This window comes from Pseudomonas fluvialis (assembly GCF_002835605.1).
Taxonomy (GTDB): Bacteria; Pseudomonadota; Gammaproteobacteria; order Pseudomonadales; family Pseudomonadaceae; genus Aquipseudomonas; species Aquipseudomonas fluvialis.
Genome location: NZ_PIYS01000005.1, coordinates 201,726 through 257,816, shown reverse-complemented (window position 1 = coordinate 257,816; position 56,091 = coordinate 201,726). Strand labels below are relative to the sequence as shown.

52 protein-coding genes and 1 pseudogene (2 of these 53 running past the window's edge) are annotated in these 56,091 nt (G+C 63.2%); 25 read left to right on the top strand and 28 right to left on the bottom strand.

Going from position 1 to position 56,091, the window contains the following annotated elements:
- The 5 genes from ribF to ispH all read left to right on the top strand — a co-directional run.
- Positions 1-254, top strand: the 3' end of a protein-coding gene (gene ribF, locus CW360_RS05115) for a bifunctional riboflavin kinase/FAD synthetase (protein WP_093985121.1). 685 nt of this gene lie to the left of the window's left edge; the window shows 254 of its 939 coding nt (coding positions 686-939); its start codon lies off the left edge, out of view; it ends in the stop codon at positions 252-254.
- Between the two features lie 15 nt (positions 255-269).
- Positions 270-3,101: an isoleucine--tRNA ligase gene (ileS, locus tag CW360_RS05110; RefSeq protein ID WP_101192961.1), complete on the top strand. Its 2,832-nt coding sequence runs from the start codon at positions 270-272 to the stop codon at positions 3,099-3,101.
- Positions 3,102-3,116: 15 nt separating this feature from the next.
- Positions 3,117-3,617 (top strand): signal peptidase II, encoded by a 501-nt coding sequence (lspA, locus tag CW360_RS05105; RefSeq protein ID WP_101192960.1) that lies wholly within the window; start codon positions 3,117-3,119, stop codon positions 3,615-3,617.
- Entirely contained in the window at positions 3,610-4,047 is a 438-nt protein-coding gene (locus tag CW360_RS05100; RefSeq protein ID WP_093985118.1) for an FKBP-type peptidyl-prolyl cis-trans isomerase, read from the top strand. Before lspA ends, CW360_RS05100 begins: the two co-directional genes overlap by 8 nt.
- A 73-nt stretch (positions 4,048-4,120) precedes the next feature.
- On the top strand, positions 4,121-5,065 hold the full coding sequence (gene ispH, locus CW360_RS05095; protein ID WP_101192959.1) for a 4-hydroxy-3-methylbut-2-enyl diphosphate reductase: 945 nt from the start codon (positions 4,121-4,123) through the stop codon (positions 5,063-5,065).
- A gap of 65 nt (positions 5,066-5,130) precedes the next feature.
- Here ispH and CW360_RS05090 read toward each other — a convergent pair whose 3' ends face one another.
- The 7 genes from CW360_RS05090 to CW360_RS05060 all read right to left on the bottom strand — a co-directional run bounded on the left by CW360_RS05090 (position 5,131) and on the right by CW360_RS05060 (position 12,500).
- Positions 5,131-5,553 (bottom strand): type IV pilin protein, encoded by a 423-nt coding sequence (locus tag CW360_RS05090; protein WP_101192958.1) that lies wholly within the window; start codon positions 5,551-5,553, stop codon positions 5,131-5,133.
- Positions 5,554-9,258: a pilus assembly protein gene (locus tag CW360_RS05085; RefSeq protein ID WP_245874670.1), complete on the bottom strand. Its 3,705-nt coding sequence runs from the start codon at positions 9,256-9,258 to the stop codon at positions 5,554-5,556. It lies immediately after the preceding gene.
- Between the two features lie 11 nt (positions 9,259-9,269).
- Positions 9,270-9,902 (bottom strand): PilX N-terminal domain-containing pilus assembly protein, encoded by a 633-nt coding sequence (locus CW360_RS05080; RefSeq protein WP_101192957.1) that lies wholly within the window; start codon positions 9,900-9,902, stop codon positions 9,270-9,272.
- Positions 9,899-10,720 (bottom strand): PilW family protein, encoded by an 822-nt coding sequence (locus CW360_RS05075; protein ID WP_101192956.1) that lies wholly within the window; start codon positions 10,718-10,720, stop codon positions 9,899-9,901. The genes CW360_RS05080 and CW360_RS05075 overlap by 4 nt, the downstream gene beginning before the upstream one ends.
- A complete protein-coding gene (gene pilV, locus CW360_RS05070; protein WP_342749377.1) occupies positions 10,717-11,298 on the bottom strand; it encodes a type IV pilus modification protein PilV in 582 nt (193 codons plus the stop codon). Before pilV ends, CW360_RS05075 begins: the two co-directional genes overlap by 4 nt.
- 4 nt (positions 11,299-11,302) lie before the next feature.
- Entirely contained in the window at positions 11,303-11,839 is a 537-nt protein-coding gene (locus tag CW360_RS05065) for a GspH/FimT family pseudopilin (protein ID WP_101192954.1), read from the bottom strand.
- A 157-nt stretch (positions 11,840-11,996) separates the two neighbouring features.
- Positions 11,997-12,500 carry a GspH/FimT family protein gene (locus CW360_RS05060; protein ID WP_101193003.1) on the bottom strand — a complete coding sequence of 168 codons (504 nt, stop codon included), beginning with the start codon at positions 12,498-12,500 and terminating at the stop codon, positions 11,997-11,999.
- A gap of 99 nt (positions 12,501-12,599) precedes the next feature.
- Between CW360_RS05060 and thiO the strand changes: the two genes are divergently transcribed.
- The gene (gene thiO / locus CW360_RS05055; RefSeq protein ID WP_101192953.1) at positions 12,600-13,694 is read left to right on the top strand and encodes a glycine oxidase ThiO; all 1,095 of its coding nucleotides are present in this window, start codon (positions 12,600-12,602) and stop codon (positions 13,692-13,694) included.
- A gap of 47 nt (positions 13,695-13,741) precedes the next feature.
- Here the strand turns inward: thiO and pta are convergent, their stop codons facing one another.
- Both pta and CW360_RS05045 read right to left on the bottom strand, forming a co-directional pair.
- Positions 13,742-15,823: a phosphate acetyltransferase gene (pta, locus tag CW360_RS05050; protein ID WP_101192952.1), complete on the bottom strand. Its 2,082-nt coding sequence runs from the start codon at positions 15,821-15,823 to the stop codon at positions 13,742-13,744.
- Between the two features lie 47 nt (positions 15,824-15,870).
- Positions 15,871-17,058 carry an acetate kinase gene (locus tag CW360_RS05045; protein WP_093985110.1) on the bottom strand — a complete coding sequence of 396 codons (1,188 nt, stop codon included), beginning with the start codon at positions 17,056-17,058 and terminating at the stop codon, positions 15,871-15,873.
- 486 nt (positions 17,059-17,544) lie between these two features.
- Here CW360_RS05045 and CW360_RS05040 point away from each other — a divergent pair, with 486 nt between their 5' ends.
- The 5 genes from CW360_RS05040 (at position 17,545) to CW360_RS05020 (ending at position 21,367) form a co-directional block, all read left to right on the top strand.
- Entirely contained in the window at positions 17,545-18,030 is a 486-nt protein-coding gene (locus CW360_RS05040) for an FKBP-type peptidyl-prolyl cis-trans isomerase (protein WP_101192951.1), read from the top strand.
- A gap of 145 nt (positions 18,031-18,175) precedes the next feature.
- On the top strand, positions 18,176-18,658 hold the full coding sequence (locus CW360_RS05035) for a glutathione peroxidase (RefSeq protein ID WP_101192950.1): 483 nt from the start codon (positions 18,176-18,178) through the stop codon (positions 18,656-18,658).
- A 126-nt stretch (positions 18,659-18,784) separates the two neighbouring features.
- On the top strand, positions 18,785-19,504 hold the full coding sequence (locus tag CW360_RS05030; RefSeq protein WP_101192949.1) for a nitroreductase family protein: 720 nt from the start codon (positions 18,785-18,787) through the stop codon (positions 19,502-19,504).
- Positions 19,505-19,608: 104 nt separating this feature from the next.
- Positions 19,609-20,202 carry a TetR/AcrR family transcriptional regulator gene (locus CW360_RS05025; protein ID WP_101192948.1) on the top strand — a complete coding sequence of 198 codons (594 nt, stop codon included), beginning with the start codon at positions 19,609-19,611 and terminating at the stop codon, positions 20,200-20,202.
- A gap of 55 nt (positions 20,203-20,257) precedes the next feature.
- Positions 20,258-21,367, top strand: coding sequence for an NADH:flavin oxidoreductase (locus tag CW360_RS05020; RefSeq protein WP_093985105.1), 1,110 nt, complete (start codon positions 20,258-20,260; stop codon positions 21,365-21,367).
- On the opposite strand, the gene CW360_RS05015 is transcribed toward CW360_RS05020, so the two are convergent.
- Genes CW360_RS05015 through CW360_RS05005 form a run of 3 tightly spaced genes read right to left on the bottom strand, consistent with a single transcriptional unit; the run spans position 21,336 to position 25,357 of the window.
- Positions 21,336-22,553: a glycosyltransferase family 4 protein gene (locus CW360_RS05015; protein ID WP_101193002.1), complete on the bottom strand. Its 1,218-nt coding sequence runs from the start codon at positions 22,551-22,553 to the stop codon at positions 21,336-21,338. The genes CW360_RS05020 and CW360_RS05015 overlap by 32 nt on opposite strands.
- A 45-nt stretch (positions 22,554-22,598) precedes the next feature.
- Positions 22,599-23,348, bottom strand: coding sequence for a sulfate transporter CysZ (gene cysZ / locus CW360_RS05010; RefSeq protein WP_101192947.1), 750 nt, complete (start codon positions 23,346-23,348; stop codon positions 22,599-22,601).
- Between the two features lie 32 nt (positions 23,349-23,380).
- The gene (locus tag CW360_RS05005) at positions 23,381-25,357 is read right to left on the bottom strand and encodes a sensor domain-containing diguanylate cyclase (protein ID WP_101192946.1); all 1,977 of its coding nucleotides are present in this window, start codon (positions 25,355-25,357) and stop codon (positions 23,381-23,383) included.
- A gap of 169 nt (positions 25,358-25,526) precedes the next feature.
- Between CW360_RS05005 and CW360_RS05000 the strand changes: the two genes are divergently transcribed.
- Positions 25,527-26,363, top strand: a complete 837-nt coding sequence (locus CW360_RS05000; protein ID WP_101192945.1) for a coiled-coil domain-containing protein — start codon at positions 25,527-25,529, stop codon at positions 26,361-26,363.
- Here CW360_RS05000 and CW360_RS04995 read toward each other — a convergent pair whose 3' ends face one another.
- From CW360_RS04995 to olsB, 3 genes are all read right to left on the bottom strand, one after another.
- On the bottom strand, positions 26,364-26,666 hold the full coding sequence (locus CW360_RS04995) for a hypothetical protein (RefSeq protein ID WP_101192944.1): 303 nt from the start codon (positions 26,664-26,666) through the stop codon (positions 26,364-26,366).
- Positions 26,667-26,840: 174 nt separating this feature from the next.
- Positions 26,841-27,614: a lysophospholipid acyltransferase family protein gene (locus CW360_RS04990; RefSeq protein WP_093985100.1), complete on the bottom strand. Its 774-nt coding sequence runs from the start codon at positions 27,612-27,614 to the stop codon at positions 26,841-26,843.
- Positions 27,615-27,656: 42 nt separating this feature from the next.
- Entirely contained in the window at positions 27,657-28,427 is a 771-nt protein-coding gene (gene olsB, locus CW360_RS04985; protein WP_101192943.1) for an L-ornithine N(alpha)-acyltransferase, read from the bottom strand.
- A gap of 138 nt (positions 28,428-28,565) precedes the next feature.
- Between olsB and CW360_RS04980 the strand changes: the two genes are divergently transcribed.
- From CW360_RS04980 to CW360_RS04955, 6 genes are all read left to right on the top strand, one after another.
- On the top strand, positions 28,566-29,444 hold the full coding sequence (locus CW360_RS04980) for an acyl-CoA dehydrogenase middle domain-containing protein (RefSeq protein WP_101192942.1): 879 nt from the start codon (positions 28,566-28,568) through the stop codon (positions 29,442-29,444).
- Positions 29,445-29,509: 65 nt separating this feature from the next.
- On the top strand, positions 29,510-30,622 hold the full coding sequence (locus tag CW360_RS04975) for a serine hydrolase domain-containing protein (protein WP_245874669.1): 1,113 nt from the start codon (positions 29,510-29,512) through the stop codon (positions 30,620-30,622).
- Positions 30,619-30,936: an amidase gene (locus tag CW360_RS04970; RefSeq protein WP_101192940.1), complete on the top strand. Its 318-nt coding sequence runs from the start codon at positions 30,619-30,621 to the stop codon at positions 30,934-30,936. The genes CW360_RS04975 and CW360_RS04970 overlap by 4 nt, the downstream gene beginning before the upstream one ends.
- On the top strand, positions 30,933-32,105 hold the full coding sequence (locus tag CW360_RS04965; protein ID WP_245874668.1) for a phospholipase D-like domain-containing protein: 1,173 nt from the start codon (positions 30,933-30,935) through the stop codon (positions 32,103-32,105). The genes CW360_RS04970 and CW360_RS04965 overlap by 4 nt, the downstream gene beginning before the upstream one ends.
- Before the next feature lie 89 nt (positions 32,106-32,194).
- Entirely contained in the window at positions 32,195-32,776 is a 582-nt protein-coding gene (locus tag CW360_RS04960) for a DJ-1/PfpI family protein (protein WP_101192938.1), read from the top strand.
- A 38-nt stretch (positions 32,777-32,814) separates the two neighbouring features.
- Complete coding sequence (locus CW360_RS04955; protein ID WP_229727176.1) at positions 32,815-33,129, top strand: ribbon-helix-helix domain-containing protein; 315 nt, start codon at positions 32,815-32,817, stop codon at positions 33,127-33,129.
- 199 nt (positions 33,130-33,328) lie between these two features.
- Here the strand turns inward: CW360_RS04955 and CW360_RS04950 are convergent, their stop codons facing one another.
- On the bottom strand, positions 33,329-34,531 hold the full coding sequence (locus CW360_RS04950; protein WP_101192937.1) for a GGDEF domain-containing protein: 1,203 nt from the start codon (positions 34,529-34,531) through the stop codon (positions 33,329-33,331).
- 272 nt (positions 34,532-34,803) lie between these two features.
- Between CW360_RS04950 and CW360_RS16740 the strand changes: the two genes are divergently transcribed.
- Together CW360_RS16740 and CW360_RS04940 are read left to right on the top strand one after the other, a co-directional pair.
- On the top strand, positions 34,804-35,160 hold the full coding sequence (locus CW360_RS16740; protein ID WP_157825252.1) for a DUF2946 domain-containing protein: 357 nt from the start codon (positions 34,804-34,806) through the stop codon (positions 35,158-35,160).
- Positions 35,161-35,258: 98 nt separating this feature from the next.
- Positions 35,259-37,541: a TonB-dependent receptor gene (locus tag CW360_RS04940; RefSeq protein WP_101192935.1), complete on the top strand. Its 2,283-nt coding sequence runs from the start codon at positions 35,259-35,261 to the stop codon at positions 37,539-37,541.
- A 54-nt stretch (positions 37,542-37,595) separates the two neighbouring features.
- On the opposite strand, the gene CW360_RS04935 is transcribed toward CW360_RS04940, so the two are convergent.
- From CW360_RS04935 to CW360_RS04925, 3 genes are all read right to left on the bottom strand, one after another.
- Entirely contained in the window at positions 37,596-37,898 is a 303-nt protein-coding gene (locus tag CW360_RS04935; protein ID WP_093985091.1) for a hypothetical protein, read from the bottom strand.
- 24 nt (positions 37,899-37,922) lie between these two features.
- The gene (locus tag CW360_RS04930; protein ID WP_101192934.1) at positions 37,923-39,926 is read right to left on the bottom strand and encodes a peptidase U32 family protein; all 2,004 of its coding nucleotides are present in this window, start codon (positions 39,924-39,926) and stop codon (positions 37,923-37,925) included.
- A gap of 81 nt (positions 39,927-40,007) precedes the next feature.
- On the bottom strand, positions 40,008-41,531 hold the full coding sequence (locus CW360_RS04925; RefSeq protein WP_101192933.1) for a fumarate hydratase: 1,524 nt from the start codon (positions 41,529-41,531) through the stop codon (positions 40,008-40,010).
- Positions 41,532-41,749: 218 nt separating this feature from the next.
- Here CW360_RS04925 and CW360_RS04920 point away from each other — a divergent pair, with 218 nt between their 5' ends.
- Genes CW360_RS04920 through CW360_RS04910 form a run of 3 tightly spaced genes read left to right on the top strand, consistent with a single transcriptional unit; the run spans position 41,750 to position 44,614 of the window.
- Positions 41,750-42,880, top strand: a complete 1,131-nt coding sequence (locus CW360_RS04920) for a GGDEF domain-containing protein (protein WP_170307359.1) — start codon at positions 41,750-41,752, stop codon at positions 42,878-42,880.
- A complete protein-coding gene (locus CW360_RS04915; RefSeq protein ID WP_101192932.1) occupies positions 42,870-43,802 on the top strand; it encodes an iron-sulfur-binding ferredoxin reductase in 933 nt (310 codons plus the stop codon). The genes CW360_RS04920 and CW360_RS04915 overlap by 11 nt, the downstream gene beginning before the upstream one ends.
- A gap of 50 nt (positions 43,803-43,852) precedes the next feature.
- Positions 43,853-44,614 (top strand): enoyl-CoA hydratase-related protein, encoded by a 762-nt coding sequence (locus CW360_RS04910; protein WP_101192931.1) that lies wholly within the window; start codon positions 43,853-43,855, stop codon positions 44,612-44,614.
- On the opposite strand, the gene CW360_RS17260 is transcribed toward CW360_RS04910, so the two are convergent.
- The 6 genes and pseudogenes from CW360_RS17260 to CW360_RS04885 all read right to left on the bottom strand — a co-directional run bounded on the left by CW360_RS17260 (position 44,604) and on the right by CW360_RS04885 (position 51,376).
- On the bottom strand, positions 44,604-45,308 hold the full coding sequence (locus tag CW360_RS17260; protein ID WP_425439747.1) for a methyl-accepting chemotaxis protein: 705 nt from the start codon (positions 45,306-45,308) through the stop codon (positions 44,604-44,606). The two genes, CW360_RS04910 and CW360_RS17260, sit on opposite strands and share 11 nt — an antisense overlap.
- A 216-nt stretch (positions 45,309-45,524) precedes the next feature.
- Positions 45,525-45,746 (bottom strand): annotated as a pseudogene (locus CW360_RS17255) (methyl-accepting chemotaxis protein); the annotation flags it as partial.
- 629 nt (positions 45,747-46,375) lie between these two features.
- A complete protein-coding gene (locus CW360_RS04900; protein WP_170307358.1) occupies positions 46,376-47,467 on the bottom strand; it encodes a DUF1513 domain-containing protein in 1,092 nt (363 codons plus the stop codon).
- Positions 47,468-47,470: 3 nt separating this feature from the next.
- On the bottom strand, positions 47,471-48,544 hold the full coding sequence (locus CW360_RS04895; protein ID WP_101192929.1) for an imelysin family protein: 1,074 nt from the start codon (positions 48,542-48,544) through the stop codon (positions 47,471-47,473).
- Between the two features lie 8 nt (positions 48,545-48,552).
- A complete protein-coding gene (locus tag CW360_RS04890; protein ID WP_101192928.1) occupies positions 48,553-49,983 on the bottom strand; it encodes a di-heme oxidoreductase family protein in 1,431 nt (476 codons plus the stop codon).
- 76 nt (positions 49,984-50,059) lie between these two features.
- A complete protein-coding gene (locus CW360_RS04885) occupies positions 50,060-51,376 on the bottom strand; it encodes an imelysin family protein (RefSeq protein WP_101192927.1) in 1,317 nt (438 codons plus the stop codon).
- 201 nt (positions 51,377-51,577) lie between these two features.
- Between CW360_RS04885 and CW360_RS04880 the strand changes: the two genes are divergently transcribed.
- Together CW360_RS04880 and CW360_RS04875 are read left to right on the top strand one after the other, a co-directional pair.
- Positions 51,578-52,150 carry a LemA family protein gene (locus CW360_RS04880; protein ID WP_093985082.1) on the top strand — a complete coding sequence of 191 codons (573 nt, stop codon included), beginning with the start codon at positions 51,578-51,580 and terminating at the stop codon, positions 52,148-52,150.
- Between the two features lies 1 nt (position 52,151).
- On the top strand, positions 52,152-53,039 hold the full coding sequence (locus tag CW360_RS04875) for a GIDE domain-containing protein (RefSeq protein ID WP_101192926.1): 888 nt from the start codon (positions 52,152-52,154) through the stop codon (positions 53,037-53,039).
- A gap of 3 nt (positions 53,040-53,042) precedes the next feature.
- On the opposite strand, the gene CW360_RS04870 is transcribed toward CW360_RS04875, so the two are convergent.
- The 3 genes from CW360_RS04870 to CW360_RS04860 all read right to left on the bottom strand — a co-directional run.
- Positions 53,043-55,106 carry a putative bifunctional diguanylate cyclase/phosphodiesterase gene (locus CW360_RS04870; protein WP_101192925.1) on the bottom strand — a complete coding sequence of 688 codons (2,064 nt, stop codon included), beginning with the start codon at positions 55,104-55,106 and terminating at the stop codon, positions 53,043-53,045.
- A 203-nt stretch (positions 55,107-55,309) separates the two neighbouring features.
- Positions 55,310-55,891 (bottom strand): superoxide dismutase, encoded by a 582-nt coding sequence (locus tag CW360_RS04865; protein ID WP_093985079.1) that lies wholly within the window; start codon positions 55,889-55,891, stop codon positions 55,310-55,312.
- 184 nt (positions 55,892-56,075) lie between these two features.
- Positions 56,076-56,091, bottom strand: partial view of a LysE/ArgO family amino acid transporter gene (locus tag CW360_RS04860; protein WP_093985078.1) — the 3' end only. The gene runs 581 nt beyond the window's last position; only the last 16 of its 597 coding nucleotides appear in the window; the start codon falls outside the window, past its right edge; the stop codon is at positions 56,076-56,078.

The window sequence follows — 56,091 nt, the reverse complement described above, 5'->3', positions numbered from 1 at the left end:
GCCTGGATGGGCGCCTGTTGCCTGGAGTGGCCAATATTGGTGTGCGGCCTTCAGTGCAAAGCGATGGCTTTGCCCATCTGGAAGTGCACCTGCTGGATTTCAATGGCGACCTGTATGGTCGCCGCCTGGAAGTGATCTTCCACCGCAAGCTGCGCGATGAGCAGCGCTTTGCCTCGCTGGAGGCACTGAAAACGGCGATCGATGCGGATATCGCTGCCGCCCGGGCCTACTGGCTCGGTCAACCGCTTCAATAACGAGCCTGACTGACGATGACCGACTACAAAGCGACCCTCAACCTGCCGGAAACGGCATTCCCGATGAAGGCCGGCCTGCCACAACGCGAGCCGGAGATGCTGGCGCGCTGGGACAGCATTGGCCTGTACCGCAAGCTGCGGCAGATCGGCGAGGGGCGCCCGAAGTTCATCCTGCATGACGGCCCGCCCTACGCCAACGGCAGCATTCATATCGGCCACGCGGTGAACAAGGTGATCAAGGACATGATCATCCGTTCCAAGACCCTGTCCGGTTTCGATGCCCCCTACGTGCCGGGCTGGGACTGTCACGGTCTGCCGATCGAGCACAAGGTCGAGGTCAGCCACGGTAAGAACCAGCCGGCCGACAAGACCCGCGAACGTTGCCGCGAGTACGCCGGCGAGCAGGTCAAGGGGCAGATGGCCGACTTTATCCGTCTCGGCGTGCTGGGCGAGTGGGACAACCCCTACAAGACCATGGAGTACGCCAACGAGGCCGGCGAGATCCGCGCGCTGGCCAAGATGGTCGAGGCTGGCTTCGTCTTCAAGGGGCTGAAACCGGTGAACTGGTGCTTCGACTGCGGCTCGGCGCTGGCTGAAGCCGAGGTCGAATACCAGGACAAGAAGTCCGATGCCATCGACGTCGCCTTCGTCGTCGAGGATGCCGACAAGCTGGCCGCGGCCTTCGGTCTGTCCAGCTTGGTCAAACCGGCCAGCATCGTCATCTGGACCACCACGCCCTGGACCATCCCGGCCAACCAGGCGCTCAATGTCCATCCCGAATTCATCTACGCGCTGGTGGATACCGGCGAGCGGCTGCTGGTGCTGGCCGAGGAGCTGGTCGAGTCCTGCCTGGCACGCTACGGCCTGTCCGGCGAAATCATCGCGCGTTGCGAAGGCCGTGCGCTGGAGCTGATCCGCTTCCGTCATCCGTTCTACGAGCGCTTCTCGCCGGTATACCTGGCCGACTACGTCGAGACCGGCTCGGGCACCGGCATCGTTCACTCGGCGCCGGCCTATGGCGAGGACGACTTCCGTTCCTGCAAGCACTACGGCATGCAGAATGACGACATCCTCAGCCCGGTGCAGAGCAATGGCGTATATGTGGCCGACCTGCCGTTCTTCGGCGGCCAGTTCATCTGGAAGGCCAACCCGGCGATCGTCGAGAAACTGCGCGAAGTCGGCGCCCTGCTCAGGCATGAACCGATCCAGCACAGCTACATGCACTGCTGGCGGCACAAGACGCCGCTGATCTACCGCGCCACTGCGCAGTGGTTCGTCGGCATGGACAAGGTTGCCCACGACGGCAGCACCCTGCGTGCCCGTGCGCTCAAGGCGGTGGAAGACACCGCGTTCGTCCCGGCCTGGGGTCAGGCGCGTCTGCACGGCATGATCGCCGGACGCCCGGACTGGTGCATCTCGCGTCAGCGCACCTGGGGCGTGCCTATCCCGTTCTTCCTGCACAAGGAAAGCGCCGAGCTGCATCCGCGTACCGTCGAGTTGATGGAGGCGGTGGCACAGCGCGTCGAGCAGGGTGGTATCGAAGCCTGGTCGAAGCTGGATGCGGCCGAACTGCTCGGCGAGGAAGCGGCGCAGTACGAGAAGATCAGCGACACCCTGGACGTCTGGTTCGACTCCGGCACCACCCACTGGCACGTGATGCGCGGTTCGCACCCTATGGGCCACGACCAGGGGCCGCGTGCCGATCTTTACCTGGAAGGCTCCGACCAGCACCGCGGCTGGTTCCACTCCTCGCTGCTGACCGGCTGCGCCATCGACGGCCACGCACCCTATCGTGGCCTGCTGACTCACGGTTTTGTGGTCGACGAGAACGGCCGCAAGATGTCCAAGTCGCTGGGCAACGTGATCGCCCCGCAGGAGGTCAATGACAGCCTGGGCGCCGACATCCTGCGCCTGTGGGTGGCTTCGAGCGACTATTCCGGGGAGATGGCGGTGTCCAAGACCATCCTCACCCGCAGTGCCGATGCCTACCGGCGCATCCGCAATACCACGCGCTTTTTGCTCTCCAACCTCAATGGCTTCGACCCGGCGCGCGACCTGCTGCCGGCCGAACAGATGCTTGACCTTGATCGCTGGGCGCTGGACGCCGCGGCGCGCCTGCAGGACGAGATCATCGAGGCGTACGAGCAGTACCGCTTCTGGAACGTCTACCACAAGGTACACAACTTCTGCGTGCAGGAGCTGGGCGGCTTCTACCTGGATATCATCAAGGACCGCCAGTACACCACGCCGGCCGACAGTGTGGCGCGTCGCTCCTGCCAGAGCGCGCTGTATCACATTGCCGAAGCGCTGGTGCGCTGGATCGCTCCGGTGCTGGCCTTTACCGCCGACGAGATCTGGCAGTTCCTGCCGGGTGAGCGCAACGAGTCGGTAATGCTTAACACCTGGTACCAGGGGCTGGTACGCCTGCCGCAGGGCATTGCTCTGGATCAGGCCTACTGGGAGCGGCTGATGGCTGTGAAGGGTGCGGTCAACAAGGAGCTGGAAAACCTGCGGGCGAACAAGACCCTGGGGGGAAGCCTGCAGGCCGAGGTGACCCTGTATGCCGATGCCGCACTGGCGGGCGAGTTGGCCAAGCTGGGCGATGAGCTGCGTTTTGCGCTGATCACTTCGGCAGCCTGTGTGGCGCCGCTGGAGCAGGCACCTGCCGATGCGGTAGTTAGCGAGGTTGAAGGTTTGCGCCTGAAGATCGTCAAGTCGCAACACGCCAAGTGTGCACGCTGCTGGCACCTGCGTGCCGATGTGGGCAGCCATGCGGAGCATCCCGAGTTGTGTGGACGCTGTGTCGACAACATCGACGGTGCCGGCGAAGTTCGCCGGCACGCCTGACGGGGGAGTTGGCGCATGAGCCGTTTTGGCAAGCTGCCCTGGTTGGCATTGAGTGTGCTGATTTTTCTGCTCGACCAGTGGAGCAAGTTGTACTTTGAAAACAGCCTGCAGCTGTACCAGCAGATCGTGGTCATCCCGGATTACTTCAGCTGGACGCTGGCCTATAACACGGGCGCGGCTTTCAGCTTCCTGGCTGATGCGGGAGGCTGGCAACGCTGGTTTTTCGCGCTGATCGCCCTCGTGGTCAGTGCTGTGCTGGTGGTCTGGCTCAAGCGTCTGCAGGCTCATGAACACTGGCTGGCCCTGGGCCTGGCGCTGGTGCTGGGCGGGGCGCTGGGTAACCTGTTCGATCGCGTGGTCTATGGCCATGTGATCGACTTCATCCTGGTGCACTGGCAACAGCGCTGGTACTTCCCGGCGTTCAACCTGGCCGACAGCGCCATTACCCTGGGGGCCATTCTTCTGGCCCTGGACATGTTCAAGGCACAGCCGAGCGGAGCCACCAAAGATGACTGAGCAACGTATCGGGTCGCAGACCCAGGTTACCCTGCACTTCGCCATTCGTCTGGAGAACGGCGATCTGGTAGACAGCACCGAGGGCAAGGCCCCGGCCACTTTCTGCGTGGGCGATGGCAACCTGTTGCCTGGCTTCGAGCAGGCACTGTTCGGTCTCAAGGCCGGCGACAAACGCAGCCTGCCAATCAGTCCGGAGCAGGGCTTTGGCCAGCCTAATCCACAGAATGTACAGGTCATGCCGCGCAGCCAGTTCACCGACATGCCGCTGAGCGAAGGTCTGCTGATCATCTTCCAGGATGCCGCCAAGGGCGAGCTGCCGGGGGTGGTCAAGGCGTTCGACGAGCAGCAGGTCAGTATTGACTTCAACCATCCGCTGGCCGGCAAGCCGCTGACCTTCGAGGTAGAGATCATCGAGGTCAAAGGGCTCTGAACGCCTGACGCGCGGCCTGTGCTGTCGCGCCGCGCCTTGCTCGACTCACCTATCCCTTATCGAGATCACCTGCATGCAGATCAAACTCGCCAACCCGCGTGGCTTCTGTGCCGGCGTCGATCGCGCCATCGAGATCGTCAACCGCGCACTGGAAGTATTCGGGCCACCCATTTATGTGCGTCACGAAGTGGTGCATAACAAGTTCGTGGTCGAAGACCTGCGTGCACGTGGCGCAGTGTTCGTGGAAGAGCTGGATCAGGTGCCGGATCAGGTGATTGTCATCTTCAGTGCCCATGGGGTTTCCCAGGCGGTACGCCAGGAAGCCGAGCGACGTGGCCTGAAGGTGTTCGATGCCACCTGCCCGCTGGTGACCAAGGTGCACATGGAGGTGGTGCGCTACAGCCGCGAAGGCCGTGAGTGCATTCTCATCGGCCATGCCGGGCATCCCGAGGTGGAAGGCACCATGGGGCAGTATGACAGCAGCCAGGGTGGTGCCATCTACCTGGTGGAAGATGAGCTGGATGTGCAGCGCTTGCAGGTGCGTGATCCGCAGCGCCTGGCCTTTGTTACCCAGACCACCTTGTCCATGGACGATACCAGCCGGGTCATCGATGCGCTGCGTGCACGCTTCCCGGCTATCGGCGGGCCGCGCAAGGATGACATCTGCTACGCCACACAGAACCGCCAGGATGCCGTGAAGCAGCTGGCTGCCGAATGCGATGTGGTGCTGGTAGTCGGCAGCCCGAATAGCTCCAACTCCAATCGCCTGCGCGAGCTGGCAGAGCGCCTGGATACTCCGGCTTATCTGATCGACGGCGCTGATGACCTGCGCGAGGAGTGGTTTGCCGGCCTGCAGCGTATCGGCATTACCGCCGGTGCCTCGGCGCCCGAGGTGCTGGTGCAGGGCGTTATCCAGCGCCTGCAGTCCTGGGGGCTTGGCGAAGCACTGGAGGTCGAAGGACGCCCGGAGCATGTCACCTTCTCGATGCCCAAGGAATTGCGTGTCAAGCAGCTGTAGCCGAGCCTGATGTATACAAAAAGGCCCAATCCGAGGATTGGGCCTTTTGCATTACGCGGTGCAGCTTATCGCCAGCATTCGGCAGCGGTTTTCTTGGTGCCAGTTCGGTTACGAACACCCAGGGCATTGAGCGTCAGGTTGCCACAGTCGGTATCACTGAATTGCTGGGTAGCTGTCAGCAAATAGCCTCCGTCAGTGGCAGCACCTGCACCCAGCGTCAGGTTGTACTTGCCAGTGGGGGAGCTGGTTTTGCCCTTGAGCTTGGTGGCGATGTCGGCGGTGGCCGTTACATAAACAAAGTTTTGTGCATAGTAACGTTCCTGCAAGGCCGCCGTGTCGTTGAGCAAGGCCTGCCCTTCACTGCGGTTGCCCCGTTTCACGTACTCGCTGTAACTCGGGTAAGCCACCGCCGCCAGGATGGCGATGATGGCAACCGTGATCATCAGTTCAATCAGGGTAAAGCCCTGTTGCTTCGCATGTCTGCTCACTTACTGCTCCTCAATGGAGCGCCAGGTTTGGCGTCCATGACTGTCTGGCGGTGTTGGGACAGGAAGGCACTCTTTGCCTGTGCACAGAAGAAAACTACCGTCCGGCTTTTGCGAAATGGTAATGCCGCCTTCACCGTCCTGCTTACGCCCAGAAATGACGTCGTTTGTTTTGTCTGCCGCAGTGAAGCGTAGATCAAAGGCGTGATGTGAAGTTTTCCCTCCGGTTACCGGATTGATCGCATAGGTCCAGTTGCTGGCACCATCGGCGCAGGGGTCATTGTTAGGTACAAGAGACTGGAAGAACACGGTACTGCCCAGTTTGGCCATGTCTTCGATAACCATTTCGCCATCCAGCGTGCTACCAACTTTTAGATCCAGCGTCCAGCCATATTTGTTAATAGTACTTACACCGTTGGCATCACGGCTAAACCAAGTGATTTCGTTATCGGTGATGGTCCGCGCTGCACTACTTTGGTTTTGAGAGTCTACAGCAGTGCCTTCCGTGAGTATGCTTTGTGTTACCAAGTTGCTACGAGTAATGCTGATCGCCGAGGTTGTGTCCGTGGGTTTGGTTTTGGCGTCCCAGATGCCATACACCGTTTGCGCCATCGACTTGTCACCGTCCTTATCGGTGTCTTCGAAATATTTACCTGTACCAAAAATGACCAAGTGACCAATGCCGCTTGGGTGAGCGACCAGTGACGGCGCAGCGGTAATGGGTTGGGGCTTTTTGCTTGGGTCGGAACTCACTGTACTGAACAGGGGCTTATCGCCATAAGCAACAGCAAATTTGCTGGGGTTAAGGTCAAAGCGCCACAGGTTGCCCTGCAAGTCGCCGGCATAGGCGAATTCGGCAATCCCGTCCGCGTTATAGTCTGACAGCTTGGGCGTCGACAGGCCGTTGGCTACTCCTGCAGTACCTGCAACTTCTAGGCCTTTGTCATTTGCCGTCAGCATGGCACCGGTGACTGCATTCAAGACAAACAAGGCGGCTTTACCATTAGTGTGACTGGCTGCTTCGTAGCCGTTGCCGAACACGACGGCCCAGTTACCGGTGGCCAGGCGGGCAACCGTCGGCTTGGAGAAGCTATAGCCCATTTTCACAGCATCAGTGCCGGTCAGCTTGCTGTCATCAAACTCCCACAGCAGTTTTTCACTGCCGGGGGTGGTGATGTCGAGGGCAAAAACGCTCTTGCCACCTGCGCGTAGCGTGCCGACCAGAATGGTGCGCCAGCTAGTGCCGTCATACACATCAGCTACCACTGGTGAGCCATCCACATAGAACTCGTGGCTGTAGTTTTTGCCAGTGTATTTATTGAGCTTGTCAAAAACAGCGCTGGGGATAAAGGCAAATTCCTCTACGCCAGTGGCTGCATTAAAACCGTGCAACATGCCGTCGTTGCCGCCGACATAGACCATGGTTTTGCGGTTATTCATGCTTGCGGCAAAGGTTGTGTACGCTGTGTTGCCTTCCAGTCGGTTGGCAAAGCTGGTCAAGTAGCGAGCACGGGAAACGACTGCCGGGCTGGAGGAGTAGAGATCACCCAGTACGGAAGAACGTGTACGGAAGGTGGTTCCCTCTCCAGTGCGTTCGCCGCGCAGATAATTAAGGCGTGCTTCGCCGAGGCTGTCTGCAGCGTTGCCCTTTTCCGGGTCACGACTCAACAGATTGGCCAGCGTGCCCACTGTAGCTGCGTCGCCAGCATTGCTCCAGGTGAAAGCTTGTAAGCCGCTAGTGCCAGAGCCTTTGATGCGAATATTGCGTGCGACGGGTGCCGGCATCTTGTCCTTGGCGCTCCACTTTTGGCTGAAGCTATCAACATAAGTGCCAGTGGCTGCGTTGAACTTGCGCTCTTTGTCGGAGCGCGTTAAATCACCCGCCCAGTTGTCTTCGCTGGAGTAGGAGGTCTGGTAAGAAACGGTGGTTACTTTGGTCCCGTCGGTGACATCCTCGACCACCTGTCCCGAGTTGATGGCCGGCTTGGCAGCAACCGATTTGCGCTCGGCAATACGCGACATGATATCTGTGAACGCCTGAACGATGGTGTCAGGCGAGTCAGCACTGAAGAATTCACCGCGTGAGTTGATTGCGGTGTGCCAGAGGTCGTACACATTATTATTGCTATTGCTGCTGGCTTTAGGCCATGAGGCTGTTCCGCTCAGTATATTTAAGTAGCCTGGGCTGTTAAAAGTGCCTTGCCTGTTATCCCAGCCCAAGTTTTCTTTATCAAGTGAGGCTGTCAATCCTAAGCCTACAGTAAAGTTGACCATGTGTTGCCAGGTTGCGGGGTTGTTGCGAGCGTTCCAGTATTTCTCTGACTCTGTTCCTTTATTGTCTACGTAGAACGGTTTGATCTTGTTGGCAAGATCCTTTTTCAGATCTGTTGCCCAGTAATGCATTGCCAGATCGGCTAACGTTTCTGTGTTGCTGTCTGCATAAGGTCTTCTTGTGCCATCATAATCAATATTGTCTGGTAGTTTAAATGCGGAGTGGTCGGGGCGCAGAGGGTCTGTCGGTGCGCCATTTTCGTTATTCCACAGCCCGTCCGTCATGAGTACGTGATAGCTGGGGCGGCAAGCATATTTATTTGTAGTTGTGTTACCGGTAGCGTTGGGAAATTTTTCCCAGGCAGTTTCGGTCTTTAAGAATTCGCCTGCGCGGCCCAGTGCATCTCGCAATGGTGTGCCGTTATAGAAATTTATATTGTGCAGCCAATTTAAAAAGCGTCCTCTTTGGGCGTTGTCAAATTGACGGAACTTGTTATCGCCACCACAGCCGGTGCTGGTTCCGTTAAGTGTTTTGCATTGGTTTAGGCCTTGCCAGGTGAATCGTACAGAACTTGGTAGCTGGGTGAATGCCAGGTTGGCCGCGGTCGTTGCAGCTAGGGCACGGTTTCTGTAGAAGGAGTACCAGATGGCAAAGTTTTGTTTGTCGGTATCGCTGGTGACGTCAACTTTTTTATAGCAGTTGTCGTCCTTCTTGTCTGAAGTGCAATTTACTAATGTGGTGTCGTACAGGTAGTAGTATGCGGGTACGGCGGCTTTTGTTTGCTCTATTATTTCGGATTCTGTGCCTCTGAACCTGGTCCGATTCCGGCTGTTGAGATAATATTCGCATGTGATATTCACATATCCTGATCTTTCGCAGCTACCAGTTCTATCGGTAAAGCTTTCTACAATGTTCGAAACGGTCGGAGGGAAGTCTTGAACTGGATTTTGTGCAAATTGCGCATAACCATACTCTGGGTCTGTTGCAGAAAAGTCTGAGCCATGCGCTGCGGTTGTTTTATACCACCACGATACTCGATAGTTGGTGCTAAGATCAATGCTGCCTAATTCGGGTTTATAGCCGTTATAATAAGCGGTCGTGAATGATGTTGTATAAGAGCCGATCTCCTCGCCGCTGGTGTTATATTTCTTGGGTATCACATATGTGATCGCAGGGTCGTAGTATTGTGCATTATAAATGGCTGATTTTGCCCGGCGGGTGGCTGATTCGTTGTCGATGGATTCAGGTACAAATGCTTCGCGCATACTGCCTGAGTCATCCAGCGTCAGGATTAGGTTGGGCGGTACGCCTACGGTCAGGCTTAGTGGGCTTTGCGATACCGCTGCCTGCACATCCAGAACCGCAAATATAAAGCTGCTGGCAAAGAGTGCGCTGGTGATTGTCTTTAGTGGAAAAGTTGGGGCTTTGCTGTTCATGTCGGTTCCCCTTAGTTATTCAGGCCAAGCGAAATATTGGCAATAGTGGACTGTGCGGCGAAACGGTCAGCCGCCTGCGCGTTGATCAGGTAGTAATAGGTGCCTTTGCCTTCTATGGCTTCGTTATATTCTACTGTGTCTTTATCGACTAAAACCGAGTTCCAGTAAGCCTTATGTTCCAATGAACTGGTTTGTCCAGAAACCGTGCCGCGATAGGGCATCCATGGGGTGTATGTCGTATCGCTAGCCGTTTCGGTTTTAGCGCCAGTCCAGTTGTTGAAAGCACTGTTTTCCTTAATGAGTTTCAAGGGGTTGTGCAGAAAGTCCCGTACAAGACTGCTGGGCACGCTGAGCAGGCAGGGCTTGTTGGTTAGGCGTTGGTAGGTGTTGCTTTTCTTGCAGTTGTCGGTGCTCGCTTCCAGCTTGGCAGCCACATTGCCGGGGCCGTAAAAGCGCTTTTCAGCTTCGCGCAGCGCCGAGTCGGTGGCGTTGAGTAATTGCTGGGCTTCCAGCCGGTTGGCTGTCATGCGGCCTTCCAGAGTGACTTCGCGCATATTGGTCACGGTGAGTACGGTGATGACGGCCAGCAGCACCAGTGCTACCAGCAGCGCCGCACCCTGTTGACGGGGTTTTGAAGAGATCATGGCATTTGGTTCCTCAAGGCTGTGGTGTTGCTGGCAATCTGGAAGACTTGGCCTTTATCTCCAGCAGTGATGCGCTCTTTCTCGGCCGTGCTGGCGTTGAGGTTCCAGTCGGTCAGGGCTTTGGACTCACTTGAAGTGCGTGCTTGTTGGCCATTGGCCATGAGTGCGGCATAGCTGACTTGCATGATGTTGCCGCTGCTGGTTGTCCAATTATTGAATGCCACGATGCGATCGATTTTGCGATCCGGGGTGCTGGACAGGCCAAAGGTCATGCGGAAGTCTGCAATGCCGGTCAGTAGCTCGGCTTCCGTGGTGCCTACTTTGCAGGTCAGGCTGCCGTTCAGGTCAGTTGCCGCTTTGTAGCGCACCACCATGAGCACAGGGTCGCCGCTTTCAAAGGCGGGTGTGAACGGATTGGTGTCGGTAAAGGTCGGGGTCTGGTTGCCGGTGCAGTCCAGTTCGCCGCTGATCAACGGGAAGTAGCGTATACAAACGCCAATACCGCCTTTGGCCGGGGTAATCGCTTGCCCTTTTTTAAAGGCTTGGCAGTCGGTGGTCGCGGCAATATTGTTGAAAATCTCTTCTGTTTTTTGTTTGGGCCCGCGTCGATAAGCAGCTTTACTTAACAGGTTATCCATCAGCAGGTCGAGAAAGCGCTGATTTTCCACGTTGCCAGCTTGGGTTTGCTGGAACAGGTAGTTGCGCTTGTTATCAATGTAGATCTGCGTGATGCCCAGGATCAGGAAGCTGCTGATGGCCAGGGCGATCAGCAGTTCTACCATGGATAAGCCGAGTTGCTGTTTAACGGTACTGTTCATAGTTCGACTCGTGTGCGGTAGATGCAGGTGCTGTCGTCAGGTGCGCGATCATCTGGACAGGTGCCTTTTTTCGCGGCCCAGGCCAGTTGGATTTCTATCACCGAGCCCTTGCCGTCGCAGGTAGGCGTTTTGCTGTTGCTGGGGGCTGAACTTTGGCAAATGTAGAAACCATCCTTGAGCAGATTGGCGGCATTGGGCAGCTTGCTCTCAAGGGTTTTCAGCCAGCAATCACGTTGCTTCTGCGGCGTGTCCGGGGCGTTGCAGGTACCGCTTGCCAGGGTGGCTGGCGCCGGGGAGAAGTTGGCTTCACGTTTTTTCAGGAACATCGAGGTGTTCTTGATGCCGCTGTAGGCGGGGAATGCCGGCGGGGTTTCCTGAAAAATTTCCGCTGGGTTGCTACGCATGATGTTGACCAGTTGCGCGCTGAGTTCTGCGGCAGCATTACGCTGTGCTGCATCGGCCGTGTACTGAATGCTGCGGCTCTGCAGGGCGACCATGCCCAGGATACCCAGCGTGGTGAGCAGCAGGGTGACCAGTACTTCAATGAGGCTGAAGCCTTTTGACCTGTTCAAGGGCATCTCCTTATTCACATTTAGCCAGCGCGGTGCCGTTGTTGTCCGACTTGCCGCGCGGGAACAGCGCTGCGCTGCCGTTTGCGGCGATGCTAGTCAGGTAGCCGGTGCTGGCGTCCTTGTCGCGGCATACGGTAATCAGGGCGCCCACGCTGGCAGTGCCATTGGGGCGGTAGAGCAGTTGGTTAATGGCGGTTCCGCCGGCATTGGTGAGGACGAGTTTTGCGGTGCCGCTATCGACTTCCAGACTGCGCAGGGTATTGGCGTCGTCCGGGCACTTATCGCTGCCAGGGGCTGCGCTGGCGTAGCAGACTTTCCAGAGTGCGCTGTTCAGTGCGTCGATCTTAATGGCTCTGCGCTGGGTAACCGCTTCACTGCGTGCGAAGACCAGAAAACTTTTAAGTTCTTCCGCCTTGGCCTGGAGCTGATTGTTGCGGGTCAGCTGGGTGAAGCTGGGTATGGCGATGAAGGCCATGATGGCCAGCAGGGCCAGGGTAATCATCAGCTCCACCAAGGTGAACCCGCGACTGTGGAATGGACGAGACATGCGCTGCTCCGATCGGTCTTGTGAGTGAATCATGGCCGCCGGGGGGCAGGTTTGTCTGCCTGCTCAGGATGTGCGGTGGCTTGCCAAGGATAACCGGCATCTACGTGCCATAAAGCGTGCACTGTCGCACCTTTGCCGGGTGTCGTGGCGATCTGCTTTAGAGGCAGCGGCTGCTTTCCTGGCGGTTTTCCTCGGTGCTGGCTCGGCGTATTCTGCCCTGCCGGTTGATGACCAGTTGCTGGGTGATTTGACGGTCGGCGCAAATGAAAAAGCGCCCATTGCTCAGTGGGCTGGTGCCGTTGCTGTGGAAACGGATATGCCCGGTGAAGCCAGCCCAGCGCAGGCGGTTTTGCCCTGCATAAGGTGCGCTCCAGCTCAGCGGCTGTTGCTCAAGGCTTTGTAGTAGCCAGGGCAGGTTCCAGTCACTTTGGCAGTTTTTTCCATCGCTGCTGGGGCATAGCAGCAGGCTTCGGCGTTGTTGTACGGCCTGGCTGCGCGCATGGTTGAGCAGTGTCAGTAGTTCTTCCGTGGCGGCTTCATCACGGGCGTTTTGTCTGAGCTGAGCCAGCGCAGGCACGGCCAGGTGGGCGAGGATGCTGAGCAGCAGGAGCGTCGTGAGCAGTTCTACCAGGGTGAACCCGCGGGGGCGATGGTTGGGCATGGCAAGACATCCGTGTAATGGCTGGGAGCGCGAAATCCGTTCGCGCTCGTTGGGTATAGACCAGGCCGTGAGCCTGTAAAGCGTTGACGGGGAGGTGCTGTGGGCAAGGTGATTGTGGTGGGGGCTGGGGCTATCGGGCTGCTGATGGCGCGCCAGCTGGCGGATGCCGGTCGGCAGGTGCTGTTGCTGGAGCAGGGGCGTAGTGGTGGTGAGGCGTCTTGGGCGGGTGGCGGGATCGTCTCGCCGCTGTATCCCTGGCGCTATAGCCCGGCGGTATCGGCGTTGGCGCACTGGTCTCAGGACTTCTACCCACAGTTGGCACAGTCCTTGGCTGAGGAGACTGGCATCGACCCGCAATTACACGTGACCGGGCTGTACTGGCTGGACCTGCCCAACGAACAGCGTGCGCTGGCTTGGGCAGAGGAGCAGCAGCGGGAGCTGCGTGCGCTACCGATCAGCCAGGTGCGTGCTGTGTTGCCAGCGCTGGGCGCCGGCTTTAGCCGGGCCTTGTACATGCCGGGTGTGGCGAATATCCGCAATCCGCGCTTGTTGCAGGCGCTGCGTGCCAGCCTGGCGCAGCGCCCGGCGGTTACCCTGCTGGAGCACTGTGCGGTGCAGGGTTTTCTGACCGAGCAGGGTCGTGTGGTGGGGGTGCGCAGTACGCAGGGTGAGCATCGGGCGGATCAGGTGGTGGTGGCTGCCGGCGCCTGGAGTGGCGACTTGCTGCGTGATATGGGCCTGCAATTGCCGGTCGAGCCGGTCAAGGGACAGATGATTCTCTACCGCTGCGCTGAGGATTTTCTGCCGGCGATGGTCCTTGCCGATGGACGCTATGCGATTCCGCGTCGCGATGGCCATGTACTGGTCGGCAGCACCCTGGAATACCAGGGGTACGACAAAACCCCTACCGACGAGGCACTGCACAGCCTGGAAGCTTCTGCTCAGGCATTGTTGCCGGAGCTGGCATATGCCGAGCGGGTCGGGCACTGGGCGGGATTGCGGCCGGGTTCACCGAATGGCGTGCCATACATTGGCGAGGTGCCGGAGTGGCCGGGCTTGTGGCTCAACTGCGGGCATTTCCGTAATGGCCTAGTGCTGGCGCCAGCCTCATGCCGGTTGCTCTGCGATCTGTTGCTGGAACGTACGCCGATCATCGATCCGCAGCCCTACAGGCCACAGGCACTGCGTGGCTAGTCGGGGGCTCCCGCACCTGCCGGGGCGGCAGGTGCGGGAGGCGGTTGCTACACCTTGTCGCTGGCGGCCTGGATGGCGGTGAGGGCGATGGTGAAGACGATGTCGTCGACCAGCGCACCGCGTGACAGGTCGTTGACCGGCTTGCGCAGGCCCTGCAGCATCGGGCCGACGCTGATCACGTTGGCACTGCGCTGCACCGCCTTATAGGTGGTGTTGCCGGTGTTCAGGTCGGGGAACACGAACACCGTGGCGCGACCGGCGACCGGGCTGTTGGGCGCCTTTTGCCGGCCGACGCTGTCGATGGCCGCAGCGTCGTACTGCAGCGGACCATCGATGAGCAGTTGCGGGTTGCGTTCGCGGGCGATGCGCGTAGCGCTGCGTACCTTCTCGACCTCTTCACCGCTGCCTGAGTCGCCGGTGGAGTAGCTGATCATCGCGACCCGAGAGGGGATGCCGAAGGCTTCGGCCGAGGCGGCGCTCTGCAGGGCGATTTCCGCCAGCTCTTCGGCATTCGGGTCCGGGTTGACCGCGCAATCGCCGTAGACCACCACTTCGTCGGGCAGCAGCATGAAGAACACCGAGGACACCAGGCGGTAGCCGGGGGCGGTCTTGATCAGTTGCAGGGCTGGGCGGATGGTGTTGGCGGTGGTGTGGATGGCGCCGGAGACCAGGCCGTCGACTTCATCCAGGGCGAGCATCATGGTGCCCAGTACCACGCTGTCTTCCAGTTGGGCGGCGGCCATGGGCGCGTTCAGCCCCTTGCCCTTGCGCAGCTCGACCATCGGCTCGACGTAGCGCTCGCGAATCTGCTCGGGGTCGAGGATTTCCAGCCCGGCGGGCAACTCGATGCCCTGTGCCTGGGCCACCGCATGCACGTCTTCGGGTTTGGCCAGCAATACGCAACGGGCAATACCGCGCGCCTGGCAGATGGCCGCGGCCTGGATGGTACGTGGCTCGCTGCCTTCCGGCAGGACGATGCGCTTGTTGGCCTGCTGGGCGCGCTGCACCAGTTGGAAGCGAAACGCGGGTGGCGACAGGCGCAGCTCGCGCAGGGTGCCGCAACGGGTGCGCAAGGCCTCGTGATCGAGGTGTTCGGCGACGAAGTCCGTGACCTTCTCGGCGCGCTCACGGTCATCCACCGGGATTTCCTTGTTCATCCGGTTGAGGTTGGTGGCCGTGTCGTAGGAGCCGGTCTGCACGCTAAGTACCGGCAGGCCGGCGTTCAGCGCGCCCTGGCACAATTCGAGGATACGCGGGTCGGGCGGGAAATCGCTGCACAGCAGGAGGCCGGCCAGCGGTACGCCACTCATGGTGGCCAGGCTGGCGGCGAGGATGATGTCGTCGCGGTCGCCGGGGGTGACGACCAGCACGCCGGGCTTGAGCAGTTGCACGGTATTGGGCACGGCGCGTGCGCAGAGCACGATTTTCTGTACCCGACGCTGCTCTATTTCCCCGGCACTGATGATCTGCGCGCCGAGCAGGTCGGCGACATCGCGCACGCGCGGGGCATTCAGTTCTTCCTGCCAGGGGATGCAGCCGAGCAGGCGGAAATGCTGGTTGCGAAACAGCGACGAGTGGCTCTGCAGGCGCTCGCCGAGATCGGCTTCGCGCACCTTGTTGAGGATCACCCCAAGCATTTTCGGGTCCTTGGGGCCACCGAACAGCTGGGCCTGGATCTCGATGCGGTCGGACAGTTCGCGCAGGGTTTCCTGTTCCGGGGCGCTGACCAGGATCACTTCGGCATCCAGGCACTTGGCCAGGTGGAAGTTCAGGCGAGCGGCGTAACTGGCATGCCGGGTCGGCACCATGCCTTCGACCACCACCACGTCCGCGCCGGCGGCAGCCTGCTGGAAACCGCTGACGATTTCTTCGAGCAACTCGTCGAGGTGGCCTTCGCCGAGCATGTGCTCGACCTTGGGCAACGGCTGGGGGGCTGGTGGGGTCAGGCCGTGGGTGCGCGCGATCAGCTCGGTGGAGCGCTCCGGCCCGGCATCGCCAGGGTGGGGTTGGGCAATCGGCTTGTAGAAGCCGACTTTCAGGCCGTTCTGTTCCAGGGCGCGAACCAGGCCCAGGCTGATGGAGGTCAGGCCGACACCGAAGCCGGTGGGGGCGAGGAAAAAGGTATGCATGGGCACTCCTATCGGGTGCTGTGCCGCCGGCGGCGGCGCAGTGAATGTCAGGCTGGCAACAGGGCCAGGGTATCCAGGGCGATCTGGCGTTCTTCGTTGGTGGGCACGACCAGTACGCGCGGGTGGCCGGCGGCCTGGATGGCGCCCTCCTGGCCGCGGATGCACTGCGCGTTGGCGGTTTCGTCCAAAGCCAGGTTGAGCAGGCGCAGGTGGGCGACGGTGCGGCTGCGGATCAATGGCGAGTTCTCGCCGATGCCGCCGGTGAAGATCAGCCCGTCCAGACGCGGCAGGGCACAGCCCATGGCGGCCAGAGACTTGGCCAGGCGGTAGCAGAACACCTCGATGGCCAGGGTGGCGCCGGCATGCCCCTGCTCGCGGGCCTCTTCCAGCGCGCGCATGTCGTTGGACAGCCCGGAGAGGCCGAGCAGGCCGCTTTCCTTATTCAGCATCTGGTCGATCTGCTCCAGGCTCCAGCCCAGGGTGCGGGCCAGGTGGCCGTGCAGGTTGGGGTCGACATCGCCGCTGCGCGTGCCCATCACCAGGCCTTCCAACGGGGTCAGGCCCATGCTGGTGTCCTGGCTGTGGCCGTTGACCACGGCGGCCGTGGAGCAACCATTGCCCAGGTGGGCGGTGAGCCAGCAGCTGGCCTGGTAGTCCAGTTGACACAGCTCGCTGGCGCGCTGGCTGACGAAGCGGTGGCTGGTACCGTGGAAACCGTAGCGGCGCACGCCGTGCTGACGATACAGGGCTTCCGGCACGGCATAGCGATAGGCGTGCTCCGGCATGCTCTGGTGGAAGGCCGTGTCGAATACGGCGACTTGCGGCAGTTGCGGGAACAGCTTGAGTGCCGCTTCGATACCCTGCAGGTTGGCCGGGTTGTGCAGGGGAGCCAGGGCCGCCGTGGCGGCAATCGCCTGTAGCGCGGCCTGGTCGATCAGGCAGGCACTGGTGAAGTGTTCGCCGCCATGCACGACGCGGTGGCCGATACCGTGCAGTTGTCCGCCGGCAGCTTTTTCAGCCAGCGGCAGGATGCGGCTCAGGGCTTGGCGGTGGTCGGCACCCTGGATCAGTTCGCTGCGCTTGCCTTCGGCATTTTTCCAGTGCAGCTCGGCTTGCGGCGAACCCAGGCGCTCGGCCAGGCCGGACAGGGTGAAATGAGGTTGCGCTTCATTGATCAGGGCGAACTTGATCGACGAGCTGCCGCAGTTGATCACCAGGATATTGCGTGCAGACATTGGGGAATCCTTAGGTTGAATACGTGTAAACCTGTGTACAGGGTGCCAATTGACTGACCGACTGCACTATAGCGGGCTGGCCTGATGACTACTGTGCCTTGCCTGGTGTTGCAGGCACAACCAGACGCCCGCCAGGCTTGGGCGAGGGCAGGGTAGTCACGGGGTTCGCGGGGCAGCGGACAGAATCACGTAAAGAATTATTGATCTGTGTCTGTCAGGTGCTGGCGCGGGGCAGTCAGGCGTTATGCATTGTTATGCTGCCTGCCGGGCGCGGGTAAGCGCTAGCCGTCATCGGGCGCCATAGCGGCCTCTGTACGTAGCAGTGCGATTATCCTGCACTGTTGCCGGACAAGCATGCCGGATGACCGAAGATGTCGCCCTGACGATAATCAAGCGTTTCATCGGCGGGGAGCGGGGCGGGTCGCTTTCGCCGCAAGGCAGAGTTAAACTGCGTGGCCTATTCATTTTTTGCCGAAGGTTTTCAGCATGCAGATCGCCGCCAACAAGGCCGTTTCCATCGATTACACCCTGACCAACGATGCCGGTGAGGTGATCGACAGCTCTGCCGGTGGTGCGCCGCTGGTCTACCTGCATGGCTGCCGCAACATCATCGTCGGCCTGGAAAAGGCCCTCGAAGGCAAGCAGGCCGGTGATGAACTGAGCGTGACCATCGAACCCGAAGAAGCCTACGGCGAGTACAGCGTTGAGCTGGTGGCGACGCTCAACCGCAGCATGTTCGAAGGCGTAGACCAGCTGGAAGTGGGCATGCAGTTCCACGCGTCCGGCCCGGACGGTGGCATGCAGATCGTCACCATCCGTGATATCGAAGGTGATGATGTCACCGTCGATGGCAATCACCCGCTGGCCGGCCAGCGCCTGACCTTCCAGGTCAAGGTGGTCAAGGTGCGTGATGCCGAAGCCGAAGAAATCGCCCATGGTCATATTCATGGTGAAGGTGGTCACCACCACTGATTTTCCCGGTTTGCCGGGCCGTCGCAGATGGCTCGCACTTGCCGACAGGCGCCGTGCCGACCAGACTCAGGCCTGACCATGACAGGCGCAGAGCAGGCGGTTCAGGCGCCTTTTCTGTCTGTGTACCCTGTTACAGGAGTGTGCCATGAGCGCTATCCATGACCTCACGCTGAACGACCTGACTGGCCAGCCGCTGCCGTTGGCACCTTATGCCGGGCAGTTGTTGCTGGTGGTCAATGTGGCTTCCGAATGTGGCCTGACCCCGCAATATGCCGGCCTTGAACAGCTCTACCAGCAGTACCGGGCGCGCGGCCTGACCGTACTGGGTGTACCTTGCAACCAGTTTGCCGGCCAGGAGCCGGGCACGCCGGAGCAGATTCTGCAGTTCTGCCTGCACAATTATGGCGTCAGTTTCCCGCTGACCGCCAAGCTGGAAGTCAATGGCCCGGATCGCCACCCGCTGTATCGCCTGCTGGCTGGCGAAGGTGCGGATTTCCCAGGCGACATCAGCTGGAACTTCGAGAAGTTCCTGGTGGCCGGCGATGGTCGGGTGCTGGCGCGCTTTGCGCCGCGAACTGCACCGGATGATCCGGCACTGTTGCAGGCCATCGACAACGCCCTGGGCTGATTGCGTCCAGGGCTGTCCTGGCGCCTGAGGGCAGATGTGCCAAGCTCAAGGTCGTTTTGCCGCATCGCTTGCCTGTTCGGCGGGCGAGCGGCTAAATCGGCGTCATTGCCCTGACGAGAGTGCCGCATGTCGCCTGAACACCCCGCCACACCCCAAGCCTTGCGCGCGCTGATCGAGCAGCGCCGTGCGGTACGTCGTTTCACGGCCGAGGCGGTGCCGGATGCGGTAATCCGCGATTGCCTGGAACTGGCCATTCTGGCACCCAATTCCTGCAACCTGCAGCCCTGGAGCTTCCAGGTGATTCGCGATGAACAGCTGCTGCAGCGCCTGCGCCCGGTGTGCATGGGCCAGCAGGCGGCCAAGGCTCCGCTGATCATCGTGGTCCTGGCGCGTCCGGACTGCTGGCATGACAGTTGCGAGCAGATCATCGCGCAGTGGCCGGAACCCGAGGTGCCGGCGCCTATCCGGCATTTCTACAGCAAGACCGCACCCTTCCAGTACAACCAGGGCTGGCTGGGCTGGCGCGGCCTGCTCAAACGTCAGCTGGTGCGTGTGCTGGGCTGGCGTCGCGCATTGATGCGCACGCCCAACAGCCACGCCCAGATGCGTCTGTGGGCGGTCAAGTCCACGGCACTGGCGGCCGAGAACCTCATGTTGGCGTTGCAGAGCCATGGCTACTGCAGCTGCCCGCTGGAAGGTTTCGACGAGGTACGTCTGCGCCGTGTTCTGGAGATTCCCCGCGCTGCCGTGCCGGTGATGCTGCTGGCAGTTGGCAAGCCGGGAGAGCGGGCGGTATACAACCCGCGCCTGCGCTTTCCCCTGGAGCAGCGCGTGGAGTGGCACTGATTGCAACGGCCTGCTAAGGCCCGGGGGCCGCTTGTCGCATGGCGGATAATCAGCGCAATCAATAGTGCTGGGAAGGGCGAGACGACCGGTCATATGCTTGGCCCATGAACAGCCGAATCCGACTCGACAAGCGTGACCTGATCCTCAGCAAAGGCGCTGCGGTGATGACCCGTCGTGGTTACCACGGTACCGGGGTGCAGGAGATCGTCCAGGCCGCGGGGATTCCCAAGGGCAGCTTCTACCATTACTTCGCGAGTAAGGAAGACTTTGCCCTGCAGGCGCTCGAGCAGGTCTATCGACCACGCCTGCAGCGCTATGCTGCCGCCCTGGCCGATCCGCAGCGTTCGCCACGGGCGCGCATCCTGGGTTATTACCGTGAGCTGCTGGCGCATTTTGCGCGCCAGGAAAAACTCGAATACCACTGTTTCATTGGCAGCCTGAGCTTTGAGATGAGCGAGCATGTGCCGGCCATCGGCGCGCAGGTCGCGGCCATCCATGGCGAATCGACGCGCCTGCTGGCTGCCTGCCTGCGCGAGGCGCAGGCCTGTGGCGAACTGCCGGCCGACGAGGACTGTGCCAACCTGGCCGCCTTCATCAGTTGTGCCTGGCAGGGCGTGCTCGGCCAACTCAAGGTCGGCCGTGACCTGGCCCCTCTGGAACAGTTTGTGTCACGTCTGGAGCGGCTGCTGGCCGCCTGACTTTTTTGCCGTAAAACCGAGACGACCGGTCAGTTGGCCGGCCACAGGAGACTCCATGAACAATGCCGCACACGCACTCTTCCAACCCTTCCGCCTGGGCAATCTGGAGCTGCCGACCCGCGTGGTCATGGCACCGATGACCCGTTCCTTCTCGCCGGGCGGCGTGCCGAATGCCGGTGTGGTGGAGTACTACCGTCGCCGCGCCGCTGCCGGTGTCGGACTGATCGTCACAGAAGGCACCACCATCAATCACAAGGCGGCCAACGGTTATCCGAACGTGCCGCGCTTCTACGGCGAGGACGCTCTGGCCGGCTGGAAGCAGGTGGTCGATGCGGTGCACGCGGCAGGCGGCAAGATCGTCCCGCAGCTGTGGCATGTTGGCAATGTGCGCAAGCTGGGCACTGAGCCGGATGCCAGCGTGCCGGGCTACGGGCCGATGGAGAAGCTCAAGGATGGCCAGGTGGTGGTGCATGGCATGACCCAGGCGGATATCGACGAAGTGGTTGCGGCCTACGCACAGGCTGCACGTGACGCCCAGGCCATCGGCATGGATGGTGTGGAACTGCATGGTGCGCACGGCTACCTGATCGACCAGTTCTTCTGGGAAGGCAGCAACCAGCGCAGCGATGGTTACGGTGGCAGCCTGGCCAACCGTTCGCGCTTTGCCATCGAGGTGATCAAGGCTGTGCGTGCAGCGGTTGGTCCGGACTTCCCGATCATCTTCCGCTTCTCGCAGTGGAAGCAGCAGGACTACACCGCGCGCCTGGTGCAGACCCCGGAAGAGCTGGCCGCCTTCCTCAAACCGCTCAGCGACGCTGGCGTGGACATCTTCCACTGCTCCACCCGCCGCTTCTGGGAGCCGGAGTTCGAGGGCTCGGACCTCAACCTGGCCGGCTGGACCCGCCAGCTGACCGGCAAGCCGACCATCACCGTCGGCAGCGTGGGTCTGGATGGCGAGTTCCTGCAGTTCATGGTGAAGACCGACAAGGTGGCCAAGCCGGCCAGCCTGGAGAACCTGCTGGAGCGTCTGAATCGCCAGGAGTTCGACCTGGTGGCGGTGGGGCGTGCCCTGCTGGTGGATGCCGACTGGGCGCTGAAGGTGCGCGAGGGGCGCGAGCAGGACATCCTGCCGTTCAGTCGCGAGGCGCTGATGTCGCTCGACTGAGTGTGCCGGCGGCAGGTCGCTGAGCGACCTGCCGTGTGTTCAGGGTGTTTTGCGTCGCCTGGCGCAGCAACGCCTCGAACTGCTCGACGATCTGTGGCCAGCCGCACTGGCTGGCCTCGCGGCGTGCATTAAGGCGCATGCGCCTGCGGCTTTCGCCGTCGTCCAGCAGCCAGCCGGCGGCCTCGATAAAGCCCCGCTCATCGCCTGGCATGGCCAGCACACCGTTGTAACCATGGCGGATGTACTGGGCGGCGGCTGCCTGGTCATAGGCAATGACCGCCAGGCCCGAGGCCAGCGCTTCGAGCACGACGTTGCCGAAGGTTTCCGACAGGCTGGGGAAGACGAACAGGTCGGCTGACGCATAATGCCTGGCCAGTTCCTCACCCTGCTTGACCCCGCAAAACACCGCCTGCGGCCATTGCCGTCGCCACTGTCCGGCCTGTGGGCCGTCACCCACCACGACCAGTCGCAAACGCCGTTGCCCGGCGTGTTGCTGCAGGCTGGCAAAGGTGCGGCCAAGCAGCGCCAGGTTCTTTTCCGCGGCCAGCCGGCCGACATACAGTACGACCAGTTCGTCTTCCGCGACGCCCCATTGCTGGCGCAGGCTGTGGCAACGCCGTGCCGGATGAAACAGCTGGGCATCCACGCCGCGCCCGAGCAGGTGCAGGTTATGGAAGCCACGGCGGGTCAGTTCGGTGTGCTGGAATGGACTGGGCACCAGGGTGGCCTGGCAGCGTTCATGGAAACAGCGCAGGTAGTGCAGCAGCAGACGTTCCAGCAGACCCAGTCCGTAGTGGTCGAGGTACTGCTGGAAGTTGGTGTGATAGCCACTGACCACAGGGATATGTAATTGGCGGGCGGCCTGCAGGGCTGACCAGCCCAGCGGGCCTTCGGTGGCGATGTAGAGCACATCCGGGCGCACCCGTCGCCACTGGCGCAGCAGCTTGCCGCGTGCACTATGTCCCCACTGCAAGCCTGGGTAGCCGGGTAGCGGCCAGCCACGGGTCAGCAACAGGTTGCGGTCGGCGCAGGCCGCTTCTCCGGGTTGGCGCGGACGTACCAGTTGCAGGTGATGGCCGCGTGCCTGCAGCCCCCGGTAGAGCTGCTGCAGGGTGTGGGCCACGCCGTTGACCTGCGGAGCAAATGTCTCGCTGACCAGGGCGATATGAAGAGAGGTATCAGGCATGCCGGCAGTCTGCAGGCCCGGCATTGCCTGTTGATGACAGGCGAGTTACCGCCCGGTGACGCGTTCTACGCCGCCTTCGCGGACCCAGAACAGGGTGGCGCCGGCCACCGCCACGGGCATGACCAGGATATTTGCGAAGGGCACCAGCAAAGCCAGGTACACCGTGCCGCCGAATCCCAGACTTTGCCAGCGTTTCTCACGCAGCCAGGCGAGCATGTCCGGCCAGGACAGCTTGTTGTTGTCCGCCGGGTAGTCGACGTACTGGATGGCCAGCATCCATACGCCAAACAGCAGCCAGAGGGGGATGGCGATCAGGTTGATCAGCGGAATGAAGGTCAGCAGCAGCAGGGGAATGGCGCGGGGCAGGAAGTAGGCCAGCTTGCGCAATTCACGACCGACCGTGCGCGGCACCATGGAGGCGAGTTCCTGCAGGCTGAACGGCGGGAAGTCGTCGCGTCCGCGCAGTACCACTTCGATCTTTTCGGCGAGAAAGCCGTTGAACGGCGCGGCGATCAGGTTGGCAAGCAGGCTGAAGGTGAAGAATACCGTCAGTAGCATCAGCACCACGAACAAGGGCCAGAGCAGCCAGTCCAGCCAGCTCAGCCAGTCCGGTACGCTGCCCATCAGTTGCGCCAGGGTGTCATTGAACAGTTGCAGCGCGAAGACGATCAAGCCGCCAAAGACCAGCAGGTTGACCAGCAGTGGGAGAATCACGAACAACCGCAGGCCGGGGCGCAGCAGCAGTGGCAGTGCTTCACGGAAATAGCTGAATCCTTGGGCGACGGGCGAGTGCATGAAGAGGCTCCAGGGAAAACGGAGAGCAGACCTTACTGGCTTTGCCCCTCCTCGAAAAGCCTGGGGCCGTTGTACAGACATGCGCTGTTACGCTGTTTCTTGGCTTGGTACATGGCCTGGTCAGCGGCGCGGATCAGCGACTCGGTGTCCTCTGCGTGTTCGGGGGAAACGGCAATGCCGATGCTGCAGGTGATGTAGTCAACCGGATGGCCATTGAGCTGGAAAGGCGCGGCCAGCTCCTGCAGCAGGCGTGCCGCCAGACGTTGTGCTGCGTTGGCCGGGGTGTCTGGCAGCAGCAGGGTGAATTCGTCGCCGCCCAGTCGGTAGATCTGGTCGGGCCCGCGCACGACCTTGCGCATGCGTTCGGCAATCCCTTGCAGCAGCAGGTCGCCACAGTCATGACCGAGACTGTCATTGACCTCCTTGAAGCGGTCCAGGTCCAGGTAGAGCAGGGCCAGGGGCTGGGCGCGGCGTACGCTGTCGCCGAGCAGGTGTTGCAGCTGTTCGGCAAAGGCCTTGCGATTGCCCAGCTGGGTCAGCGGGTCGCGATAGGCCATGTCGAGCAGGCGGTTCTGGTAGTCCAGTTGTGCGCTGACGTCGCGCAGGATGCCGTTGTAGCCCAGCAGGCGGCCGCGGTTGTCGCGCAGTACCGAGACATGCGTATCAAGGTGGCCGCCGCTGCCGTCGGGGCGGCGGAACGGCGCGGAGAAGTGACTGCTGCCGGCCTGCAGGCGCTCCTTGAACAGGTTGCGGGCGCGCAGCGTATCGGCTTCGCCGAGTAGTTCGCTGTAGGAGCGGCCGAGCAGCATTTCCACGGGTAGCCCCAGCAGGCGCGCCAGTGCCGGGTTGGCGTCCACCACCTGGCCCTTGCGATTGAGCTCGAAGTAACCGTCCTCGATGTGCTGAAGGATCAGTTTGTCGCGGCTTTCACTGCGCGACAGGCGTTCCAGCATGCCGTTGAGTTCCTGGCTCAGCTGGCCGATTTCGTCATGCCCCTGGTCGCTCAGGCGTGGCAGGTACTGGCTACCATCGATGCCACTGATTTCCAGGTTGAGTCTTGCCAGGCGGCGCAGCACCCAATACTCGAAGACGGCAAAGGCCAGCGCCGAAGACAGCAGGATGATCAACAGGGTGGCGCCGAAAAACAGGTTGATGGTCTGCTGGCCCTGCAGGTAGTTGGGGCGCTCGCGTTCCAGGTGAAAGGTCAGTCCAGGCTGGCCCTGGCGATCGAGCAGGGTCAACTCGCTGTACTGGTGTTGTTCGTCGAGGCGCCGCGGGCCGAGCAAGGCATGGCTGGTCAGGCCGTTGTAGCTCACTTCGAGCTGCTGCTGGGCGCTGCTGTGCAACTCTTCGTTACTCAGGTGGAAGCGTGCGATGACCTGGTTTTGCTGGGCACTGAGCAGTTCGCGGGTGAAATAACTGCCCATCACCAGCAAGCCGCGCGGCTCGCCCTGCGCGCTGGACGGCAGGATCGGCGTGGCCGAAACCAGCAGGGCCAGGTTGACCTGGCTGAGGGTTTTCACGCGGCCATTGCGACTGCCAGGGTCTGCCAGGTTCAGGCCGCGCTCACGCAGCAGGGCCAGGGTCTGTTCCTTGAGCTCCTGGGCGCTGGCCGGTGGCTGGGTGTGGAAGATCTGCAGGCTGGCCATCTCCGGCATGCGCCAGCGCTGGCCGAGCAGGCGACCTTGCGGGTCGTAGAACAGGATGAAGTGCAGGCGCAGGTTATCCAGGGCCTGTTCATCCAGGTTGCTGCGGATAAAGGCCTGGTTGCCGTCCTGGATAAACGCATAGCTGTCGTCCCACCAGGCCCAGTCCTGGCCGATGGCCCGGTAGTGGAGCATTTCCTGGTGCCACTGGCGGTGCAGTTTGTGCGCGGTTTCTGCCAACTGCATGGCGTCCAGTTGATCGAAACGCTGCAACAGCAGGTTTTGGCTCAGCCACCAGACGCCCGTCAGGCTGGCCAGAGTCAGCAAGGCATAGTGGATGAGCAGACGCAAACGTATGGGCATGCCGGCACTCGCAGTGGATACGCTTGTCCAGTATAGGCAGTTGGCGGTGCTGGCGACTTGATATGAATCGCCTTTGTCTGCACGGGTTGGCCGCTGGCTGGTAAGCCGTTGCCGTGGCAGAGCCGGTATACTGCGCGCCGCTGATTTTTTCCCTTGCTACGGGTTTGCCATGCGTAACGATGCCCTTGATGAACTGGACGATATTCCCAGCCTGACGGCTGGCCGCGACGAGCGCGAGCCCCTGGCTGCAGTGACTGCTGAAGCGCAGCCGCGCACGGTGCAGGTGGCGCCACGTGCGGCCAGTCAGGGACCGCTGTGGGCGCTGCTCGGCGCCATGGGCATCGCCCTGGGTGGCCTGGCCTGGTGGAGCATGCAGCAGCAGAGCCTGTTGGCTCAGCAGCTGGTGGCGACCCAGGAAAGCTTTGCGCGGATCAGCGAAGAGGCGGCTGGGCGCATCCAGGATATTTCCGGTCAGGTGGTTGCTACCGAGTCGAGCGTACTGAGTGACAGCGAAGCGCTGAAGTTGCGGGTCAAGCAGTTGGAGGAGCGCCTCGCCGCGCTGCAGGCGGAGCAGCGCAAGGCACAGGCTGAACGCCAGCAGCAGGCGAGTCGCCAGGCGGCGCTGGATAAGCGTGTTGAACAGTTGCTGGCCGAACAGAAACGCCAGCTTGAGGTGCTGGACGGGCGCCTGGCCAAGCTGGGTGAACTGCCGGGGCGCCAGGCTGAGCAGGACAAGCGCCTGGCTGCTGTGCAGGAAGCCCAGCAGGGCTTGCGCAAGCAACAGGACAAGCTGGCCGCTGAGCTGGCCGGGCTGGCCAAGCGCAGTGATCCGAGTGCGGCGCTGGGACGTGTCGAGCAGGAATTGCTGGTGCTGCGCAGCCAGCTGGACAATCAGGCACCGAGCAGTACCGCCGAGTTCGATGCCTTCCGCGCCCAGGTCACCCGCAATATCAATGCACTGCAGGCGCAGATGCAGACCTTGCAGCAGCAGCTCAATGCGCGCTGATCAGGCGTATACGCGCTGGCCGCGATAGATGCGTACGGTCGTCCCGCTGGGTGGCAGCGCTGTGCTGCTGGCCGGCGGCGGGCTGCTGGGGCGGCTGGGTGGCTCGACAGGCAGGCTGTGCCCGCTCAGTTGCGCCAGCTGGCGACCTAGCGCGCGGGTTTCTGTGGAGCGTGAGGCGTGACAGGCCTGCAGCATGCGGGGCAGGGCGTCACTGTGGCTGAGGCGAATGTCTTCGCCGGTTTCCGCGCGCAGGCGCCGGCGCAGGGTCTGCATGCAATCCAGTACGGCCTTGTTCAGTTCCATGTGTCATACCCCAAGGTGGCTTTAATACGTGCTGGGGTATGCCAAGCAAAGGCTGTGCCGCTCTAGCATAGGCCTTTGCGGGCGGGCTGGGCGGCAGGTGACGGGCTTGTACAACGGCTCCGGCTGCCCTGGCATGGGGCGCTGCGCACTGTGTTGGCGCAGTCGGCGAGCCACTCAGGCCGCTGCCGCGGCTTGCTCGTCACGCTCGCCATAAAGTGCGTTGCCAATCACCTGTTGTGCCTGGCGGGCCAACTGGTTGCGATTGAGGCCACGACTGCAGAGTGGCGGCAGCAGATGAATTTCCACGTCGCGTACTTCACCCCGCAGCAGGCGCAACAGGTGGCTGAGCATGTCGTCGTCGCCGACGAAGGGGGACAGGCTGCAAGGCTGGCCGCGGTGCAGGTAGCGAATGGCGACCGGTTGCAGCGGTATCTGTAGCTCGATGGCACTGCTCAGCAGGCGACCATGGAAGGTGCGCAAGGTGCTGCCATCGTGAGTGGTGCCTTCGGGAAACAGCAGCAATGGACGACCGTCCTTGAGGTAGCGCTGCAGTTGCTGATTGAGCCACTGGCTATCGCCGGCACCGCGACGAATGAACAGCGTGCCGGCCTTGTGCGCCAGCCAGCCGGCCAGTGGCCAGCTGCGTACTTCGGCCTTGGACAGGAAGGACAGCGGGGTGAGCTGGCCGAGCAGCGGGATGTCTGCCCAGGAAACATGGTTGGCGACCCACAGCATCGGCTGCTCCGGGAGCTGGCCAGTGATGCGCAGCCGATAGGGCAGAGCATTGCTCAGGCGCGCCATGAACCAGCGTGTCAGCCGTTGGCGCAGGGCTGGCTGCTCAGCGCCGCGCAGCCGTTCCAGCAGGCTGATCAGGCCACCCAGCAGGCCACCCAGTACGAGCACCAGGCTCAGGCGCAGTAGGCGCAGGGCAAGACGCACGCTCGTCATGGCTTCCTCGATTCAACCCAGTGGGCAGCCAGTATGCCTGCTTTACACCGCTGCCTTGAAGTGCCGGGCATAGCGCGGGCACAGTTCATCGCGCTTGAGCAGGATGAACACGTCGGCCACCTGGAAGTCCGGGTCCCAGCACGGCTCGCCGCAGACCTTGGCCCCCAGGCGCATGTAGGCCTTGAGCAGCGGGGGCATTTCGCTGATCAGGTTGTCTGGCAGTTCCAGGCGCGGTAGCGGCTGGCGGGGCTCGGCACGCAGGTACTCGGTGCACAGGTGGCGTTCGCGCAGGCGCTGCATGATTGCCTGGGCCTGCAGACCACCGTCGCGCATCGGAATGCTCGCGCAGCCCATCAGGTAGCGATAGCGCCCCTCGTTGAGGATTTCCGCCAGTTCGCTCCACAGCACGGCGATGGTTGCGCCGTTGCGATAGGCCGGATCGACACAGGTGCGGCCGATCTCCAGCAGCGGCCCTTCAAGGCCAGCCAGCCCGTGCAGGCTGAATTCTTCCTCGCTGTAGAAACGACCAAGATCAGCGGCGGCCTGATGATCGAGCAGGCGGGTGGTAGCTACCAGCTCGCCATTGCTCAGGTCACGCACGCCGATGTGCTGGCAGTGCGGGTCGTAGTCATCCATGTCCAGACCGAACTCGGCGCCCTTGAGCTTGGCGGCGAATTCGCTGCTGAACACTCGGTAGCGCAGGGCCTGGGCTTCGCGCAGGGCGGCGATACCCTGCAGGCGTTCGGCGCGCAGGCGGCGGCTCGGTTTGCCGGTGGTCTGGCTGGTGGTACGGTGGCGGGCGATCTGGGTCATGGGCAGGCCTCGATGGACCGGTGCAAGGCGGTTGCAGCCGGAGGGTCTTGTTGGGCAAGCTCAGGCTAGAAAAAGCAGGTGTCACGCCCATGAACATTGCATGATGCTTGCGTGACAACCTCGACAAGGAGAATGGCCATGCCCTGGAGCGAACTGCTCAGCCTGCGCGAACGCCTGGACGATGCCCCGCTGGCGGAATGGTACGAAGCCTTGCTGGCGCGTGCCGGGCAACAGCCCTTGCGCCTGGCGCTGCTGGGTGGGCGCCTGGCCAGCACGCCGGGACGTGCTTTCCTGGCCGGCTACCAGGCGGCGTTGCGTGCCTTGTGGCCGGCGGCACCGCCCAGCCTGGGCGCGTTGTGTGTGACCGAGCAGCGTAGCGTGCGCCCGGCGGATATGCAGACCCGCCTCGACGGCCTGACCCTGACCGGCAACAAGGACTTCGTCACGGCCGCCGAGGCGGCCGACTGGCTGCTGGTCGCAGCACGCGAAGAGCCGGCCGGTGCCGCGCCGCGTATTGCCCTGGCGGTGCTGTATGCCGGTGCGCCGGGCGTGGTGCTGCAGGGCTTGCCGGGTATGCCGCTGCTGGCGGATATCCCGCATGCCCGTCTGCGCTTGCAGCAGGCACATTGCGAACGGCTGCCGGGTGATGGCTGGGCCGAGTACTGCAAGCCGTTCCGCAGCCTGGAGGATCTCTACGTACTCTGCGCGCTGCATGCCTGGCTGCTCGGCGTGGCCCAGCAGTGCGCCTGGCCGCAAGCCCTGCAATTGCGTGTGCTCAGCCTGCTGGCCGGATGCGCCGAGGTGGCGCGCCAGCCGGCCAGCGACGCAGCGGGGCACCTGCTGCTAGCGGGGCTGTTTGCCCAGCAGGAAGCCCTGTCTGCCGATATCGACGCGGCGTTCGCCAGCAGCCCAACTGCCTGGCAGCAGCTCTGGCAGCGTGACCGTGCGGTGCTTGGTCTGGCGGCCAAGGCGCGGGCGCGCCGTCTGGATGTGGCTGTGCAGCGCCTGGGCCTGTGATGGTCATCCTCCTGTCACGGCGCGCTGCTGTGCTGGGCCGGCTGTTCGGCGGCTCGGGGTGGCGCATGCGTGGTGTTCTGCGGGGAGTCTGCGGGCTGTTGCTGCTGGCTTCACCGGCTTGGGCAGAGGAGGCCTGGCCTGTGCCGGACTGGCAGGTGCAGCCCGTGGTGGCCGATCAGCGCCTGGCAGCGTTGCAGGCTTACGCCTTTGCGCCGCGTGACGAAACCACCCGCCAGGGCGTGCGCAGCAACGCCCTGCTGGTGGTGCGTGATGGCCGGGTGGTGTTCGAACGCTATGCCGCCGGTGGCGGGGCGGACATCCCGCAGTTGAGCTGGTCGGTGAGCAAGAGCCTGATGGCTAGCGTGCTGGGCGTGGCCTGGAGCGAGGGGCGCTTTCGTCTGGATGATCCGGTGCAGCAGCATTACCCGCCCTTCGCTGCCCACCCGCAGGTCAAGATGGGCCACTTGCTGAACTGGGCGTCCGGGCTGGACTGGCAGGAAGACTACGAATTCGCTCCCTTGCGCTCGTCCGTGGTGGCCATGCTGTATACGCGCGGGCGCAACGACATGGCCGGCTTCGTCGCCGCGCGCGATGCCGCGGCAGCGCCGGGTACACGCTTCAACTATTCGAGTGGCGACAGCAATGTGCTCAGCGCCGCACTGCAGCAGATGCTTGGCAGCGCCTATGCCGATTACCCCTGGCGGGCCCTGTTCGAGCCACTGGGCATCCGTTCGGCGGTGTGGGAACGCGATGGACAGGGGCGCTTCGTGGCGTCCTCCTATGCCTACCTGAGTGCCCGCGACCTGGCGCGGGTCGGTCTGCTCATGCAGCGCCAGGGGCGCTGGGTGGATCGCCAGCTGATCGACCCAGCCTGGGTGGATTTTGTCCTCAGCCCCTTTGCCGGCTACCAGGCCAGTCAGCAGGCGCCCGGTGCGCCGCTGCCGGGCGCGCACTGGTGGCTCAACCAGCCGCCAGCCGGGCAGTCGGCGCGGCCCTGGGCGGATGCCCCGGCAGACACCTTTGCGGCGCTGGGGCATTGGGGGCAGGCGCTCTATGTGGTGCCCAGCGAAGGGCTGGTCGTGGTGCGCTTTGCCGATGACCGGGATGGCCGTTTCAGCCATAACCAGCTGTTGCGGTTGGTGCGTGCCGCCTTCAGCGCGCCGCAGGAGCACCCATGAAAACGCTGCTCAAGGTCATTCTGCTGCTGGGTGTGCTGCTGGGGCTGCTGGCCTGGAGCCAGCGCGAACACTTGGGCGCCTTTGCGCACATCCTGCCGTCCTATGCGGCCAAGGAGTACTGTTCCTGCCGTTATGTCATGCAGCGCTCGATGAGCGACTGCCAGGCCTATGTGCGCCAGTGGTTGCCGCTGCAACGCCTGCTCGATGAGCCGCAGGCGCGCCGTGTGGTGGCCTATGGCCTGGGCCAGCGGCATGCCGCGCAATGGCGGGGGCCGCGCGAAGGCTGCCGGCTGGATGCCTGGAGCGCCGAGTGACGGGCCTGCCGGACAGCCGGTTGTTTCCCTGGCGTGCCGGCAATCGCTGCGAATTGCTGGTGGATGGCGAGTGCTTTTTTCCGCGGCTGCTCGCGGCGATTGCCGCGGCGCGCCAGCAGGTGGCACTGGAACTCTACCTGGTGGAGCCCGGCAGCTGCTGGGCGGCTCTGGAAGCCGCGTTGTGCCAGGCGGCACGACGCGGAGTACGCGTGCGTTGCCTGTTCGACGGTTTTGGCAGCCTGGCGCTGGGGGGCTTGCCGGCGCAGCGCCTGAGCGAAGCCGGGGTTGAACTGCAGCGCTATAACCCGCTGCGCTGGCGTGCCGGCTGGCGCAACCTGCACCGCGACCACCGCAAGCTGCTGGTGGTGGATCGTCAGTGCGCCTTCATCGGCGGCAGCGGGGCGACCGATGCCTTCTGGCATCCGCCCAGCGCCACGAGTCCCTGGCATGAGGTGATGGTGCAGGTACAAGGCCCGCTGGCGGCGGACTGTCAGCAATTGTTCGAGCGCTGCTGGTCAGCCTGCCAGGCCGGCGCGCTGCCCTGGCGACAGTCGCAGCGTCAGCGTGCGGGTAGCCTGCCAGCACGCCCGCTGCTGGGCTTGGGCATGGCCCGCCTGGCGTTTGCCGATGCCCGCCAGCAGCGCGACATCGTCCAGTCGCTGCTGGGCCAGCTGGCCCGTGCCCGGCAGCGCATCTGGCTGGCCACCCCCTATTTCCTGCCCAGTCGCAAGGTGCGCCGCGCATTGCGCCAGGCGGCACGGCGCGGCGTCGAAGTGCGTCTGTTGCTGACCGGGCGGCTCACCGACCATCCGCCGGTGCGCTATGCCGGGCAGCGCTACTATCCCCAGTTGCTGCGCGCCGGGGTGCGGATTTTCGAGTACCAGCCACGCTTCCTGCACCTCAAGCAGGTGCTGGTCGATGACTGGGTGAGCGTGGGTTCCTGCAATTTTGATCACTGGAACCTGTACTGGAACCTTGAGGCCAATCTGGAGAGCCTCGATCCCGGCCTGGCGCAGGCGGTGGCCGACTGCTTTGTCGACGACTTCCGGCACAGCCTGGAAATCGACCAGGCAAGCTGGCGGGCGCGGCCCTTGCTGGTGCGCCTGCGTCAGCGCCTGTGGGGCTGGCTGGACCGTCTGCTGGTCAACCTGCTGGACCGTCGTCGCTGAAATAGCCGCTTCGGTAGTATCCGGCTGTTACCCGCAGCGCGCGCCGAGCGCGGATACTGGCGGCTCATCGAACCCATAGGAGTGCTGTCATGACTGCGCCGAAACTGCTGATGCTGGTTGGCGACTACGCCGAAGACTACGAAACCATGGTGCCCTTCCAGGCCCTGCAGATGCTCGGCTACGTCGTGCATGCGGTGTGCCCCGGCAAGCAGGCCGGGCAGTTTGTGCGTACCGCCATCCATGACTTCGAAGGCGACCAGACCTACAGCGAGAAGCCCGGGCACAACTTCGTGCTCAACCACGACTTTGCCGAGGTGCGCGCCGAGGACTACGCCGGCCTGCTGGTGCCGGGTGGTCGTGCGCCGGAATACCTGCGCCTCAACGAGCAGGTGCTGGCGCTGGTGCGCGCCTTCGATCAGGCCGGTAAACCCATCGCCGCGGTGTGCCACGGCGCGCAGCTACTGGCCGCCGCGGGTATCCTCAACGGGCGCGAATGCAGTGCCTACCCGGCCTGTGCTCCCGAAGTGCGTCTGGCCGGTGGCCGTTATGTGGAGATTGCCGTTGACCAGGCGCATGTGCAGGGCAATCTGGTCAGTGCACCGGCCTGGCCGGCACACCCGCAATGGCTGGCGCGTTTCGTTGCCCTGCTCGGTGCACGGATTACTCTGTAAGGCTTTAGACTGCCGGTTCTGGCAGGCGGGAGAAGGCGATGTGCGAGCTGTATGTCAAAGCCGATCCGATTCTCTACGAATCGCGTTCGCGCTCACTGCGTATTCGCGGTGTGGTGACCACGCTGCGTCTGGAAAACCAGTTCTGGGACATCCTCGCGGAGATTGCCGCCAGCGATGGCATGACCACCAATCAGCTGATCAGCAAGCTGTATGACGAGGTCATGGACTATCGCGGCGAGGTGGTCAACTTCGCTTCCTTCCTGCGCGTCAGCTGTATGCGTTTTCTCCGCCAGCCGGCCCACAGCGTGGCGCCAAGCGCAGCGCCGGGCCGGTTACGCGGTGTGCCTCACTGATACATCCAGAAATTCGGATGCTCCGTGTTCTTGCCGCTGTTCGCCGGGCGTGGCTGGGCGGAGAGTAGCAGGCGGTGCAACAGTTTCATGGTCATTCCCCCGGGGTGTGCGTTTTTCTGTGGGGGCGATGATGGTCTGTGCCGAGCCGGTACGGAATTCGATTGTGCCTATGCCGGCGATTGGCAAAAGCCAATAGCCTTCAGGGTTCGCGTTCCTCCAGCAGGTTGGCCGGCTGCCAGGCGCTGTGTGCATGGTGGCCACAGACCTGGTTGCGGCCGCCCTGTTTGGCCAGGTACATGCGCCGGTCGGCCAGCTCCAGCAAGCTCCGGCAGTCCGTGGCATGGTCATGCAGACGTTCGGCCAGGCCGATGCTGGCGGTCAGTGCCTGGCCGTCCGGGCGTCGGCCAAAACCGCGTTGTTGCAGGCGCTGCAGGGCCAGGCGAGCCTGCGCCAGGTCGGTATTGGGCATGACCAGCAGGAACTCTTCGCCGCCCCAGCGCAGCAGGCTGTCGGAGTCGCGCAGCTGAGCCTGCAGGTGGCTGGCAAAGTCGCACAGGGTGCGATCGCCTGCTTCGTGGCCAAAGTGATCGTTGATTGCCTTGAAATGATCCAGGTCGATGAACGCCAGGCTCAGCGGCGCTGCGTTGCGTTGGGCACAGGCCCAATGCAGGTCGAGGATTTCTTCGGCGCTGCCACGTGACAGGATACCGGTCAGCGGATCGTGGATGGCCTGGCGAACCAGGGTGATCATGAAGGCCAGCTGGCTCATGCTGGCCAGGGCGGTTACCCCGGCAATGAGGATCAGCAGCCAGAACCCCCCAGCATAGGAAGGCCAGTTGAGGGTGGACCAGCCCAGGTAGCCGGCCAGTCCCTGGGCGAGCAGCAGCAGGCTGGCCAGGGCGAGGTTTTCCTGCAGGCTGAGCGGGAAGATGGCCAGCCCGGCCATCAGCACAAAAGGCAGGAAGGCATAGCCGGTGGCCACGGCAGCGGAAAACTCGCTGAGCTGGTGGGTGCCGAGCAACGTGTGCGAAGCCACGTAGAACAGCGTGGGAATGGCAAACAGTAGCGTAATGGCCCGGTAGGCATCGAACAGATCGCCGCTGGGGCGATAGAACAGCAGGAGGCAGACAAAGGCGCTGCTGGCCAGCAGACGGAACAGTGCCAGGCCCGACCACAGGGCGAAGTCGAAGACCATGATGTCGATCACTGCCCAGAGCGGTGTCAGCACGGCGAACAGCAGGGCAAACAGACGCACACGGTTGACGATCATGGTCGCCCGCCGCTGGTTGAGCAGCAGGGAGTGACGGGCCGGGGAGAGCAGTTGCGGCAATTCACTGGGCAGCAGCTCGCCAGGCAGCAGGCTACCCAGGCGGTGGCTCAGGGAGTCGAAGAGGACTTTCATGGTGTTCTCGCACGCGCTATCCGGCAGCGTCCTGCTACCGGCACCCTGCCAGTATCCTGCCGGGTATGCCAGGAAATCCTGATATGGATCATGAAGCCTGCACGCGGCGAGAGGTTATGCTGCACCGCAGACAGTTGCCGAGGCCCAGTAACCACGGGCATTGCCGCGTGTTTGCAGGTGGCCCTGCGACCATCTGTCTCAGTCTGTCCGGCGGCAGGCGTGCGCTAGCATGCCGTCGCCAGAAACCTTGTAGCCTGCTCGGGAACCTGCCCTTGACCTATTTGCAACGACGCCGCACGGCAAGCTGGCTTGGCCTGGTGGCCATGTTCCTGCTGCTGGTCGGTCCGTTGTTGGGGCAAGGCCTGGCGGCTCCTGCGGCGCCTGTGGTGCAGGCGGCAGACGCGCATTGTGCAAGCGACGCGCATGGCGAACCGCTCCCTCATGACATGCAGTGGGCCAAGTGTGGCTACTGCACCCTGCTGTTGCAGTCGCCCGCCCTGACCAGCGCCCAGCTACCCCTGCCGGCCTCGCTGCCCGCTGTCGAGGCAGCGCTCTGCCCGCGTACCCTGGTAGTCCAGGGCAGCCCGGTGTTCCCCGGTGCCCTGACCCGCGCCCCACCGTATGCCTGAACCGTGCAGCACGGCTGCACATGCTGCTTGCCGGCCATGAGGCCATGGTGCTTGACCGTGGCGTGCCGTTGTCTTGTCTTTGTTCAGGAATACCTTTTATGTCCCGCTCTCTGTTTATCGAAAAGCAGGCCTGTGCCGCCCTGCTGGTGTTGCTCAGCCCCTTGGCCCTGGCGGTAGAAGCCGCCAACCAGGATCCCCACGCCCATCATCAGATGGCTTCCGCCGAACTGGATGCCACGCTGATCAAGGCTGCCGCGGATGAACTGGGCGCCCGCCAGGTCAGCCAGGAAAGCCTGCGTAGCCTTGCGCCAAGCACCAGTGATACGGCCAGCCTGCTGCGCGGCACGCCGGGCGTCAGCCTGAACGGTGCGGGGGGCATCTCCAGCCTGCCGGCGATTCGCGGGCTGGGTAACGACCGCCTGCGCGTCAAGGTGGATGGCATGGACCTGATTGCCTCCTGCCCCAACCATATGAACCCGGCGCTGTCCTATGTTGCGCCGAGCAACCTCGGCAAACTGCAGGTGTTCGCCGGGATCAGCCCGGTCAGCGTGGGCGGCGACAGCATTGGCGGCACCATCATCGCCGACCGTGTGGCCCCGGAGTTTGCCGCGCCGGGCGCCGCCAGCCTGAGCAAGGGCGAGGTGGGTGGTTTCTACCGCAGCAACAATGATGCGCGTGGCGGCAACTTCTCGGCGCTGCATGCCACCGAGCAGTTCCACATCCGCTATGCCGGCAGCTACAGCAAGGCCAACAACTACACGGCGGGTGGCAAGTTCAAGAACAGCCGCGCCACCGGGCGCCTGGGCGAGGGGGCCGGGCTGGACGAGGTGGCTTCCACCGCCTTCGAGCGCCGTGACCATGAACTCGGCCTGGCCTACAAGCTGGGTGAAGACCTGCTGGAACTGACCCTGGGCTACCAGCACGTGCCGCAGGAGCTGTTCCCCAACCAGCGCATGGACATGACCGACAACACCCAGGAGCGCATCAACCTGCGCTACCTGAGCCAGTTCGACTGGGGCAGCCTGGAGACCCAAGTCTACCACGAGAAGGTCGAGCACGAGATGGATTTCGGTCCGGACAAGCGCTTCTGGTACGGCATGCAATCCATGGTGCCGGGTTCCACGGATGGCCGTCTCTGTGGACCGATCGGCACGACCTGTGCTGCCGGCATGCCCATGGAAAGCGAAGGCAAGACCCTGGGCGCGAGTATCAAGGCGAATATCGAACTGAGCGCCAGCGACCTGCTGCGCGTGGGCAGCGAATACCAGCGTTACCGCCTCAACGACTACTGGCCGGCCTCCGGTGGCGGCATGTGGCCGGGTACCTTCGAGAACATCAACGATGGCCAGCGTGATCGTCTGGCGCTGTTCGGTGAATGGGAACAGCAGGTCAACCCGGCTTGGCTGACCCTGGTGGGCCTGCGCTTCGAACATGTCGCCACGGATGCCGGTGTGGTGCATGGCTATGGTCATGCCGGTGGTGGGCAGCTGGTGGAAGCAGCGGCCTTCAATGCCAGCGACCGCAGCCAGAGCGACAACAACTGGGATTTCACCGCCCTGGCCCGCTACAACCACAGTGCCAACCTGGACCTGGAGTTTGGTGTGGCACGCAAGGTGCGCTCGCCCAACCTGTATGAGCGCTACACCTGGTCGAGCTGGCCGATGGCGGCGACCATGAACAACTTCGTCGGCGACGGCAATGGCTATGTCGGTGACGTCGATCTCAAGCCGGAAGCGGCGCATATTGCCTCGGTGACCTTCGACTGGCACAGCGCAGACCGTAGCCACGAGCTGAAGGTCACGCCGTTCTATACCCGCGTCAACGATTTCGTGGATGCCGTGGCATTGCCCGGCGCTACCGTGACGCCTAACCAGTTCAACGTGCTGCAATATGCCAACCAGTCGGCGCGCATCTATGGCGTAGACATCGCCGGGCGCATGCCGCTGCTGCGCAACGAGCTTGGTCAGTGGGGCCTGGAAGGGGTGATCAACTACAGCAACGGCAAGAACCGCGAAACCGGCGATCAGCTGTACAACATCATGCCGCTCAACACCACCCTGGCCTTGACGCAGCAACTCGGCAACTGGAGCAACAGCCTGGAAATGGTCAGCGTGCAGGCCAAGAACGACGGTTCCGACTTGCGCAACGAAATCCAGACGCCCGGCTACACCCTGTTCAACCTGCGCCTGAGCCATCGTTGGGACAACCTGCGGGTCGACTTCGGAGTGGAGAACCTGGCCGACAAGTTCTACTACCTGCCGACCGGTGGCGCCTACACCGCCCAGGGCCGCACCATGTCGATGACCATGGGCCCCGCCTGGGGCACGGCAGTGCCGGGTATGGGCCGTTCCGTCTACACCGGCTTCAACCTGAGCTTCTAAGCCGCTGCGCCGTCCGCGTAGCGCCAGGTGGATCGGGCGATACGCGGACTGTGCTCAGGATTGGTCCCAGGCTTCGACAATCAGCCACTGCTCGGGCTGGCAGGCTGCCACGCGCTCTGGATGGTAGCTGCTGAGCGGGCCTTTGCCCGGGGCGCCCGCCTGCAACAGGGGCAGTACGGCGTGCGCCGCCAGGCGATAGCGATTGGGGTAGCCGTTGCCCTGCAACTGGCTGGCGTGACCACTGTCGAGTAGCGGACGCAGCCAATCCAGGCCACCCAGGCCGCTTTCCCAGCTGGCCAGGGTATGTTCCGGTATTGTGCCGGTTTCCGGGTAAATCACTATCCACCAGCCGAGCATATGGCCTCCTTGCCTTGCGCCTTGTCAGGGGTTGCGTCTAATGGTCTTGAGCAGCTCTTCCGGGGTGATCTGCCCAACGATATGCCGTTGACCGGCAGCACTGCCGGGCGGCGGTTGCTGCAGGATATGTCCTTTCATCTTGCCGATGATGTGCATCTCGCACGGTTTGCAGTCGAACTTGAGGGTCAGCACTTCGTCGCCATGCACCAGCTGCATGGGTTCCACCTTGGTGCGTACGCCGGTGACGCCCTTGGCCTGCTTGGGACACAGGTTGAAGGAGAAGCGCAGGCAGTGCTTGGTGATCATCACCGGCACTTCGCCGCTTTCCTTGTGGGCCTCGTAGGCGGCATCGATCAGCTGGACCCCGTAGCGCTGGTAAAAGGCGCGTGCCTTGGCGTTGTAGACATTGGCCAGGAAGGTCAGGTGGCTGTGCGGGTACACCGGCGGCGGTACGCTGACCGGCTTGCGCGTGCCGCGTGGGTGCGCCTGCAGGCGTGCGGCATCCAGGGCGGCGATGGCATCGCGGCGCAGCGCCTTGAGTTGCGAGCCGGGGATGAACGGCACGAGGTCACCCTGCAGCTGTACGCCGCGGCTGTAGTAGAGGGTCGTGCCCAGCTTGCTCAGCGTGTCGCAGAGTTGCTCGTGCGCCTGTTCGGCGTTGTTGGCGGCGACTACGGCGCCACTCAGCCGGGCGCTGGCGGTGATGCCTTCCTCGCTGCTGACCTGCAACTCCAGGTGGTCTGCCTGGACGAGCAGTTGCCAGTGCACGGCCACCCGCCGCTCGGCGGAAGGCTTGAGCAGGGCCTGCTGCCAGTTATGGTCGAGGTTGCGGTTGAGCGGGTGCAGCGGACGCAGGCGGCTCAGCGCGGCGGGCAGCTCATTGGGCTCGATGCGGTAGCGCAGGCGTGGCTGGCCGTCTTCCTCGAAGCTGTCGAGCAGTTCCACCACATTGGCGCGAAAGCCCACCACTTCGCGCTTGATCAGCACGTTCAGGCCGTCGCCGTTGGCCAGCAGGGTATCGGTGACGGCGACCAGCGTGCGCTTGTCGACCTTCTCCACCTGGCCGACCGGCAGGCCGGTGAAGGTGGGCGAATCAAAGGCGCCGATGTCGATCAGCCGGTCGCGTACGAAATAGTCAGTGCTGCCACGATGGAAGGTCTTGTCCGGGTCCGGGCGGAAGAAGTGCTCGGTACGGCCACTGGAAGCGCGGCACAGGTGCGGGCGCTGTTCGAGGATGGCATCCAGCTCGCGGCGATAGTGGGCGGTGATGTTCTTCACGTAGCCGACATCCTTGTAGCGCCCCTCGATCTTGAAGGAGCGCACGCCCGCGTCCACCAGGTCGGCCAGGTTGGCGGTCTGGTTGTTGTCCTTCATGGATAGCAGGTGCTTCTCGAAAGCGACCACCCGGCCCTGTTCGTCCTTGAGGGTGTAGGGCAGGCGGCAGGCCTGCGAACAGTCACCGCGATTGGCGCTGCGTCCGGTTTGCGCGTGGGAGATGTTGCACTGGCCGGAGAAGGCCACGCACAGCGCACCGTGGATGAAGAACTCGACGGTGGCATCGACGTTTTCGCTGATGTTGCGGATTTCCTGGAGGTTCAGTTCGCGGGCCAGGACAATCTGCGAGAAGCCGGCCTGAGAGAGGAACCTGGCCTTGTCCAGGCTGCGGATATCGCACTGGGTACTGGCATGGATTTCGATAGGCGGAATGTCCAGTTCCATGACGCCCATGTCCTGGACGATCAGCGCATCCACCCCGGCATCGTAAAGCTGGCGGATCAGCTGCTGGGCGCCCGGCAGTTCATCGTCATGCAGGATGGTGTTGAGGGTGACGAACACCCGCGCATGGAAGCGATGGGCAAAACCCACCAGTTCGGCGATCTCGCCGACCGTATTGCTGGCATTGTGCCGCGCGCCGAAGCTGGGGCCGCCGATGTATACGGCATCGGCACCGTGCAGGATGGCTTCGCGGGCAATGCCGACATCGCGGGCCGGACTGAGCAGTTCGAGATGATGCGCGGGTAGGGACATGGCGGAGACGACTAGTCGAAAAGGAAAAGAAAATAATAGCCCCGGCCTGCACAGGCAGGCCGGGGCTGTGTGGCTTCAGGCTCAGTTGATCTCGACAGCCAGGCTGTCGTGGATCTTCTTCTGCCAGATGGCCGGGCCGGTGATATGCACGGACTCGCCGTTGCTGTCGACGGCCACGGTGACCGGCATGTCCTTCACTTCGAACTCGTAGATCGCTTCCATGCCCAGCTCGGGGAAGGCCAGCACCTGGGACTTCTTGATTGCCTGGGCGACCAGGTAAGCGGCGCCGCCGACAGCCATCAGGTACACCGCCTTGTTGTCGCGGATCGCCTCGATGGCAATCGGGCCGCGCTCGGACTTGCCGATCATGCCCAGCAGGCCGGTGCTTTCGAGGATTTGCCGGGTGAACTTGTCCATCCGCGTGGCGGTGGTCGGGCCGGCCGGGCCGACTACTTCGTCGCCGACCGGATCGACCGGGCCGACGTAGTAGATGAAGCGGCCCTTGAGATCCACGGGCAGCGCTTCACCCTTGTTGAGCATGTCGACCATGCGCTTGTGCGCGGCGTCGCGGCCGGTGAGCATCTTGCCGGAGAGCAGGATGGTCTCGCCGGTTTTCCAGGTCTGTACTTCCTCGGGCGTGACGCTGTCGAGGTTGACCCGGCGCACGCCGGCACCGACTTCCCAGGTGATGTCCGGGTAGGCGTCGAGCGGCGGCGGGGTCAGTTCAGCCGGGCCCGAGCCGTCGAGCACGAAATGCGCGTGGCGGGTGGCGGCGCAGTTGGGGATCATGCACACCGGCAGGGAGGCGGCGTGGGTCGGGTAGTCCATGATCTTCACGTCGAGCACGGTGGTCAGACCGCCCAAGCCCTGGGCGCCGATGCCCAGCTGGTTGACCTTGTCGAACAGCTCGAGGCGCAGTTCCTCGATGCGGTTCTGCGCGCCGCGGGCCTTCAGTTCGTGGATGTCGATGTGCTCCATCAGCACTTCCTTGGCCATTACCGCAGCCTTCTCCGCGGTGCCGCCGATGCCAATGCCGAGCATGCCCGGCGGGCACCAGCCGGCGCCCATTTCCGGCACGGTCTTGAGCACCCAGTCGACGATCGAGTCGGACGGGTTGAGCATGGCCATCTTCGACTTGTTCTCCGAACCGCCGCCCTTGGCCGCGACATCCACTTCCACCTTGTCGCCGGGGACGATGCTGTAGTGGATCACCGCCGGGGTGTTGTCCTTGGTGTTCTTGCGGGCGCCGGCCGGGTCGGCCAGGATCGAGGCGCGCAGGACGTTCTCCGGCAGGTTGTAGGCACGGCGCACGCCCTCGTTGATCATGTCGTCGACGCTCAGGGTGGCGCCGTCCCAGCGCACGTCCATGCCAACCTTGATAAACACGGTGACGATGCCGGTGTCCTGGCAGATCGGCCGGTGGCCGGTGGCACACATGCGCGAGTTGATGAGGATCTGCGCCATGGCATCCTTGGCCGCCGGCGACTCTTCACGCAGGTAGGCTTCGTGCATGGCCTGGATGAAGTCGACGGGGTGGTAGTAGGAGATGAACTGCAGGGCGTCGGCGACGCTCTGGATCAGGTCGTCTTGCTTGATCACGGTCATGCTGGGCGCGCTCCTCTATGAACGGGAACATCTGTAGGAAACGCCGGACCACGACCCGGCGCAGTGCTGAATGCGAAGGGCCGGCAGTATAACCGCTGTCAGGGTGCTATGGCCTTATACGTTGCGTTAATTGCCCGGATAGGACAAAGCCTGTCCCTCTGGTCAGGCCAGGTGGCAAAGAGTACAGTCGGCCGAATTACCAGACCGGGATGGAACCCATGTCCAGCCGTACTGCAGAGCACGCCAGACAGCCTTCGCAGCGCCTGTTGCTCAAGCGTTTTGCCATGGCGCTGGGCAGTTATGCGCTGGCGATCCTGCTGGTGCTGTTGGCCTATGCGCTGGGGCTCTACCAGGCCGATGGCCCGGCCTTGGCGCTCAATTTGCTGCTGTTGCTGTTGAGCCAGCTGGTCTTCCTGTGTCTTTACCTGTCTGGTATCAACCAGCGACTCTGTGATCCCAGTCTTACCGAGGCTCAGGTGCTGGTGGCGCTGGCCTGGTTGAGTCTGTTCCTCTGGCATGTGCCGACCGCCCGGGGCGCCTTGCTGGGTATTTACCCGCTGGTCATGTTGTTTGGCGCTTTTCAGCTACGGCCCTGGGTATTTGCTCGCTGTGCGGCGCTGGCCTGGCTGCTGTTTGCCGGCATGAATGGCTGGGATGCCTACCACCTGCAACTGGACAGCGAGCCTCAGGCGCTGTTGCAAACCGCTGTGCTGGGCGTGTTGCTGCTCTGGTTGAGCCTGTTCGCCGTGTATGTGCAGGACCTGCGGCGGCGCATGATGCGTCGCCGTTCGGCCCTGCTGGCGCATCGCGACACGCTGCGCGGCATGATGCATCAGCTGGAGGAACTGGCCGCTACCGACGAGCTGACCGGGCTGTACAACCGCCGGCATTTCCTGCAGCTGGCCGAGCGCGCGCTGCGGAACTTGCAGCCTGGCCAGCGCCTGGGCCTGGCGCTGATCGATCTGGATCATTTCAAGCGTATCAATGACCAGCATGGGCATGCTGCGGGGGATCGCGCCCTGCAGGCGTTCGCCGCCGTGGCGCGCGTTTGCCTGCGTGATCACGACATCCTGGCCCGTTACGGTGGTGAAGAATTCGTTCTGTTGTTGCCTGAGTGCGATGCCGAGCGCCTGACCGCCTGTTGCGAGCGCTTGCGCCTGGCCTTCAGTCAGGCCGAACCGCTGGAGCAGCCCGTGCAGGGGCTCAGCCTGTCGGCGGGCATGGCCCTGCTGGGGCCGGGCGATGACCTGGATCGCGCGTTGCATGCCGCGGACCAGGCGCTGTACCGCGCCAAGCACGAGGGGCGCAACCGCTGCCTGGCTGCGTGGACCGCCGGCCATGTCGATTGAGCTGTCCCTCGACCAGCAACGATTCAGCGCGGAACCAGGGGAGAACCTGCTGGATGCGCTGAATCGACAGGGCGCGGCGATTCCCTTCAGTTGCCGCGCCGGCCAGTGTTATGCCTGTCTGGTGCAGTGTGTACAGGGGCGGCCGGACTGTCCGCCGCCACCGGGGCTGGCCGAAGGCTGGTATCCGGCCTGCCAGTGTCGGGTGCGCGAGCCCTTGCAGTTGCGTCGAGGCGAACTGGTCGGGCAGTCGCTGGGCGTGCAGGTGCAGGCGCTGGACTGGTTGCCTGGCGAGTTGTTGCGGCTGCGCCTGCAGACGGAGCGGCCGTTGCGCTACCACGCCGGGCAGCATCTGCTGCTGTGGGCTGACGAGCACCTGGCGCGTCCCTATTCGCTGGCCAGTCTGGCGGGGGAAGATGACTTTCTGGAACTGCATATTGCCGGCCATCGTCCCGGTGCCTTCGCCGACCGGCTGCGCCAATGGCAGGTCGGTGACCGCCTGCGCATCAGCCAGTTGCGCAGCGGTGCGCTGCACTATGACCGGCAATGGCAGCAGCAGCCACTCTACCTGCTGGCCAGCGGCAGCGGCCTGGCGCCGCTCTGGGCTGTGCTGCGTGAGGCGCTGCGTGCCGGACATAGCGGGCCTGTGGTGCTCTACCACCTGGCGCGTGATCGACACAGCCATTACCTGGCCGAGCCGTTGGCCGAGCTGGCGCAGCGTGCCGGCAATCTTGAGGTGCATTTGCCCTGCACGGCCGAGTTGCCTTCTGTCCTGGCGCAATTGCGCCTTGTTCCCCGTCAGGCGCAGGTCTTAGTCTGCGGGGCTGCCGAGTCCCTGGAGCCGCTGTGCCGCACGCTGTTCATGGCCGGCCTGCCGCGCCAGCAACTGCTGGTGGAAACCTTTACCCGGCGCGAGCATCGCTGAGCTGTTGCATGGCTCGGCGCTTGCCCGTGCGCCCTCGGAGAGCCGACACGATGGCCGTAGAACAGCATCTGGAGCAGGGTGTACTGACCCTGCAGTTGCATCGCCCGGACAAGAAGAATGCGCTGACCCGCGCCATGTACAGCACCCTGGCGAGCGCGCTGGATGCCGCCCAGGATAATCCTGAGGTGCGTGTGATCTTGCTTACCGGCGGTAGTCAGTGCTTTACCAGCGGCAATGACTTGCAGGACTTTTTGCAGAGTGGCGCACTGGCTGAGGACAGCCCGGTCTTTCATTTCATGCGCGCACTGTTCGACTGTGGCAAGCCGGTCGTGGCTGCCGTTGCAGGGCCGGCGGTGGGCATTGGTACGACGCTATTGCTGCATTGCGATCTGGTCTATGTGAGTGCCGATGCCTACTTGCAGATGCCCTTTGTCACCCTTGGGCTATGTCCAGAATATGGTTCCAGCCTGGTTTTGCCGCGCCTGCTCGGCATGCAACGGGCCAATGCCTTGTTGTTGCTTGGTGAGGCCTTCAGTGGTGAGCAGGCGGCCGTCTGGGGCCTGGCCAATGCGGCGTTGGCCGATGGCCCGCAAACCCTGGCGCATGCCCGCCAGCAGGCGCTGCGCCTGGCCGAGCAGCCTGCTCAGGCGCTTGCGCTGAGCCGCCAGCTATTGCGTGCGGAGCAGCGTGAAGCCTTGCGTGCACGCATTCACGAAGAAGGACGGTTGTTCGCCGAGCGCCTGCAGTCTGCCGAGGCGCGCACGGCATTGCTTGCGTTCCTGCAGCGCCGCAAGCAGACCGTCAGCTGCTGAGCCGAGCCGTCAGCCCGTTGAGCGCGGCTGACAGTCCATGCAGGTGACTGCTGGCCTGTTCGGTACGCTGCACCGTCTGTTGGTTGTGCGTGGCGATGTCGGTGATGTCGGTGAGGTTGCGCGAAATGTCTTCCGCCACGGAGGTCTGCTCCTCCGCCGCCGTGGCAATCTGCCGGTTCATGTCGCGGATGGCTTCTACCGCCTGGGTAATCTGCTCCAGCATGCCGCCGGCGGCATTCACCTGCTCTACACCGGCCTGGCTGCGTTGCTGGCCGCTCTCGATGGCGCGTACCGCGTTCAACGCACCCTGTTGCACAGTGTCGATGATCTGATTGATCTCCGCCGTGGACTCGGCTGTGCGCTGCGCCAGGGTGCGGACTTCGTCGGCGACCACGGCAAAGCCACGACCCTGCTCGCCGGCACGGGCGGCTTCGATGGCGGCGTTGAGTGCCAGCAGATTGGTTTGTTCGGCAATGGCGCGGATGACATCCAGCACCTTGCCGATACGGCTACTGTCTTCCTGCAGGCGGCGGATGACCTCGGCGGTGGCGGTGATTTCCTCGCTGACACTGCTGATGGTGGCAATGGTCGCGCGCATGACCTGCTGGCCCTGTTGCGCCGAGCTGTCCGCCTGGTCGGCAGCCTGGGCCGCGTCACTGGCGTGGCGTGCCACCTCCTGTGCCGTGGCAGACATTTCATGCATGGCCGTGGCCACCTGGTCGGTGCGCTCGAATTGTTCGTGGCTGCCCTGGCTCATGATTCCGGCGATGGCGCGCAACTCGTTGCTGGACAGGTCCAGTTCGCTGCTGCTGTGGCGTAACTGGCTGCTGGTGTCGGCGAGGAAATCGCGCAGGCGGTTGGCGGCGTCTGCCAGGCGCCCCAGCTCGTCTTCACGATGCAGGTCGATCCGTTGCCCGAAGTGTCCCTGGCTGAGGGTGTCGATATGCCTGATTACCCGGGCAATTGGCGCGATGATATTGCGATTGACCAGCCATAGGCAGGCCAGGCCGATGAGCAGGCTGGCCAGCAGCAGCACCGCCAGGCCGATGCTATGCGTGCGGTCGGCGGCTGCGCTGATTTCCCCCGCTTCGTGGAGGGCCTGCTGGTTGAGCTGCTCGCTGAGCTGGGCCATCTGCTCGCTGGTGGCGCGGTCGATGCCGCGCACTGCCTGGTCGCCGGCCAGGTGATCGGCGTTGGCGGCGAGAAAGTCCTGGTTACCCTGGCGGTAGGCCTGGCCCATGCGCTGGTGCTCGTTGCGCAGCTGTTCGATCTGCTGGCGTAACGCCTGGCTGGCGTGGCGTGCGGCCAGTTGCTCGGCTTCGCCAAGCAGGCGCTGCACCTTGGCTTCCTGTGCCTGGAAACTGCTCCAGTGCTTGCTGTGGCTGTCGCTGTTGGCGCCGCGCAGCAGCACGTTCTTCCATTCCTGTACCTGGGTCTTGAACTCCAGGTTGGCGGCATTCACGCGATTGGCGATCTGTTGGGTGCCGTCGAGCAGTTGCCGGTAGCTGTCGATGCCGGTCGACAGCGCGCGAAAACTGCCCAGGGAGATCAGCAAGGTCAACAGGAGGCCGACGCTGATCAGCGTCAGCAGTTGGGCGCGCAGGGAGCGTTGCAGGAACATGGTGAGAGACTCGTGATAGCGGGACTAGCTAAACGGTAGTAGTCCGCAAAAAAGAGGGTGTTACGTTTTTGTGACAGTGCACGGGGGCGCGCTGCGACGGCTGTTTGACGGGGTAATTTTGACGCGTTGTGCGGTCGTGCTCAAGCGCTTCGCCAATGGTTGTCCCACAGGCCCGCGGGCAAGCTCAGTGGCGTGACGCGCGGGGTAGGCGTGCGGCAGTCCAGCAGGCGGCAACGCCCCTGTCCCGTGCTGACCAGGAAGCCTTCGGTGCAGGCAGTGATACCGGCACAGTCGGCCAGCGGCAGGCTCAGGTGCAGCGTTTCCCGGTCCAGGTCCCAGAGCAGACAGTGTCCGCCGCGCGGGGCGGTGACGGCAAGCAGGCGCAGCTCATCGTGGATGGCCAGGCTGGCGGTGTACTGGTTCATCAACTGGCGTTGTGCTTCGCCCAGGGAGAAGGCACGCAATGCCTGGCCGGGGCGTTTGATTGCGAGCAAGGGCACGGCCTGCTCTGCGGCGCCCATGAACTGTTGGCCGCAGACGATGGTGCCGTCGCTGGCCACGGCGAGGTGGCGAATGCTGTTTTGCTGATCGGCCAGGCGCTCATGGGAGAGCAGTTGGCCGTCACGCTGCAGCAACACCAGGCTGGCATCCATGGCGTCGAGGTTCATTGCCTGGCGACTGTCGGCTTCGGTGCGGATACCGCCGTTGGCGATCACCAGGGTTTCGCCGTCGTTTTGCCAGAGCAACTGATGTGGCCCCACGCCATGGCTGCTGTGCTCGCCAACACGTTGCAGGCGACCCTCGGCGAGCCGGTAGCAGCCGATCACCCCGCGGCCGGGTTGGGCGGTGTCATTCTCGCAGCTGTACAGCCACTCACCCGCGCCATGGAACACCGCATGGCCCTGGAAGTGTCGCTCGGCGGCGCTGTGCAGGGTTTGCAGCAGACGACCGTCGCGCGTGTCGATCAGGTAGCTGGCGCGGCTGGGGCGGCGACCGACGAACAGCGCCAGGGGCAAGTGCGGATGCACGGCGATGTCATGACAGCGTTCGGCAACCGGCGTGGCGAATTGGCAGCGCCCGTCCTGGCGATAGCCAACGGCGTAATGGCGACCTTGGCTGTCGTCGCGGGCTGACAACAGCAGCGGTGCCTGACCACCTAGCCATTGCCAGCTGGCCAGGCCGCCCAGGGCCATGCCGCCAGCGGCCAGTCCGAGGAGTGTACGGCGTTGCACGTTTCAGTCTCCATCGTGGGCGTTAAAGCCCAGCTGGATGCCCAGTGCGCCGGCGAGGTCGCGTTCCTGCAGGCGGTGCAGGCGATCCAGGCTGACATACAGCGCATCCAGTTGGGCACGCCCGGCGTCGTTGCTCAGCAGCTTGTCGAGCGGTTGCTGGAGCGCGGCCAGTTGCTGGCGGGTATCGGCATAGGCCTGGTCAATGCGCTGACGCAGCGGTTGCTGGGTGTCGTCGAGCAGGCTGGCGATACCCTGATCCGCCTGGCCTTGCCAGAGTTGTTCGGCGCTGTGTACGGCCGCCGCCAGGCTGTCGAGGCTGGCCTGGCTGCGCCAGAACTCGGCTTGCAGAGGTTGCGGGATACCCTTGCTGAGCTTGCCGATGGCGGTACCGAGTTTCTTCTTGAGCAGATCCAGGCCGTTGACCTGGGCGCGTAATAGCTCAGCCAGCGCTTCGTCGGCCTCGGCAAAGCGTGTGTTGGGGAACTGCTGCAGTTGCTTGAGGAAACCCTGTTCGCCTTGCAGTTCGGCGAGGATCTGCGCGCTCAGTTGCTGCTGGTGTCCGGCGATATGGCCGAGCAGGGCGCAATAGCGCTGCCGGTCAGCCGGGCGGGCGAGATCCAGTTGGCTATCGAACAGCAGGTATTCGTAGGCGCTCAGGCCCTGTACCACGACACTGGCGCGTTCCAGCTGTGCGCGGCTCAGTACCGGATGCTGGTCGATCAGGCTCTCCACCTGACGACGTACCAGGTTCTTCTTGTCGGGCCAGAACTGCACCTGCCAGGCGCGGTTGCCTTCGCTGAGTGGGCCGAGTTGCAGGGGCTGCAGGGCTGCCCATGAGCGCTGCGCGGTTTGCAGATCCTGGCGCGCTTGTGGCAGTGCACTGTCCGCCGGTTTAGGCGTAGCGCAGAGGGCCTGAGCACTGACCGGCAGCTGGGTGCTGGCGCTGGCCCAGGCCTGATAGGCCGGCAACAGCACGTCGTTGGCCAGACTGGCACTGGCGGACTGACGTGGGTCGCTGGGGCTGCAGGCGACGAGGCCCAGCGCGGAACAGAGCACGAACAGATTGAGGGGGCGCATGGTGACTCTCACAGCGAGTTGAGGAAGGCCAGTAGCGCGGCACGCTGGCTGGCATCGAAGGTCAGGACATGGTCTCGGGCGGCCTGGGCCTCGCCGCCGTGCCAGAGGATGGCCTCCAGCAGGTTGCGCGCACGACCATCGTGCAGGAAGCGCGTGTGACCGCTGACGGCGTGTGTCAGACCAATGCCCCACAGCGGCGCGGTTCGCCACTCACGGCCGTTGGCGAGGAACTCGCTGCGCTGGTCGGCCAGGCCTTCGCCCATATCGTGCAGCAACAGGTCGCTGTAGGGATAGATGCGCTGTGCGGCCAGCTCCGGCTCGGCGGCGTCGCGAGACGTGGTGAAACTGGGGGTATGGCAGCTGGCGCAGCCAACCTGGTGGAACAGGCGCTTGCCGGCCAGTACCTCGGCGCTGCCCGGCTCACGGCGCTGCGGGACGGCCAGGTTGCGTGTGTAGAAGAGGACTTTGGCGAGGATGTTGTCGCTGACTTCCGGCTCGCCGCCGTGCGGCGCCTGGCGACAGGCCTGTTGGCTCGGGCTGCAGTTGTCATGGGGAATCAGCGAGGTGGTCAGGCCCATATCATTGGCAAAGGCATCGGCATTTTGCTGGTTGAGGGTCGGCTGTCCGGCCTTCCAGCCGAAGCGGCCCAAGGCATAGTCCTGGCGGGCGTGATCCCAGACCTGGTTGGCGCGACCGCTGATGCCGTCGCCGTTACGGTCGTCGGGGTCGGCGTTGGCAAGAATGTCGCGCGCGTCGATGGCTTCGAGCAGGCCCAGACCAATCATCGGCGGGGCGATGCGCACGGAAAACTGTGTGTCGGGATGCAGTGGGCCGTAGCCCAGGCGATCGATCTGCAGCTCGGGTTGCTGTAGTTCAACCTGCAAGCCGTCGGCGAAGCGCACCGTCTGCTGGCTGTAGCTCAGGCGTACCCGACCTTCCGGGGCGTGGCCGGGAATCGCCACATCCTGCAGCTGGCCACCGTAGTTGGGCTCGGGGAGCACGCCCAGGCGAGCAGCCAGCGCGCGTTCCTGTGCAGTGCCTGGCGGAATCGACAGGCGTACCAGCAGCGACACGGCATGCTCGGCGTTGGCGGCCGGCGGGTGGCCGCGGCCGTCCTTGATGTGGCAGTTCTGGCAGGCATTGGTGTTGAACAACGGGCCGAGGCCATCGCGAGCGGTGGTGGAAGCTGGGGCAATTACCCATGGGTTGCGAAAGAAGCTGTTGCCGACACTGAAGTCCAGGCGTCGCGAAGGCGCCAGGTTGGCCGACGGCAGGGAAAAGGCGTTGTGGTCGCGCTGGCTGACCGAGGTGCTGCCGCCAGACAGGGCTTCGCCGGGTTCGGCCTGGGCAAAGGGATCGGCTTGCTCGCAGGCTGTCAGCGGGGTGAGCAGCGCCAACACGAGCCAGGTGGGACGGCGCAACAGGGCAGGGCGTTTCATGGTTACCACGCTTGAGCAGAAACAAGTCACCCCGCAACCCTTACGGGTGCGGGGTGAGTGAGGGCCTATCGACGGATCAGAAACTGTGGTCGGCGGTGTCCGGGTTGAGGTCGCTGATGCCCAGGCGTGCGGCAGCCTGCTCGATGGATGCAGTCTGCTTGACCAGCGCGGCGATGGCGTTGCGGACGATCTGCTGGCCGGCGCTGTTGTCGGCGGCAATCAGTTGATCGAAGTGTTGGCCTTGCTGGGCACTGTCGACCATGGCCTGCAGGGCCTTGTCGGTCGCCTGCAGGTCGGCCTGCAGTTGCTGATCGGCGGCCGCATCGATCTTGGCGACCAGGCTGGCCAGGCTTGGGCCACTCAGCAGGCTGCCGTCGGCTTTCTGGTACTGGCCGAGGTAGACGTTCTGCACGCCCTTGGCGTTGTAGTAGTGCGAGTTGTGTGTGTTGTCGCTGAAGCAGTCATGCTCGTCTTCGGTGGACTGTGCCTCCAGCGCGACTTTCATACGCTCGCCTGCCAGTTCGCCGAGCGACAGGCTGCCCATGCCGAAGAGCATCTTGCGCAGGCCATTGGCTGCCGGTTCGGCTTCCAGGCTGGCGCGGTAGTTGCCGGTCTGGTTGGCTTGCCACTGGCCGACCATTTCCGCCAGGTCGCTGACCAGCAGTTCGGTGGCGGCGCGCAGGTATTGGGCGCGGCGTTCACAGTGGCCGCCGCTGCAGGCTTCACCCTGCGCGTAGTCGCTGGCCGGACGGTTGCCGGCACCGGCTGCGCTGCCGTTGAGGTCCTGGCCCCAGAGGAGGAATTCGATGGCGTGGTATCCGGTCGCCACGTTGGCTTCCGAACCGCCCAGCTCATTCAGGCTGGCCAGCAGTTGCGGGGTCAGGGTGCTGACATCCAGGCTGTCTTCGCCGACCTGGATGCTCTGGTTGGCGATGATGTTGGCAGTGGCGCCCGGATTGCCCTGGGCGTGATCGTAGCCGGCCGCAACATAGTCGATCAGGCCTTCGTCAAGCGGCCAGGCGTTGAGCTGTCCCTCCCAGTCGTCGACCACCGGGTTGCCGAAGCGGAATACCTCGCTTTGCATGTACGGGGTGCGCGCGGCCAGCCAGGCATTGCGTGCTGCCTGCAGATTGGCTTCATTCGGTTCGGCGAGCAGGGTCTCGATGGCTTGCTGCAGGGCGAGTGCAGTGCTGTGGGCATCGCTGAACACTGCCAGGGCCAGGTCGGCGTAGTGCTTGACCACGGCTTGCGCAGCCGCTTGCTCGAAGGGCGCCGAGCTGGCGCTGTTCGCGGTCGGCGCGGCCTGGGTGCTCGGGGCCGGGCTTTCACCGCATCCGGCAAGGGTGATGGCGAGGGCCAGCAGGCTGGCGGTTGCCAGGGGAGTGCGCAGCATGGGGATATCCTTATGAGTAGGGTGGCTTTACTGTGCGCAATATAATGCGAAAGATTTGCATTTTTGAGAAGCATTTATTGTCGTTAATCAAGGCGTGCCCTGCGTGATTGCGTAGAGCGAGTGCTCCAGGTTGCGAACGGTGATTTACTCAAGGGCAGCGGGAGCCCCTAGAATGTCGGCAACCATTGTGGAGGTGTAGAAATGTCGATGACTGCCGTAATCCTGCTGGTCGGTGTGTTGCTGCTGGGGGGCTATGCCGTGCTGGTGTACAACGCGCTGGTGCGTTTGAAGCATGGCGTGAGCAAGGCCTGGGCGAATATCGACGTGTTGTTGCGCCAGCGTCATGAAGAGCTACCCAAACTGGTGGAGGCCTGCAAGCAGTACATGCAGCATGAGCGCAGCACCCTGGAACAGGTAATCCAGGCGCGTAATGCCGTAGCCCAGGCGCGTGACCGGCATGACGTGGCTGCCCTGGGCGCGGCCGAAACCGGTTTGCGGGCGGGGCTTGGGCAGTTGTTCGCACTGGCCGAGAATTACCCGCAGCTCAAGGCCAACGAAAGCTTCCAGCATCTGCAGCAGCGCATCAGTGGTCTGGAAAGTGGCATTGCCGATCGCCGCGAGCTGTATAACGAGGCAGTCAACCTGAATAACGTGCGCATCGAACAGTTCCCCGATGTCGTGCTGGCGCGCCTGTTTGCTTTCCAGGCTGCCGAGCTGCTGCGTTTTAGCGAAGCCGAGAAGGCTGACGTGGACCTCAAGCAGTTGTTCAGCTGATATGTACGACGGTCGCTGGGTCGCCCTGGCATTCAGCCTGGTGGCGCTGGTCGGTGGGGCCTGGTGGTGCATGTGGCGTTTGTCGCAGGCGCATCACCTGCGTGATACACCGACCTCGAAGATTCGCTCGGCCGCCCAGGGCTTTGTCGAGCTGTGCGGGGTGTTGCATGAACAGGGGATGCCGCAGCAGGCCCCGCTGACACGCCAGGCCTGCCTGTGGTGGCGTTATCGTATCGAGGAGTACCGGCGGGCAGGCAAGAACAGTCGCTGGCAGGTTGTCGAGAGCGCTACCAGCGACGCCTGGCTGTTGCTCGACGATGGCAGTGGCCAGTGCCTGATCGACCCGCTGGGGGCTGAGGTGCGCCCGGCTACCCGCCAGGTGTGGGAAGGCAGCCTGCGCCATCCACTGGGTGAGGCGCCGAGTGGCTTCAGGGCTTTGCTGAGTTTCGGCAAGCGCTATCGTTACACGGAAGAACGCCTGCATGCGGGGCAGCCACTGTATGCCATCGGTTGGCTGCAAACTCAGGGCGGCGGCCGGCAGGCCAATAACGAGCAACGCCGGCAGGCGGAACTGATCCGCCAGTGGAAGGCCGATTACCCCGACCTGTTGCGACGTTTCGACCGTAACCGCGATGGTCAGCTGGATGCTCAGGAGTGGCAGCGTGTGCAACTGGCGGCCCGCCTGGAAGCTCAGGAAGAACAGCAGCGTGCCGTACAGGCGCCGCTGCAGCAGGTGTTGAGCAAGCCCGCTGAAGGGCTGCCGTACATTTTGTCCTGTGCGGGAGAGGATGAGTTGCTGCGCAAGTTCTACTGGCAGGCGCTGGGCGGTGCGCTGCTGTGCCTGGCGGGGGCGGCGGCCAGCCACTGGCTGTGGCAGCGCCTCTGGTAGACCTCAGACTTGTGAAGCGGCCGGATGGCCGGACTGCTCGCGACTTTGTTTGAGGTAGAGGGTCAGGTCGCGGGCAGCCAGTGGTTTGCTGTACAGGTAGCCCTGCCCTTCGTTACATCCCTCGGCAATGATGTACGACTCCTGTTCGCGGGTTTCCACGCCTTCGGCAATCACCTGCATGCCCAGGCTGCGGGCCAGTTGGATGATGGCGCGGACGATGGTGGCATCGTCGTCGTCGTCCAGCACGTCCTGTACGAAACTCTTGTCGATCTTGATTTTGTCCAGCGGCAAGCTTTTCAGGTAGCTGAGCGACGAGTAGCCGGTGCCGAAGTCATCAATGGCAATCAGTGCTCCGCAGCGGCGCAGGCTTAGCAGGTGCTGAGCCGCGGTGCCGATGTCTTCCATCAGACCGGTCTCGGTGACTTCCAGCTCCAGGCTGCGCGGTGGCAGACGGTAAGCCTGCAGCAGGTTGTTGACCATGCGTGGCAGCTCGGCATGGTGCAGCTGCACGGTCGACAGGTTGACGGCCATGCGCAGGTCGCTGAAACCCATGTCGTGCCATTCGCGCAGTTGCCGGCAGCTCTGGTCGAGCACCCACTCGCCAATGGCAATGATGCTGCCGTTCTGCTCGGCCAGGGGGATGAACAGGTCCGGGGCGACAAAGCCGTGTTGCGGATGCTGCCAGCGCAGCAGGGCTTCGACCCCTACCACGCGCATGTCGCGGTAGTCGATCTGTGGCTGGTAGACCAGATGCAACTGGTTCTGCGCCAGGGCATCGCGCAGGTCTTTCTCCAGCTCGCGGCGCCGGCGCATTTCGCTGTCGACGCTGGCGATATAGAACTGGTAGCGATTGCGCGAGCGGCTCTTGGCCAGGGTCATGGTCTGCTCGGCTTTCTGCAGCAGTTTCTCGGTGTTCTCGCCGTCCTCGGGGAACAGGGTGATACCGATGGTGGCGCGCAGACGAACCTGCTGGTCGCCGAGGCTGAACGGTTCTTCCAGGTCATCGAGGACCAGTTGTGCCAGTTCGGCCGCTTCGTAAGGCTGTTCGATATCCGCCTGGATCAGGGCGAACTGGTCACCACCCAGGCGCGCCAGGGCGCCCAGTCGGCCACTGTGCCCGCGCAGGCGGTCAGCCAGGGCCAGCAGCAGTTGGTCGCCGGTCTGGTAGCTGAACTGTTCATTGATGCCCTTGAAGTCGTCCAGACCGACACAGAGCACGGCGACACGGCGTTGCAGGCGGCCGGCATCGGCGAGTATCTGGTCAAGCTGTTGCTGCAGTTGCTGGCGGTTGGGCAGGCCGGTGAGGAAGTCGTACTGCGCCATGCGCAGCAGGCTGCTTTCTGCCTGGTGGCGCAGGTGGGTATTGCGTTCGATGGAGGCAAGCAGCTGATTGGCGGTGTTGATCCACAGGCCCAGTTCGTTGCGTTCGTTGCCCTTGAGCATGGGCAGCTTGTGTTCGCTGGGACGATCCGGGTTGATGTTGGACAGGTGATCGATGATCCGTGACAGCGGGCGGGTCAGCAGCCAGTGGTAGACCAGATACAGCACCAGGCTCATGGCCAGTGCGCGCAGCACACCGGAGACGAAGATGATGACCGAGTTGGTGACGAACTGCTCGCCGTAAGGGGCGGTATCCAGGGTGATGCTGAGGTCGCCGTAGTATTCGCTGTAGGGGCCTTTGCCAACCAGTTGCGTGGTGAAGGTCTGCTCCTTGCCCAGCAAGGGATCGGTCAGTACGCGGTAGGAGGCATCCAGCAAGGGGCGCGCCCGCTCGGCGAGCATGGGTTCGTTGGGGTGGCCGATGGCGGCAAAACGCACCGATTCGTGCTGGAACAGTCCCTCGATGACTTGCATGCCCATTTCCCGGTCCAGGCTGTAGACCGCCTGTGTGGAGGGGTCGCGGAACATGCCGAGAATACGATGGGCATCATTGGCAACCGCCTGGCGGGTCTTGTACACGTCGAAGATGATCTGTGCGCAACTTAGCACTACGCCGACCAGTAGCGCGGCCAGCAGTACCACGCGCAGCAGTTTCAGCGACAGGCTGTGCTTGAGATCCAGCTTCAAAAGGCGGGTCCTTGTACGACAGGCAAGGGAGGTTGGCCTTGAGTATTGGCAAAGTGCCGGCAGGCGTCAAAGGGCCTGGGGTAAAATTTACTGGTTTTTTAGCCGTCACTGCGATGCGCAGAGGGCGATAAAAGCACAACCCGGCACGCGGCCGGGTTGTGTGGGGCGGATTGCGGGGTGCGCGGCGCGCAACCCGGTGGGCATTACGCAGCGTAGTTGGCCGCCACGAAATCCCAGTTGACCAGGTTCCAGAAGGCCTCGACGTACTTCGGACGCAGGTTGCGGTAGTCGATGTAGTAGGCGTGCTCCCACACGTCGCAGGTCAGCAGCGGGGTGTCACCGCTGGTCAGCGGGCAGCCGGCACCGATGGTGCTGGCCAGGGCCAGGGAGCCGTCGGCCTTCTTCACCAGCCAGCCCCAGCCGGAGCCGAAGGTGCCGATGGAGACCTTGCTGAATTCTTCCTTAAACTTGTCGAAGGAGCCGAAAGCTGCGTTGATCGCGTCGGCCAGGGCGCCAGTCGGCTGACCACCGCCGTTCGGCGACAGGCAGTTCCAGTAGAAAGTGTGGTTCCAGATCTGTGCAGCGTTGTTGAACACGCCACCGCTGGAAGTCTTGATGATTTCTTCCAGGCTCTTGCCTTCGAACTCGGTGCCCGGCACCAGGTTGTTCAGGTTTACCACGTAGGCGTTGTGGTGCTTGCCGTGGTGGAATTCCAGGGTCTCGGCGGACAGGTGCGGCTCGAGGGCGTTCTTCTCGTACGGCAGCGGCGGCAATTCGAAAGCCATGGTGTGTCTCCTATCAGGTCAAGGCGGGGGTGCGACAAGCGCTGGGGCCGTTCTATAGCGGCCGTTGGCGCGGTTACCGCATCCGGTATGGGTAATCGCGGGGAGCGATGGTAGCACCCGCTCCGTTGCATATCCACGCGCCAAGCGTAGGGGTAAAGCCTTGCCTGGTGACCTGGCGCGGTCGTTACCAGTGGATCAGC

Coding starts and splice junctions, on each gene's coding strand:
- ileS (WP_101192961.1), top strand. CDS start 270: ATGACCGACTACAAAGCGACCCTCAACCTGCCGGAAACGGCATTCCCG.
- lspA (WP_101192960.1), top strand. CDS start 3,117: ATGAGCCGTTTTGGCAAGCTGCCCTGGTTGGCATTGAGTGTGCTGATT.
- CW360_RS05100 (WP_093985118.1), top strand. CDS start 3,610: ATGACTGAGCAACGTATCGGGTCGCAGACCCAGGTTACCCTGCACTTC.
- ispH (WP_101192959.1), top strand. CDS start 4,121: ATGCAGATCAAACTCGCCAACCCGCGTGGCTTCTGTGCCGGCGTCGAT.
- CW360_RS05085 (WP_245874670.1), bottom strand. CDS start 9,258: ATGAACAGCAAAGCCCCAACTTTTCCACTAAAGACAATCACCAGCGCA.
- CW360_RS05080 (WP_101192957.1), bottom strand. CDS start 9,902: ATGATCTCTTCAAAACCCCGTCAACAGGGTGCGGCGCTGCTGGTAGCA.
- CW360_RS05075 (WP_101192956.1), bottom strand. CDS start 10,720: ATGAACAGTACCGTTAAACAGCAACTCGGCTTATCCATGGTAGAACTG.
- pilV (WP_342749377.1), bottom strand. CDS start 11,298: ATGCCCTTGAACAGGTCAAAAGGCTTCAGCCTCATTGAAGTACTGGTC.
- CW360_RS05065 (WP_101192954.1), bottom strand. CDS start 11,839: ATGTCTCGTCCATTCCACAGTCGCGGGTTCACCTTGGTGGAGCTGATG.
- CW360_RS05060 (WP_101193003.1), bottom strand. CDS start 12,500: ATGCCCAACCATCGCCCCCGCGGGTTCACCCTGGTAGAACTGCTCACG.
- pta (WP_101192952.1), bottom strand. CDS start 15,823: ATGCATACCTTTTTCCTCGCCCCCACCGGCTTCGGTGTCGGCCTGACC.
- CW360_RS05045 (WP_093985110.1), bottom strand. CDS start 17,058: ATGTCTGCACGCAATATCCTGGTGATCAACTGCGGCAGCTCGTCGATC.
- CW360_RS05040 (WP_101192951.1), top strand. CDS start 17,545: ATGCAGATCGCCGCCAACAAGGCCGTTTCCATCGATTACACCCTGACC.
- CW360_RS05035 (WP_101192950.1), top strand. CDS start 18,176: ATGAGCGCTATCCATGACCTCACGCTGAACGACCTGACTGGCCAGCCG.
- CW360_RS05030 (WP_101192949.1), top strand. CDS start 18,785: ATGTCGCCTGAACACCCCGCCACACCCCAAGCCTTGCGCGCGCTGATC.
- CW360_RS05025 (WP_101192948.1), top strand. CDS start 19,609: ATGAACAGCCGAATCCGACTCGACAAGCGTGACCTGATCCTCAGCAAA.
- CW360_RS05020 (WP_093985105.1), top strand. CDS start 20,258: ATGAACAATGCCGCACACGCACTCTTCCAACCCTTCCGCCTGGGCAAT.
- CW360_RS05015 (WP_101193002.1), bottom strand. CDS start 22,553: ATGCCTGATACCTCTCTTCATATCGCCCTGGTCAGCGAGACATTTGCT.
- cysZ (WP_101192947.1), bottom strand. CDS start 23,348: ATGCACTCGCCCGTCGCCCAAGGATTCAGCTATTTCCGTGAAGCACTG.
- CW360_RS05005 (WP_101192946.1), bottom strand. CDS start 25,357: ATGCCCATACGTTTGCGTCTGCTCATCCACTATGCCTTGCTGACTCTG.
- CW360_RS05000 (WP_101192945.1), top strand. CDS start 25,527: ATGCGTAACGATGCCCTTGATGAACTGGACGATATTCCCAGCCTGACG.
- CW360_RS04995 (WP_101192944.1), bottom strand. CDS start 26,666: ATGGAACTGAACAAGGCCGTACTGGATTGCATGCAGACCCTGCGCCGG.
- CW360_RS04990 (WP_093985100.1), bottom strand. CDS start 27,614: ATGACGAGCGTGCGTCTTGCCCTGCGCCTACTGCGCCTGAGCCTGGTG.
- olsB (WP_101192943.1), bottom strand. CDS start 28,427: ATGACCCAGATCGCCCGCCACCGTACCACCAGCCAGACCACCGGCAAA.
- CW360_RS04980 (WP_101192942.1), top strand. CDS start 28,566: ATGCCCTGGAGCGAACTGCTCAGCCTGCGCGAACGCCTGGACGATGCC.
- CW360_RS04975 (WP_245874669.1), top strand. CDS start 29,510: ATGCGTGGTGTTCTGCGGGGAGTCTGCGGGCTGTTGCTGCTGGCTTCA.
- CW360_RS04970 (WP_101192940.1), top strand. CDS start 30,619: ATGAAAACGCTGCTCAAGGTCATTCTGCTGCTGGGTGTGCTGCTGGGG.
- CW360_RS04960 (WP_101192938.1), top strand. CDS start 32,195: ATGACTGCGCCGAAACTGCTGATGCTGGTTGGCGACTACGCCGAAGAC.
- CW360_RS04955 (WP_229727176.1), top strand. CDS start 32,815: ATGTGCGAGCTGTATGTCAAAGCCGATCCGATTCTCTACGAATCGCGT.
- CW360_RS04950 (WP_101192937.1), bottom strand. CDS start 34,531: ATGAAAGTCCTCTTCGACTCCCTGAGCCACCGCCTGGGTAGCCTGCTG.
- CW360_RS04940 (WP_101192935.1), top strand. CDS start 35,259: ATGTCCCGCTCTCTGTTTATCGAAAAGCAGGCCTGTGCCGCCCTGCTG.
- CW360_RS04935 (WP_093985091.1), bottom strand. CDS start 37,898: ATGCTCGGCTGGTGGATAGTGATTTACCCGGAAACCGGCACAATACCG.
- CW360_RS04930 (WP_101192934.1), bottom strand. CDS start 39,926: ATGTCCCTACCCGCGCATCATCTCGAACTGCTCAGTCCGGCCCGCGAT.
- CW360_RS04925 (WP_101192933.1), bottom strand. CDS start 41,531: ATGACCGTGATCAAGCAAGACGACCTGATCCAGAGCGTCGCCGACGCC.
- CW360_RS04920 (WP_170307359.1), top strand. CDS start 41,750: ATGTCCAGCCGTACTGCAGAGCACGCCAGACAGCCTTCGCAGCGCCTG.
- CW360_RS04915 (WP_101192932.1), top strand. CDS start 42,870: ATGTCGATTGAGCTGTCCCTCGACCAGCAACGATTCAGCGCGGAACCA.
- CW360_RS04910 (WP_101192931.1), top strand. CDS start 43,853: ATGGCCGTAGAACAGCATCTGGAGCAGGGTGTACTGACCCTGCAGTTG.
- CW360_RS17260 (WP_425439747.1), bottom strand. CDS start 45,308: ATGTCTGCCACGGCACAGGAGGTGGCACGCCACGCCAGTGACGCGGCC.
- CW360_RS04895 (WP_101192929.1), bottom strand. CDS start 48,544: ATGCGCCCCCTCAATCTGTTCGTGCTCTGTTCCGCGCTGGGCCTCGTC.
- CW360_RS04890 (WP_101192928.1), bottom strand. CDS start 49,983: ATGAAACGCCCTGCCCTGTTGCGCCGTCCCACCTGGCTCGTGTTGGCG.
- CW360_RS04885 (WP_101192927.1), bottom strand. CDS start 51,376: ATGCTGCGCACTCCCCTGGCAACCGCCAGCCTGCTGGCCCTCGCCATC.
- CW360_RS04880 (WP_093985082.1), top strand. CDS start 51,578: ATGTCGATGACTGCCGTAATCCTGCTGGTCGGTGTGTTGCTGCTGGGG.
- CW360_RS04875 (WP_101192926.1), top strand. CDS start 52,152: ATGTACGACGGTCGCTGGGTCGCCCTGGCATTCAGCCTGGTGGCGCTG.
- CW360_RS04865 (WP_093985079.1), bottom strand. CDS start 55,891: ATGGCTTTCGAATTGCCGCCGCTGCCGTACGAGAAGAACGCCCTCGAG.